Here is a 57,671-nt window from a genome sequence, read left to right on the forward strand (position 1 = left end):
GCGGAGGTGTCTGACATATAGTTTGTGTGGAGGCTGCCCTGATGATTGCTCTTACCATCAATCCTAGCGTTAACTTCTGGTGTCGGACAGGTCTTAGGATGATTGATGATCGAGTTTAATAATTATTTTAGGTAACTGAGCATTGGGAGCTAGATTAATCCCAATAAACTCACCATTAAAGCTTTTTGGGCGTGCATCCGATTTTCCGCTTGCTCCCAGACTTTTGATTGTACACCCTCGATCGCCCCGTCGGTAATTTCTTCACCCCGGTGAGCAGGTAAACAATGGAGAATAATCGCGTCTTTGTCAGCGTGACTCATTAGCTGTTCATTGACTTGGTAGGGCTGAAAAACGGGAATTCGGGCATCAGCAAGGCTTTCCTGTCCCATACTTGCCCAGACATCAGTATAGACCACCTGAGAGTCTTTCACGGCCATAACGGGATCGTCGGTAATTAAGATTTTACTACCGGTTTTCTCGCCTATAGCTTGGGCGCTGGCGACAATTTCCCCATCCGGTTGATAGTTTGCGGGGGAAGCAACCCGCACATTTAACCCCATCAAAGCGCCACCTAAGAGGAGAGAATTAGCGACATTATTACCATCCCCCACATAGGTGAGGTTAATTCCCCGTAAAGTCTGAAAAGTCTCTTGGATAGTCTGTAAATCGGCTAATATCTGACAGGGATGTTCTAAATCCGTTAAAGCGTTGATAATTGGAATGCGCGAATAATTAGCAAAAGCTTCTAAATCCTCTTGTTTAAAGGTGCGAACCGCGAGAATATCGAGATAGCGATCGAGTACCCGGGCTGTATCGGCTAAGGGTTCCCCGCGCCCCACTTGGGTTACACTGGGATTGAGATCGATTACCTGTCCCCCTAACTGGTACATGGCGACGGTAAAGGAAACCCGAGTCCTGGTGGAAGCTTTATAAAATAGCAATCCCAGGACTTTGTTACAGCTAGGGTTAAGATTGCCAGCTTTAAGCTGTGCCGATAGATTGAGTAGGGCGCTTATTTCTTGGCTACTCATGTCGGTTATTCTTAAAACATCTCGTCCTTTTAAAGTGGCTACCATTGGTTTTTCTCTCGATAAACAGGGGTTTTGATTGGCTTTTATGGCAGTTAGCGAGGCTGCAAAAATCTTGAGTAAAGACCTTATTATAATCCAGTTTTTTCGCTATTAGGCAATTTTTCCCGAAAATTTTTGATTGTGGGGGATGTTAGTCCAGCTAACACCCCCAAATTATCTTTTCAATTAGGTAGGTGTTAAAAATTGTCAGATTCCCCACTTATTAAGGCGGATCCTCCCCCTTATCAACTATCCATTAGTCGGATATTTCTTAACAAAAAGAGAAGAAACTTAAAAAAAGGGGAAACGATTGATAGGTATAGTTTTGAAAGAAGGAATCAAGGTGGAGGTAAGCAAAAAAATGGAGAAATGGGCAGCCCAAGAATTACAGTATGCAGACCTAGGGGACACCAGAAGAAAGAAAAGGTTAATCAGTATCGTAGAAAACTTGGCCAGCCAACCTAGTACAAGTGTGCCACAAGCTTCGGGAAATCTAGCCGCAGCGAGTGCCACCTACGACTTTTGGAATTCCCCCTATTTTCACCCAGCAATTCTCATTTTGAAATAAATAGAGCATTAACCCCGATTTTGGCAGGGAAAATATAGTACGAAGCAACTATTTTCTAGAAGAGGCGAACAATAAAAAAAACAATTGGCTAGACAAATTAAGTATAAATACTCAAGCAATCAAAGAGGTTGGCTGAGAACGAACGGGGTTAAATCAGGAAGATAGTTCTGTTTTTAGAATAGAGAATTCAAGGGAAATAAAAATTTATAATTATTGTCAGCTAAGGTAAAATGGGTGAGATAGAAATCCACTAGCACGTCAAATTATTCCAAGATGGCTCAAAAAGCGGCAACCCTAGAAATTTCGGAATTAATGCAATTTTTACATCAAGAATTAGATGATTTACCCGATGAGAGGAAACCTGGAAATAATAGAAAATATGAGATAAAAGATGCCGTGATGGCTGCATTTTCAGTCTTTTTTACTCAGTCGCCGTCTTTTTTAGACCATCAACGTTTAATGAAAAGCAATAAGGGAAAAGATAATGCTGAAAGTTTATTTTCAATTAAAAAAATTCCTGGGGATAATCAAATAAGAAATTTGTTAGATCCAGTGCCAGCATCTAATATCTCTAGGACTTTTCAAAAAGTCTATGAATGGTTAAAAGAAAAGGGAGTTTTGAAAAAGTTTCTCTACTTAGATGGAGAAATATTAGTGGCGTTAGATGGCACAGAATATTTCTCATCAAAGAAAATTAATTGCCCTCATTGTAACTGTCGTAATCATCGAAATGGAACTACAACTTATTTTCATGGCTGTGTCACACCGATAGTAGTTTCTCCTAAGCAAAAACAAGTAATTAATTTAGAGCCAGAATTCATTAAAAAACAAGATGGACATCAAAAACAAGACTGTGAAAATGCGGCCGTTAAAAGATGGTTAAATAGGAATCATAAAAATAAGTATGGTTATCCTGTAACTCTTTTAGGAGACGACTTATATTCTCACGAACCTGTTTGTGAATTAGCGATAAAACAAGGTTATAATTTTATTTTTGTTTGTTTGGAAACGTCGCATAAAACTTTATATGAATGGCTAGAATTTTTAGAAAAAAGTGGCGAAGTTAGGACCGTTGAAAAGAAACAATGGGATGGACGAAAAAATCTAATTTATCGTTATCGTTATGCTTCTAGAGTTCCCTTAAGAGAGGGGGACTCAAGTCTCGAAGTTAATTGGTGTGAAGTGACTGTTATCAATGAAAAAACCCAGAAAACTATCTACCAAAATAATTGGATAACTAATCATAAAATCACGGAAAATAATGTCGAAGAAATTGTCAAAGCTGGACGTAGCAGATGGAAAGTTGAAAATGAAGGCAATAACGTTCTTAAAAATCACGGTTATAATTTAGAGCATAACTTTGGTCACGGTCAGAATCATTTGTGCGAGTTCTTATTGTCTTTGAATTTACTAGCTTTTTTATTTCATACCGTGTTGGATTTAGTTAATTACACCTATCAAAAGATTCGTGAGCTATTAGTAACTAGGACTTCTTTCTTTAATGATATTCGTACCCTATTAAAATTTATTTGGTTTAAGAATTGGTCGGAATTTTTCTCATTTATTCTAACCGAATATGTCCCATTTAAAAAAGTAAATTCTAGTTAAAAATGTCAATTTTTCGAGAGAAGGAAAGATTATTTTATTCATTGAAAAAACCACAAATTAGGTCAGAATTTCAGCTAAATTTATGAGTTGAGATAAGTTTTTTATGGGCAGATATTTTAAAACTGTCTCTTGAAGCTAATTATGATGATTATCTTGAAAAAAAATGATAATTAGACAGAAGTTCTCTATGTGAACAAGAGAACTTTATCTTCTTTTGTTTTCAAAATGAGAATTGCTGATTTTCACCCCTCAGATATAGTTGCCACCCAGGCCAAAAGTACAGTAGAAAGAATCAAAGAACATCCAATAGTTTTGGCAGTTCAAGACACAACAAGTTTAGACTTTACGACACAAAAAGCCAAAAAAGTGCGTAAACCGGGGATTGTTGTGAATATTTGCACAGGGTTCACTCCTTTAATAGCCTATTCCACTACTATTCGCCATTCGTGCAGTTCATACTCCACACAGCCATTTTTAATCAGGGGATGCTGCCCGATGATCGATTCGGCTGCTTCCGGGGAATCGATTTTAAATAATAACATCCCATCGCCTCTTTCTGTTCAATAACTCGTTTTTGTCTCCTGTCGGCTCTCTTGGGTTTGGTGGGTAAAATGTATTTTATAAGATATATTCCGGCCAGCGAGCGACTGGAACGAACCACAAAGACACAAAGAACACAAAGATTGATCGGTTCTATATAAGTTAAACTGGTCGCAACGCGCTCGCTACGCGAGATCACACAAAGAATAAGAGAGGCTCTTGTGCTGTCTCGGTTAACCGCTGCATATATGCTTGTTTGACAAACCGAAGAACCTAATTTTTTTCAGGACGATGACTGGTAAGCAACCCGAAAATTCTATAGATTAATGGCAAAAAAGACTTGACAAAATCCCTCGATTTGACTTATACTTTTTAGTATAATGGGAATCCGTGCCGAAATATATATAAGCCTTTTTACTTCCGCTATAAGTTTGTCCGAGAACCAATCGAGAAAACCATAAACGGGTCATTCGAGGAGCCTTATGCCAGAATCTAGATCTGAGATTATTTCAGTTAAAGTTAAAGAAAATGTCACCATGTTAGTGGAAGCGAGGAGTTTCGGTGGTGAACGGGAAGTATCCGATCAAATATTTGACTTCCAAAGTGTGGCTGATACAATTGAGGCAGTTACTGAATCGATCGCTGCTACGATCAATAAAGTGAAACCCAAAAAGGCTACCGTAGAATTTGGGGTAGAAGTCAGGGTAAAATCTGGTAAACTAACCGCTTTAATTGTGGAAGGTGAAGGAAAGGGAAATTTAAAAATTACCCTGGAATGGGGGGGATAAATTGATTAAATGCTTACCTCGGAATCTCTACCCTCGTACACTGTCAGGTTAAAGTTAATCTATGGGTCAGGAACAGGCTTTTTTGTGGGACAAGGGTTAATTTTGACCTGTCTTCATGTGGTAAAAGATGCGCGGGATAATCGCGAGACTATCGAGATAATTTGGCAAGGTCAAATTTCTGGGGCTAAAATTATCGACTTACCGAATCTAGACGGGATCGATCTGGCTCTTTTACAATTAAACTCGTCTTTAGATCACAAATATGTCGATTTTGATCACGATTTACAATTAACAGATAAATTATACACTTTTGGCTATACCAACGATTATCCGAACGGTGATCCTAGTGACTTTGAGTATATAGGTTTAACGGGGGATGAAAACCCCCTAATCAAGTTTAAATTAGGGCAAGTACAACCCGGTTTTAGTGGTTCACCGCTTGTAAATTTACGCACGGGGAAAGTGTGCGGAGTGGTGAATAAAACCAGAGATGAGTATAGTGATTTAGGAGGAAGAGCGATTCCAGTTCAGACTATTTTTAAATATTTTCCGCAATTACAACCCCAAAAAAATGCCCATAATCCTTTTAAACCCACTTCCGGAGGTATTAAAGAAATTCAGCAGATTTTTGGCCGAGAACAAGAAATTAAAGATATTTTTGAGGTTTTAAATTCCGGCAGTAGTGCTGCTATTATCGGGGAAAGGGGAACAGGAAAAACCACCCTGCTTTGGGGAATTTACCATCAAGCAAGGGAGTATTTACTTAGTCATCGACAACCCTTGTATCTCAACTTAGAAGGATTAGCAGGAGATAAGGATTTTTATTATGAATTATGTAATCAGATTGGTATAGCTGCGAATTACGATAAACCGCTCAAAGGAACTAGATTAACTAGGGAATTAGAAAAACATAAAATCCTGTTATTATTGGATGTGGTAGATAATATGACTCAAAAATATTTCAGCTATCAGCTTAGAAGTCAATTAAGAGAGTTGGCTAATCGTCCCGATCCACCTTTAAGATTAGTAGTAGCGGCTAATCGTCCCCTTGATGTTTTATTTCCTGATAACAAAGGAGGTGATTCACCTTTCGAGGGAATTTGTCAACAATTTTCGATTAAATTATGGGATGAAGCTAAAATTAAAGAGTTTATTAGTCATCGTCTAAGTCAAACTGGAGTGACTTTTACTGAGGAGGAAATAAGTTCTCTTGTTAGGCAAAGTCAAGGAAAGCCGCGAGAGGTGATGCAAAGTTGTTTTAAACTTTATCAAACCAAAGTCAATAACTCAGCATCCCGAACTTAGGTTATAACTAAATAATAAGTTGATTTAATTTTTGGTTTGATCCTACCTTGATAAGGGGGGTTTGATCCCCCCTGCCCCCCTTGATAAGGGGGGTTTGCTCCTACCTTGATAAGGGGGGTTTGATCCCCCCTGCCCCCCTTGATAAGGGGGGTTTGCTCCTACCTTGATAAGGGGGGTTTGCTCCTACCTTGATAAGGGGGGTTTGATCCCCCCTGCCCCCCTTGATAAGGGGGGTTTGATCCCCCCTGCCCCCCTTGATAAGGGGGGTGTTTGACAGTTAACACCTAACTACTTAATAAACCATCACCGGGTAAATAGCTAGAGATAAAAATTATGAAGGAAAGCACCGTCCCTAGAATTAATCTCGCTCCTAAACTCAAACGCGATTTATCTTTATGGAATCCCTTTGATTATCTTTTGCTGTTGTACTGGGTGTTTTATTTTCCCCAAGCAGTGCGCTGGTATGTGGAAACGAGAGGCGGCGGCGATAAATTAAAAGAACAGAAAACATGGCGCGATATAATGCAATTTCTCCGCGACCATCCCGTACAATTGCGTCTAGGGATTCAGGGTCTTCTCTTAACTGTAATTACCCCTCTGATTATCTGTAGCATAGCGGCAAATTTAGGACTTTCTGTTAATTGGGTGGGCGTGGTGTGGGGCGTGGTGTCCGGCGTGGTGTCCGGCGTGGTGTCCGGCGTGGTGTCCGGCGTGGTGTTGGGCGTGGTGTTGGGCGTGGTGTCCGGCGTGTTGTTCGGCGTGGGGTTGGGCGTGGTGTCCGGCGTGGTGTTGGGCGTGGGGTACGGCGTGGTGTTGGGCGTGGGGTACGGCGTGGGGTACGGCTTGGTGTCGTCCTGCGTGGGGTTCGGCGTGTCGTTGGGCGTGGACTTCGGCGTGTCGTTGGGCGTGGTGTCCGGCGTGGTGTCCAGCGTGGTGTCCGGCGTGGGGTTTATATTCGCCTTTTTCCGTCTTGATAATTGGCTAATCGGGCTTTTGGCAGGCCCCCAAGGGCGACTTTTTCCCCGTATTACCCTTCTACCGCTGCCGGGGTTAACCTCGACTCTACAACAATGGTTACAGCAAGACTGGGAAACGGCTATTAATAACCTCAATCAATACCTTCAGTACAGCCGCCAGTTTATTCCTGTCCTTGTCGCCGTTAACCGCGTTTTATCGCAATTCCCAGAGGCAGAAATTATCTATCGCGTCTCCCGTCTGGCAGAAAATCCCTCCGATTGGCAATTGTTAAAATATGCGTCGGCGAAACTGTTTTCTTTTCCTCCCAGCAAAATCCGTCTCGATACCCCTGCTCGTGCCGCCGCCGCTGGTTTTTGGTATCTTCGCCAACGGGACACCGAAAAAGCCGAAAAAGCCTTTGCTGTGGTACGTTCCCTCGCCTACGGGGAAGAAATGTATAGCCTCGCCCAAACTTTACACCGATTTAGTCAGGCAGCAACTCTCCATAGTATCGCTTCCCTGGAGGTTGCCCCCATTGCCGCAGAACCTTCATTACGTCCGCAAACTTGGCAAGCTATCAGCAGTTTAAATCGAGTTATCACAGAAATAGCTTTAGTCCAGGGAAGTTATTCCCAACAGACCAGATCCCTCGCTCTTAATCGGATTATCGGGGAATTAAGGGATATAACCGACCAACAGGCGGCCAATTTATACCAAGCAGAAACATTATTAATCCTTTCCATCGTCGCAACATGGGCAGACATTAGCGCATCCATCGCGGGAACGGTGGGAACGGTAACTATTACCCAACCGATTCCTAATCTCTACATTATCGGTGATCCGGTGATCGGTAAACGCTTTGTTGGTCGTGAGGATATCCTGCGGGAACTTCAGTCAATGTGGTCGGGAGATAACCTATCCTCCGTAGTTCTCTATGGTCATCGTCGCATGGGTAAAACTTCGATTCTACGCAATCTGGAGGCATATCTTCCACCAAATGTCTCCGTTATCTACATTAATTTACAGCGCTTGGCCACAGTAACCAGCCTAGCCGAAGTTCTCCTGACTATGGCTGAGGAAATCGCCCAAACTTTGGCAATTGATGCCCCAGAAGAGGAAAAAATCTCCCAACATCCAGAAATGTATTTTAATCGTTATTTAGACCGTCTGATGCGCCAGATTCTGCCGGAAAGAGCTAAAACTGGTTTAATTATTGCCCTCGATGAGTTCGAGATAATTGAGGATTTAATCGAAGCGAATACCCTCCCCCAGAATTTCCTCGGCTATCTGCGTTCCCTTGTCCAGAGTAGTCCGCGTCTAGCTTTTGTTTTTGCCGGATTACATACCCTAGAGGAGATGACTGCCGATTATTTTCATCCTTTTTTTGGCAGTGTTTACCCGATTCCAGTTAGTTTCCTCTCTCCTGAGTCCACCCGCGTTATCCTCGCTAATCCCGTTGGGGAAGACGAGGATTTTCCCCTAGACTATACCCCATCCGCTTTGGACAAAATTTATCAACTTACCCACGGTCAACCCTATTTAGTACAACTGATCGGCTTTCATCTGGTACGTTTTTATAATAAACAGGTCTTTGAGTTGCAACGTCCCCAAGATATTCGTTTTCAGGTGGAAGATGTGGAAAAAGCCATCGATGACGAGTTTTTCCAAAGGGGGAATTATTATTTTACGGGTGTCTGGAAACAGGCTAAACAAGATGCGGCCGGACAAGGGGAGATTTTAATAGTTCTTTCTCCCCATCTGCAAGGATTAACCCGGGCAGATTTACTGTCCAGCACCGGACTAACTGCCACAACTCTCGACCGGGCCCTAAAAACCCTTGAAAATCATCATGTTATCGAATGCCAAGACTCTCGTTATCGGATTGCTGTGGAATTATTCCGTCGTTGGGTATCGGCAAAAATGGCCTAAATTCTTTTGTTATATTTTTGGCTAATATTTCAGCCCCAAATAGGGGGGTTACAGGGCAGCACGGATTCCCACTATAACAAAATAATAGAACAAATCTGGGAATTTGTCAAGGCCTTGGCAATTTTCCGGTTAAAATTGTTTGTTGAGATGGGGTCAGGGACAAGACCCGCCCGGCCCCGACGAAAAACTTTAGTATAATCAAGAATATTTAGTATTTATTAGCTTTTCTGTCTAAGATTGATGTTAAAGGCTGTTCTGTTCGATTTTAATGGGGTGATCATCAATGATGAACCAATCCATCAAGAGTTAATCAATGAAATCTTGCTTGGGGAAAATTTGCTGCCCCTAGGGTCGGAATTTGCGGAGTTATGTCTGGGAAGAAGCGATCGCGTCTGTTTGCGTAATGTTCTCACCCGTCGCGGTCGTCAAGTGACCGAGGAGTATCTGACCAAGTTAATTAACAAAAAAGCCAGTTTATACCGAGAAAGATTAGGAAAATTAGAGAAACTTCCTATTTATGAGGAGATATACTCTTTTTTAAAACGGGTTAAGGCCAGGGATCTACAAATCGGTTTGGTGACGGGAGCAATACGCTCGGAAGTGGAATCAATCTTGCAACGGGTGAACCTTGGGGATTACTTTAGTGTCATTGTCACCGGTGATGAGATTAGCACCAGTAAACCCCAACCGGATGGTTATTTACTGGCCGTAGAAAGATTCAATCGTTGGAATTTTAATCTGCAATTGCAACCCTGGGAATGTCTGGTGATTGAAGATACTTTTGCTGGTTGCGAAGCGGCAAAAAGAGCGGGAATGCAGGTGGTGGGAATCGCTCATACCTATCCCTTCCATTTTATGCAGAGAGTGTCCAACTGGGCGATCGATAATTTTTCCCAACTAGATCTCGATCGCGTGGAAGAGACTTTTAGCCAAATCGGGGATAAAAAGGAGCGATCGGGATTTTTAGGCAATTTATAACCATCTAGAGGCGATTAACAAGCTGAAAATCTCTACTTGCAAAAATTGGCAATTCGTGTTATGCTAACAAAAGTGCTAAGAAAATGCGGGTGTAGTTTAGTGGTAAAACCCTAGCCTTCCAAGCTAATGATAGGGGTTCGATTCCCCTCACCCGCTTAAGTTGTTGTGCAGTCAACGTCTAAGGAATTATCGGTAATATCAACGGCGATTCTGACTTAGAGATCGCTATCTTTTAGATATCTCCGCAAATCTTTGGTACGCTGCTCGGTGACAGCTGCCAAACAATTACTGTAAATCATGGGAGCTATAGAGCCTCCCTCAAACGCACTTCTTTCAAATTCGCAACTGCTGTCTCTAAACTTAATCCAAGCTTGTTGGGCGCTAATTAATTTTTGTTTGCGAGCAGCTGACAGTTTTGGCAGTAGTTGTCGATAAACTTGATTTAACTTGCGATCGGCGTTTTGATAAGCGATGCTGGCACAAATGTTCATTTCGCTTTGAGTCTGGGGATTGTTACAGTTAGGACGTTGAGCTAGTTGCAAGTTTGTCGCTGCAGATGTGGGACCGGCAATGCTGGGGGTAGCCATCCCGACGGCAAATAAACTGGCTATGCTTAATACGGTTAGTAAAAACTCTCCCATGGCCACTTATTTTAATAATGGTAAGAATAGCATAACAGAAATGCGATCAAATCGACCATAGCTTTTTCATTCTGCTCGATTTGTTGGTTGAATTGGTTAACTCTATTTCATTATTTTCAAAAAAGAAAATTAGAGGAGTTGATAACTAAAAAACCCAGACGGGAACTCGTTTATAAGCAGGAGTCCCACAGCGAGGATCGATTTTAGCTTTGAATAAAACATTGGCTTCGGGATAGAACATAAAGCCAACACCTTCGCGAATCGGACCGAAGATAATTTCGATATTTTCTAATTTACCGGCATCTCCTTGAACGGTGACTCGTTGATGTTCTTGAAAGCCCGCTTTTTTGGCATCTTCGGCGTTGATCAATAAACAATGACGGTGAGGCATTCCCCGATATTTATCGCCCATTTGATAAACAACGGTGTTATGTTGTCCATAACTGCGTCCTGTTCCGAGAATCAGGGCAATTCCGGTGGCATTTTCTGGTTGATTGAAATCTTGCTTTTGCGGTGCTTTTAAAGTGGGTAAAGGGGTGACAGACATTTGCGCTTTTCCGGTCGATGTTGGAAAATGGGGTTCGGTAAAAATCCGTCCGCTAATGGTAAATTCTGTTTGGGTTTGATCTAATTGCCCGATCTTTTGATAACCCGGAATCGTTTTGGCGATTAACTGACGAATATAGGCGGTATCGTGTAATCTCGACCAATCAATCGGGTCAGTACCTAAAACCTTGACGGCAATATTTGTTAATAGTTCTACTTCCGAGATGACATCGACATCAGAACCTTGTAGATGACTGCTTCCCCGCTCGTTAAAACGGACAAAATTATTGCCTGATTCAGTTGTTGTCGGGTGAGGATTTTCAAAGCGAGCAAAGACGGGTAAAATTAGCGTATTTTGTCGGGCTAATCCCTGAAAATGTCCTAAATTTGGCTTGGTGGCAACATAAAAAATCGTATCAATTTGAGCTAAGGCTTTTTTGGCTTGATTTAAATCTGGATTTGCCCCATAAAGATTACCTCCCAAACAGAAAAGGGTGTTGATTTTTCCCCGTTCGGCAGCTTCAATTAATGCCCTGGTATCATAACCGCCGGTTATATTTAATGGCTTTCCTAAAAGTTGAGCAAGTGCCTCGGCGATTTCCTGACGTAATCTCACCGTAACGCCCATAGAACCGAAGCCCTGTACATTAGAATGACCTCTGATTGGCATGGTTCCGGCTCCGATTTTGCCAGCATTTCCCGTCATTAAAGCGGTATTGGCAATGCTGATAATATTATCTACCCCGTTTTCCTGTTGTGTAACCCCCATCGCCCAAGCGAAAACTACACGCTCTAAATTGCCGAAAAGGGCGGCGGTTGCTTCAATTTCTTCTCGGGACAAACCGCAGGTTTTAGTAATGGTTTCCCAGGGTGTTTGTCGGGCATAATCTATAACAGATTGCCAATTTTCTGTATGGGATTTGAGATAATCCCACCGCACTAAATTTTGTTCAATTAAAGATTTTTGTAATCCGACGAATAGGGCAGTATCGCTACCCGGTATCGGCTGTAGGTAGAGAGTTGAAATATCGGAACCGCCCCGCAATAAAGATTTTATCGGAAAAGCGGGCGAGGAAAATTTGACCAATCCGACTTCAATTTGCGGATTAATAATAATAATTTTACCACCGCGATCACGAATTTGAATTAATTCATTCATCAGGCGAGGATGATTAGCCGGAGCATTAGAACCGATCAATACCACACAATCGGCTTGTTTTAAACTTTCCAGACTGACCATCGAAGTTCCGGAGCCGAAAACCTGTTTTAAGCCTACGGTCGAGGCGGCATGACAGAGATCGGAACAATCGGCTAAATTATTACTTCCTAATGCCCGGAAAAACAATTGTAAGAGATAGGCGGCTTCATTAGAAGAACGTCCCGAACTATAGGAGGCAATAGTCTCGGACGGTTGACGAAAAGCTTGTTCGGCTAATCGATACACTTCTTCCCAACTAATACGTTGATAGTGACTTTCTCCGGCTTTTAAGAGGACGGGATAACTGAAACGACCCAAGCGATCGCATTCTAGGGAGGTTAAGGACTGTAATTGAGCGAGATGATAGGTCTGAAAAAAATCAGTTTTAATACCTGGCATTAATTCGGAAGTAACTGCCTCGACACTTTTGAGACAACGTTGCAGATTTTCCCCCGCTTCGTTGACAAAACCGCCCTTTTGTCCTCCCGTTCCCCAAGCGCAAGCTAAACAGGCACTTTTATGATTTAAGGTTTGCCAGAGTTTAACCCCTTGAGGAGAGAGGGTTTTTTCTGCCCAATATTGCAATATGGGAAAACCCCCGCCCGCCTCAATTTTGTTGGATATTTCCCGTTCGTTCATCGTTTTTTTCTCTCGATTTTTTCTCAAATCCCTCCGATAGGGAGAGTGTACCCAGTACAATTAAGTTTATCACTATTTTTTAAAAAGTGCATCAGCAACGCATAAACGACTGGGTAAGCTACGGTTAGTTGTTGACAATATCCCCTGATTGTGATTTTATCAGACTGGGGAGAGGTCTATTACAATGATAATTCCGATGGATAAAAATGAAGACTTTCAACATTTAGAAGAGATGATCGTTAATCTCCAAGCAAAACAAAAACAGATTCTGAAGGGGATGTTAGATTATCCGATTGAAATCGATTCGGCAATTCGGATACTTTCGGTTCCGTCTCGGCAATTGCCAACAACTAATGGGTTAAATCCGATCGCTGGGGGGTTGCCGCTCTAATTTGTCCAAAATTCGCTTGAGCAAGACACTATAAACAGGTTCACCGCCTAAAAAGTGGGCTGTGATGGCAGCACAGATACAAGTCAGTAAAATCGGCAGCGCCACCAAAAAATTATCAGTCAATTCCATCACCAACATGACGGCGGTAAGGGGAGCGCGGACCGTGGCCGCCACTAATCCCCCCATCCCAGCCACGGCAAAAACCCCGGGTTGGGGCAGTTGACCCGGAAACCAAGCATCGCACACTTGTGCCAACCCTAAACTGAATAGAGTAGCCAAGGCTAACATGGGGGCAAAAATCCCGCCAATTTCCCCGGAACCATAACAAACCATTGTTAGGAGAAAGCGCCCTAAGAAAACCAGCAGCAAGACCGCTCCTGGAGCTTCACTATTAAAAGTCCAGATGACCGATTCATCGCCACTGCCAACTAAGGGAGCGTAGAGCCAACCGAGCCAACCGATCGCACTTCCCACCAATAACCCCAGCAGTTGGTAAGGAAGTCCCCGCAGCCGGCCAAACCAGTCTAGGGAACGAAACAGGAAAAAATTAAAATAATAGCCAACGATTCCCAGCCCAACCCCCAAAATCACGAACATCCAGAGAGTATCTAGAGGAACTCTCTCGAAATGGCTGATTTTCATGAAACCCTCTTGACCCACAAGCAGCCTGAGGACAATGGCCGCCGTGATAGAGGCAACCATCACTGAACGGTAGGACAAGATCCACGAGTCAAATTTGGGGCGCACTTCTTCGGTGACAAACAAGATGCCCGCGATCGGGGCATTGAAAGCTGTAGTTAATCCTGCTCCTGCTCCCGAAGCGATCAGGATACGCGCCTGTTCAGAGGAGGCCCCGACGAAAGCAGCCACCATCTTACCGATAGCGCCTCCGATTTGAATGGTCGGCCCTTCAAAACCAGCAATCATCCCCGCCCCGATGGAGAGCATTCCGCCAAAAAACTTAACCGGCAGGACTCGCCGCCAGTCGAAGGGCAAGAGGTTGTCAAGCGCTCCCTCAATCTGGGGAATGCCGCTGCCAGCCGTATCCGGCGCTACCCTCCGCACTAGCCAGAAGCTGGCATAGACCATCGCCCCAGCTACCAGGCTAGGGATTAACCAATTCAGAATCGGGTAATCAGCCAGAGCAGCAGCCAGTTGTTGCCGTTGCTGGAGGATGTGGTGTACGGCCATCCGAAAGCCAGTACCCACTAAACCAGCTAGAATGCCAACAATTGCCGCCCACAGGACTACCTGGTTGAGCCGGTGCTTGGCCTCTAAAAATCGGGCCGGAATGTTGCCCAAGATATCGAATGGGGATGTGGGACCAGAATCGCTCTCTGCCATAGAAAAGGATGAGTAACTGTTGGTTTAAGGTTAACATTGAGAGTATCAATAGTCTGCCTAGACATCTTCCTCGACAACCGGGTAGTTTCAAAAATGAAGCATAAAGTATTTTTTTAGGTCCGGCGCCTGACCCTCTTTCACTCTTTTCTTTCCTTCACCTTGGCAGTAGTGGTTAGGGACTTGCGTGGGAATAATATCCCAGCCAGAAAATCGCTCTGTAGAAGAATCAGACCAGCCAGATGGCACATTATCAAAGCGCAAGTCCCTAACATCTCGAAGGCTCTCGCCCTACTTAGGGTGATCAGCAAACCTGAGCGATCGGAGGGCGCAAAGCTTGCGCCCCTACAGTAACGGATTTTGTCCACAATGTAGGGGCGAACTGCGTTCGCCCTATGGCACATTATCAAAGCGCAAGTCCCTTATCGGTTTGGTTGTCAATGCAATCTCTAATCCCATTTACAGTCATGAAGAAAATTCACCCTGAGTTGAGTAAACTAAGGTTATTCTATGGCATCCAATCAGCGATCGCCATAGCCCTACCCTTGCTCATCGGCCTCTTGATGGGTAATCTCAAGCTCATCATTTTACCTGCTCTGGCTGCATTTTTGATTAATTTATTCCTGGGTAGCCTGTCTGTGAGTTACCGAGATAAATTATTAGGATTGGCGATCGCTACCCTAGGCTGTGCCGGGGTCATGAGTCTGGGAACAGTGACTGGCCAGATGCCTTGGTTGCTGGTTATCCTCACTTTTCCCTTGTTGCTGCTCTTCAACTTTATCAGTGTGCTGGGAAGTACAGCCACGGCCATCGGACAGGTAGTGGCAGTGTTTTGGTTGATCTCTACTCACCTACCCGGCAATCTGGATCTGGCCCTAGAAAGATTTTGGTTACTCTTATTGGCCGGCATTTGGGTAATGGTTCGACCCTGGGTAATAGGGCTCAACGATCCCTACAGGCCAGTTAAACAGGCCATCATTACCAGTTACCAAAGCTTGACCCATTTTCTCGAAACTGTTGCCCGAGTTGAGATTGCCGATAAGGACGAACTCTGGGATGTAGAAACATCCCAAGCACAACATCAAACTGGAACAATGATCGCCCAAGCTCGTAGCCTCTGGCACGAGGTTTATATTAGTCAACCCGGCACTCATATTGAAGGCCAGCGCTTGATTTTTTTGATTGAGAAGCTAACTGATATTTATCGGGAAGTAATTGCTCTGACAGAAGTGGTTGTCGGACAAAACAAGAGAGAATTGGCTGAGATGGGACCGGAGCTTAAGCAAGCCTGCCAAACCTTGATCGAGGTAATGAAAACCCTGGATGATATAGTTAAATTGAGAAATACAAGCGATCGCCAAGAAATTGCTCAAGAAACCTTAGCGATGCTCACAACTTTACAGCAGCAAGTGCAAGACTTAAAGAAAAAGTTCCGTATTGGCAGTAATTCCCCGGAAACCACCACACCTAATCTCCATAAACTCATCCTAATTCTGAACAATCTGGCAGAACAAATTGATGCCACTATTACCCTACTCCTCGATCACCAAAAGCAAGTCGAGGTGACACTCCAATCAGTTCCCTTAACCCCTGTCACCCCTTTTTGGGAAATATTGAAAAATAACTGGACTTTTGAGTCGATTAATTTTACTGCGGCTATGCGTCTAGCCACTGTCACTACTTTTGCCATGTTGGTATCCATTCTACTCCATTGGCATCACGGTTATTGGATAGCTTTAACCGTGCTGTTTGTTCTCCAGCCGGATTATGGTGGCACAATCCAAAAGGCTATACAGCGCATTGGTGGCACTATTTTAGGAGTAATCTTAGCAACTCCCATAGTTTTGCAGATTCAAGATCTAAACCTACTAATAATAATTCCAATTATCTTAGCTGCCCTAACTGCTGCCTTCCGTTTTGTTAATTATGCTTTCTTTATGCTCTTTCTGACCATGCTAATTGTGCTGATTCTGGATCTAGACGTACCCAAAGATTGGCAGTTAGCCGAGACGAGGGTTTTTCATACTGTATTGGGGGGAGTTTTGGCAGTCATCAGTTACTATCTTTGGCCAATTTGGCAGAGACGTTCCTTACCCCGAAGAATTGGCATTTTACTAGAAAAGAGTATCAGTTATTTTCAAACTGTGGCCGCTGCTTATCAAGGACAAGCTCAAAGTGCCAAAATCTTAGATTTAAGCCGCCGTCAAGCTGAATTAGCTAGTGATAATGCTTTGGCTACTGTCCAGCGCATGAAACGAGAACCAAAGCAATTTCAGGGTAATGTGGTGGGAACAACAGAATTGATTCTCAATGGGGTTAGTTTTATTAATGGAGTGACTACCCTTAGACAACATCTTCAGCAGTTTCAGCCTTCCCGAACACTGCCGGGATTAGATGAGTTTATTGAACAGGTGACGAAAACATTTGAGAATCTGCAACAAATCCAACAAACAGGGATTAACTCTTTATCTATGCCCAATTTTAACCGAAGTTTACATAGGTTAACGGACTATTTAGAAACCATTCCAGAAGATCAAACTGAAGAAGTAAGATCGTTGAGTTTTATCATTGCAGAGTTACATCAACTTACAGAGAAATTAAAGGGAATGTTTGCAGCGATCGCTTAGAGTAAGCAAAGAGGCGTTGCTGAATTAAGGTATGATTAGGCAAAATGGCGAGCATTCAGAGGAAAATAACTTCTGTTATTTGAATAAGGAACTGGAACATCCTCAAATTTTAGGTAGTGAATTAGTAATCGAATTGAATGTCTGAGCATTTGTTCAGACTTGGAATAACAAAGAGTTTTTCGATGTAACCTGGCTAAATAATGTCTTAGTCTAGTATTTTCTCCCTCTACTCTGGTCATATAAGTTTTGCTAATAATCTGGTCTCCGTCGGGGATAAAATTAGGGTAAACTTTCCATCCATCTGTCACATAAAAATGACATTTCCACTGACCAACAACTTTCCATAAGTCCGCAAAAGTTTTAGCACTATGTTGCCGAAGGCACTCGCCTTGCGAGACCGCCTAAAACCCATCCTAAAATCCCTGTTTTAAAGTGATCTACCGCTGTCCATAACCAGATTTTGTTTTTTTTGAGCCGACAAATGTTTCTAATTCATCTAATTCTCCCACATCGGGAATTGTTTGTGGGTCATAATAATCCGGTAAAAGTTCGCCGACTTGTTTAACCCAATTCATAATTGTCGTATGATGAACGTTTTTAACCCTTTCAATGGCTCGAAAACCCAGACCATTAACATACATTTTCAGACATTCCCGTTTCATTTCTTCAAAAATAACCTCTCTGGGGTTCATAAACCTCTATAAATTGTCTTCCGCAGTTCACACAAATATAGTTCTGTTTTCCTTTTTTATGACCATTTTTATTGATATGATTGGATTGACATTCAGGACATTGCATAATTTCTGAGTTTGATAATGGGTATTTTTGGGTGATCGCCTTCCTCCTCAATCATACCCTAAATCAGCAACGCCGCAAAGAAAAAAGACTATCACTCAATCCACTTATCAATAATGTTTGGAATTTCCTTATTATGCTGCATCTGAAGTATATCAATGTTGAATTTATTGAGGAGGGGGCTATTTTGAGGTAAGACAAAGCCGTAGGTCAAGAAAGACGAATAAATAGGCACAGTTGTCAAAGCTACCTTCGGATTTTGCTTGAGATAATATCTTAAGACTCGATCGCCATCAAGAACCGCCTCTACTTGACCGCTATACATTAAATTAATGGCTTGGTATAGGCTGTTGGCCAAAACAGGAGTAATTTTATATTCAGAGGTGAGATTCATAAAATAAGAACTTCCCGCTAATAGGGAAACTTTTTTATTTTGTAAATCTTGAAGATTGCTCAACTTTTTAGCAGGTTGCTGGGTCAATGCTAGGGTAAAAGTTGTCACCAAACCTGCCGTAATTGAAGAGGTAATCGCCAGGGAAATCCACATCCATAGATAAGTAATAAATCTGCCAGTTCCAGTCACTGGAACTTTATCACCATAGCCGACTGTTGTTGTGGTAACTGACACAAACCAGAAAGCTTCTTGCACCCCCTTAAAATAATTTTTAGGAAACTGTTCGGGATTGCGCTTATGTTCAACAAACCAGATGACATTAGATACTAAAAACAATAGCAGTACAAGTCCTAGCACCGTTAGGATCGCCGCTCGTTGCAAGAAGGGATGAATCAACTGCCAGAGGTTAGGGGGATGGCTGGGAATGAGTAGGGCCAGATAGGAGCTATAGTAAGGCTGAGTAAAGGCGACTTTTTTCAGACCTTCTGGTGTAATTGAGATCGGTCCGACGAGCAAATCGAGAGTGCCATTAGCAACTTGATTAATACCTGTATCAACTTTCTTAACTATATAATACTCGTATTCTAAATTTTCTGAACTGGCTATTCTTTGCCAAATCTCAATACTAATCCCATCAAACTTCGTTGTGCTTTTCGGTGGGTAGTCCGAAGATTTTGGAGAAGGCGAAGGTTTATTTAGGGAGGAAATATCATTAACAGTTAACACTTGATTTTCTATGACATAAGGCGGTGAAACATAGACACCGACTCTTAACTTAGGTGAGGCTTGAACGGGAAGAGCAATCAAGAACAATCCCCCTATCACCGAACCAATTAAAGAATTAATCATAACAGGGATGAAATCTAAGGATGTAAATAAAAAGCTGTACCTAAAACGGCATATAAAATTAACAATAAAATTCCTTCTAGCCAATTAGACTGGCCATCAGAACTGATCGAACTGGTGATGAGAACTGCCGCCGTAGCCGCAAACATACCAAAAACGTTAAATTCTAGGGAGAGAGGAGTCGGGAAGAATAGGCTCACTAGAACTAAAAGTGGAGCCACAAATAGAACCACCTGCAAAGTCGAGCCAATAGATACCGCCACCGTTAAATCCATCTTATTTTTGAGGGCGGTTGTCACGCAAGTAATGTATTCCACGACTCCGCCAAAAAGGGGCAGTAAAATAATACCTGTAAATAGCTCGGTCCAGCCTAATACTTTTACCGTCTCTTCTAGACTCCCCACCAGAATTTCTGAAATGACCACTAGAGCAACGGTACAGATGAGCAGAATTGTGACGGGGTTTCCAAATTTGGCCAAGCCGCGGTCTTGCGTAGCGAGTGCGTTGCGACTGCTGACAGGCTGAGGCTGATTTTCTCTCGCTTCTAGAGCATTTAATCCTTCCACATCTTGCTGAGACTTAAGGGAGAAAATGAGGCTCAATCCATAAAAAATTAGCAACAAAATGGCAGCCGTATAGGAAAAGTTCTGGATGGCAGCTTTCGGCAAACCGTCGGAAGTAAAGTGAATGGCACTGGGAGTCAGCAAAACCAACACAGAAAGCAGCAAGGAAGAGGCATTCAGGCGAGCAATTTCTGGTAAGTAGTCGTGCAAAATTAATTTCCTAGTAAAGATAGGCAAAAGGCAAGAGGCAAAAGGCAAGAGGGGGTTAGATATGTGTAATTAATTTTGCTTAGGTACTTACAAAATTTTGTTGTTGGAAACGCAAGCCTCCTAAGAACATTGCCAACCCCAATCCTAAGAGTAAATTGGCAATAATCGCCCCTAAAATACTCGCCTTGACCACCTCGACTAATCCCGCCCTAAGCGCCACTACTGAGACGACCATTTCCGTTAAATTGCCAAAGGTGGCATTGAGCAGACCGCCTAGGGTCGGGCCAATAATGGCGGCAATGACTTCCGTTGCTTCAGCAATGAAGGCCGCTAGGGGAACGATCGCCAAAGCAGAGAGGACAAAGACGAGGACAGGTGATAACTTCAGCCACTCAGCAGCAAGAGTGATTGGTACGAAGATCAGCAGCAAGAGCAAAAATTTGTTTTTAGCTGACATGGGGGGGGTTCTCTTGACCGTCTTGGGGTGGTTGCGGAGGCGAACTCGGTTGAGGCGGAGATGTCCAGTCGATTTTCTTGCCAGCGATCGCTCCTAAGCTCCGACCGATCTCTGCGCCCGCTGCACCGGCGACTAACTTGCCGATCGCCCCTCCCACCAAAGCAGTTCCTGTTTCCCCGACAAAACTGCTCCCTGTCTTGATCGTCCAATCTCTCACGTCTGTCTGTTCGGACGGAGCTTCCTGAGAGGGTTTTCCTTGCCGCTCGACTTGTTGATTTAAGGCAACTGCTGCATCTGTCCCTAACTGTCCCCCCAAAACCTCTCCGGCCAGAGCGCCTACCATGCCGCCCGCAGGCCCGGCGATGACCGTCCCCACAATTGCGCCCCCCGCAGTCCCCAGGGTTTCACCGAGCTTCTCGCCGCTTTTCTTGCTCAGGTGTTCTGCGATCTCGATCGGATTTGCTCCCCTCTGAGCCTTGTCTGGTTCGGGGTGGACAATTTCGTGGGTGACATCATAGCCTAACTTTGCTCCGGTGGCGCTGCCAGCAAAAGCGCCCACTTGAGCGCCTAAAACCGCCCCGCCCGGTCCAAGCGCCGAACCGATGGCCCCGCCGATTATTCCACCGGCCACTTGTCCCGCCGACATCCCTAGAAAAGCACCACCCACGGCCGCTGGATCCACTGCTTGGCTGATCTGGTCAGCAATTTGCCCAGTAGCTGAGACGACGGACTCTGCGGTTGCCGTTGCCGTTTGCAGGGCGGTCTGTCCCACTTGATTGGCTTGTTCAGCCAAGGGTTTGACCGCCGCCCCAGCCGTTTCCACGAGAGCTTGGCCAGTATCTTGGGTGGCTTTGAGGAGGGGGTTAGCGGCTTCGAGAACGGAGTCGCTTGCTGCTTGCCATTGCTGGGCGGCTGCTTCCCCTGCGGTTTTTGCCGCCTTCGCTATCTGGTTCGCCATACGCTGCGCAGCAGCTAGGAAATCGGCGGGATTTTGAGTAACTTGTTCCTTTGCTGAGGCTGATGAATCTGGATTGGCCATTACTTTTATCCTCCTGAGATTACCCCAGAACTATCGGGTTGGGTAATTATTCGGCAATTTCCACTTCTGTGGGTGCCTCGGGCTTGGTTGAAGTCTTGGCAGTTCTAATTTCTGCCTCGGCTTCTGCTACCAGATCGTTCCAAGACTCACTGACTTCAGCTGCAGTTTCTTGCACCTTCTCGAACGTTTCTAGTCCCCATTTAATGCCACTTTTAGTGAGGTCGCGGCCGGACTCTGCTAGAGACTTTCCTACCTCTGGATTACCCAAAGCACTAATGAGAGGGGCGAGAGCCAGAGCTGCTGCCCCAACGCCCAGTGCCGCCACTGGCTCGATGCCTAACAACAAAGCTTCTAAATCCATAATCACTTACTATCTCTATACCGCTCGATCGGCTATTTTCACTAACAGTTTAACCTGCATTATTGACTAATTGCCCATTACCCAGCCGACGGAAGAGCCGATGAGCTTGCCGCCAACTTCCTGAATTTTTCCAGTAACGGCTGCTTCGGAGAAGATTCCTTCCCCGGGCGAAGTCGTGTCACCAGTTATCGGCCTCACAGCACCGAAGCCCGTGGGCGGGAGTGAGTTGTTGGAGTAGCTGACAGAAATTTTCCTGAAAGGCTTTTTCGGTCATGCCCTGGGGATCGTAGCAGACGACGATCGAGTTGATCGCTGGAGTCAAGTGAACTTCCCTGACGGCTGCTAAGGACAAAATTGAGGTGGACAGGGGTTCGTGCAAGAAGGGATAACATCTCAGCCAAGCCAAGCGCACCCGCAGTCGGCCCAGGGTGAAATGGACGATTTGGAGAGAGCTATCTCGAACGGGCGGGTCGCACTCGCCCCCTACTTGTTCAACGTTAATCATCTTAATTAGGAGCAAGCTAGGAAGCAGAAATGGGACAGGAGCAAGAAGGGCGTTCCTGGTAGCAGGGGCAAGATCACCCCAGCAATTCCTACGATCAAACTAGCGATGGCGATCGCCTTGAGAATTTCTTTTCCTATTCCTTCATATCCAGTCAAAAAGTTTTGCAGTTCCCCCAAGAACTGGTCCCAAAAACTCCCTAACTCGGCTTCTAAGGCTTCTAGAGCAGCAGTTGGCAAGAGGGCGAGGGAATCTGCCTCTTGAACGAGCGCTAAAATTGCTGCCTGCTGTTCGGACTCCGAACCGGGGTGACTCTGATAGTTGATGATCGCGCAACTTGCCGCCGGATTGATGCGGACTTCCCCAATCCAAGGAAGGGACTGGAGGGCATAAGTCAGTTTCTCGCTATATGTGGTATCTCCAGCCAGTTTGGGGATGCCCAGGCGAAGGCGCCCCGGCAGCGAGTGCAGCACTTGGCAGTCAATTTTTGGCTGGTGGGCGATCTCGCGTAGCGAGCGCGTTGCGACCGGCAGGACTTGAGCGTTGCTTACGTTAGTCTGAAGGTTTAATTCAAGGGTTGCGAGTGCTGGAGTCATTTTCTTTTCTTGCTTTCTCTACCGATCACGATGGTCAAACATTGCTATGTCCAACTTTAAACCAAATTAATTCAGTTTGACCTTTTAGACTAAAGGGTTTTTTGATACCCTAGAGGTGATCAAATAGCGAGGTAATCATGGAAGAGTTACTATTATTAGGTGCTGGGGCTGTGGCCGTCCTAGTTGTTGCTCCCATCGTCGGGGCGACTGTCAACCCTGAACTGGGTAAATCCATCTCAGATTCTGGTCGCGACTTGATTAAAGGTGGCCTTAAATTCGGCATGGAAACGACGGAAAAACTGCAAAGTTCCTTTGCCGAAGCGACCGAATCGTGGAACGATCTCGTGGCCGAAGCTAAATCGGAAGTCGATACTAGGAAAGCTGTTCCGCAGCCACCTCAGGAAGTAGAAATTATTTCCGAAAACTAACTTGAGTCCAAAAATGCCGACTGACCGACAACAATTGCGTCCTCGGTGTCAGACATTGAGTTGCCAGTTGTTCGAGGATATTCAGCGGCTCTCTCCTCCGTTAGTCTGGCGACTCCTCTTATCCCTGACAGTTTATGCACCCTGACTGCTTTACGCTCTATTCACTAGCTGGCAGCGGACGCAAATCTGGCGGGGAATTTGAAAAACTAGGTGCAGTAGATTTTCGCTGTGCTTCCTGTAACTTAGCTTTTACATTGAGCTTTTATACTAAATCCAGTTATTAAAATTGTGTATTCTACCTTTTGCCTCTTGCCGTTCGGACCTCAGCGTGAGCTTTTGTCGAACGCTGATCTCACGGCCGAAGCCTTTTGCTTGTCCTGATATTTAGCCTATGTTCAACAGATTTAGTATTACATTAAGCCTTGACATTGAGCGGGTCGAAATATGTCGAAGTGCTGTTCCATTTCGGACTAGTAACAGGTGGTCGATTTCCGTTTCCATGGCACTAGGAGAATGATAGGGGACAGGAGTAGCAATAGTATCAAAGAAGTGATCAAAATTCATATTTATTTTGATTTGTGGGTGGAAAAAGAATTATTATCGACACAGAAAATTGCGAAGGTTTTACGGGAACAGTATTGGCTTAATCATGGCTCTTGGGTGATTGTCAGTTAGAATTTAATGGTTAATCAGAGGTGCAGAATTAGCCAGAAAACCCGCAACTTTCAGAGACTCTAGCACTGAATTGTCATCCTCTACCCAATAGTTTTGTCCTAAACGCACAAATTGACGCTGAGTTCCCGCACCAATGGTGGCAATAACGGGAACTTTTGCCTTTTGTTTGTCTCCCGATTGCAGAATACTTTTGAGAAGATTTTGACGATTTTGGTTGACGACATCTTGCAGGGATAAATTAACCATCACCATTTTAATGGTTTCGATCGGTTCCGCATCTTCGATAATTAATTGTACCCGATCATCTCGGCGATCAATTTTTCCCCACACCATTAAAGTTGCTTCCTCCACTAATAATTTTTGCAGACGTTCGTAGGTATCGGAAAAAACCACTGCTTCTGACTGTCCCGAGGCATCTTCTAGGGTTAAAAAAGCCATAGGAGTCCCTTTTTTTGTTATGATTTTCTTAACGGCATTTAATAAGACAATTGCACTGATTTTTTTTCTGGTTTTGTGTTCTTCCAAGTCAGCTAAATTGATAGGAGATAGGACTTTAGCGGCTCTTTGTAAAGCTTTTAAAGGATGCTCGGAAACATAAAAACCCAAATGTTCTTTTTCCAGTTTTAACTTTTCTTGTAGGGAAAAATCTTCTACTGGTGGCGCACTAGGAGACTGTTCAAACTCCGATTCTTGTTTATTTTCTGTGCCACCTCCTAGCATATCAAAAATATTCATTTGACCGCTTTCTTTCTCTTTGTTACGTTTTTGCGCCCAGGCAACTACTAATTCTAAATCCTCAATTAATTGATGGCGATTAGGTTGAATTTTATCAAAAGCACCACAATAAATTAGTGTTTCTAAGGCTCTTTTGTTAACCAATCGTAAATCAACACGCTCACAAAAATCTCCTAAGGAAGTAAACTTTCCTGCCGCGGCTTCCCTCGCTTTTAAAATGGTCTCGATCGCATTTTCACCTAGGTTTCTAACTGCCGACAAGCCAAAGAGAATTTTGCGTCCAATCGGGGTAAAATGTTTTTGTGATCGATTGATATCGGGAGGTTCGACATCGATATTCATTTTCTGACAGTTTTCTCGATACTTTTCCACCTTATCCTGATTATCGCTACTAGCAGTTAGTAACGCTGTCATATATTCCACAGGATAATTAGCTTTTAAATAAGCGGTTTGATAGGTGACGTAAGCATAAGCGGTAGAGTGAGATTTATTAAAACAATTGGAGGCGATTAATCCGTTGCCCAGCAAAAAATTATGATCTTTCTCTACACCAATATCGTAAACGGGTTTGCTTCCCAAGGATTGACGACTGATAATTTTAACCATATAGGGTAAACTTCTAAGTGTTCTTCTAGTTTTATTAATTTATTTTAGCAAAATTTCTCTCTTTTTAGTGATTTCAGGATGAGGTAAAGATTCTCCGAATTTCTGATCAAGTTGTATCAGAGATTCTAGGACTTCTTCAGCATTTTTCACAGCTTCAGCATAAGTATTACCATGAGTACGCCATTTTTGTCCCAGAAAGTCGGGTAAGCTAACTAGATAACAATTGTCTTCATCAGGCCACTAAATTAGTATTCTATATTTAAGTTTTTTCATCTTCTCTTCTCCTGACTTCTTCAATGGCATTTTTAACTTCTTGTTCTTGGTAACGTTTGACATCTGCTCCGTCTTTTCCCGATAGAGTGATTTTCACTCCATCTGGAGGGTGTAACTAATGGTTGTGACTGCCTTTTCCTCAAAAATCAATAAATCCAGCTTTTTTGAGCATTTGTTTTGATTCTCTGATTTTTTTTGGCATCAGTCTAGATTTGCTCGATTAGGTAATTTGTTAGAGGGTGTGACAAGTCTTGTATAATTCTTATTATATAACAATTTCAACCATTGAGCGGTTACTGGAGAAGCTTTCTGAGCAGGGAAAAGGGGGAGCAGGGGAGTACAGGTTTTTGCTTTTCTGAGTCTCCAGCAATTCTCATTTTGAAACTATTTTGCGTTGTTTCAGCGATCTAGAGATTCGTTAAGAATTATTAACCCCTCTAGGTGCAAGGGTTTTAATGTCATGAAACCTTAAAATGAGAATTGCTGCTGAGTCTCCCTCTTCCTTGCTTAACGAGTGCTAGAAGACTTAGATTCAGGGAGATAAACCGGTGCTAATCCCTTGCTCCCTCGGTGACATCGGGTGGGGGTTTGATTCTAGAAATTTAAGTTGATCTAAACTTAATAAAAATTCATAAAAGAACTATTGATTGGGAACTCCAAAAATAGTACAACTTGGTTCAATTGTATTTGCTCAAATAATGAAAACTGATAAAATATTTTATACCTTATTTCAAGTTTTTCCCGAACTTCTGTTTCAACTGCTAGGAGAATCTCCGAAGCTAGCGCAAAATTATCAATTTAAATCAGTGGAAATCAAAGAATTAGCTTTCCGACTTGATGGGGTATTTATTCCCGATGCAGACCACCCAGATTATCCGCTTTACTTTGTGGAAGTTCAATTTCAAAAGGATGAGGATTTTTATTGGCGATTCATCACTCAAATCTTCCTCTATCTTAAGCAGTATAAGCCTGAACGTACTTGCTGTCCCGTAATTATCTGGGAAAGGAGAAGCTTAGACACTCGGCTTCCCCTTGCTTACCAAAATTTGCTAAACTTAGAGCAGATACAACGGATATATCTCGATGAAATCGAAGGTGAATACCCTCCATCTCTTGGGATAAGTATCCTCCAGTTTATCGTCATCAGTACGAAAAAAGCACCGAAACAGGTTCAATCCTTGATTGACCAAACTCGCCAGCAGTTTGTTGACCCTAACACTCAAAGAAATGTTATGGAGTTAATCGAGAAGATTATTATCTACAAATTTCCGCAGAAAAGTCGCCAGGAGTTAGAAGCTATGTTTAATCTCACGGAATGGAAACAAACCAAGTTTTATCAAGAAGCTAAGGAAGAGGGGAAACTTGAAGGAAAACTTGAAGGAAAACTTGAAGGGAAACTTGAAGGGAAACTTGAAGGGAAACTTGAAATGATTCCCCTTCTGGTTAGGTTGGGACTTAATGAAGAACAAATTGCCCAAGAATTAAATCTAAAAGTTGAGATTGTTCATCAATTTATTATGAATCAGAACAATTAAAACTTTTGAGAGGTTGCTTCGGGGAGTGAAGAAGCGGAGGAGCAGGGGAGTACGGGTTTTTGCTCCTCTCAGCCTCCCCTTTACTTGGCTCACCAGTGCTAGAAAATTTAGATTCAGGGAGAATATTTCGAGACTTTCTAGGCATATTCTTGAGCAAGATTTTAAATTATGATAGTTGCTGATAAACTTATTAATTAATTAATTAATTAATTAATTAATAAGTTAATTATAGCGGTTCTCGCATCTGTGCGGCACACTTAAACCTTTGCTGATTAAGCTGTTCAGGATCGGGAATGTACCTCTTGTGAATCAGAAACGCTATAAATCAAGAGAAGATAAATTATGATGACATTAGAACAAGCTCTTATGATAGTTACAGAGCAAAATAATAATAGAAATTATCAAAAATTAAATGATAGAATACCATCAAGACAAAAGGTTCTAAGACAAACCGAAGAACCAAATTTTAGTTAAATTATGCGTTACAAACTTTTAGGTAATAGTGGTCTGCGAGTTTCCGAACTATGTCTAGGGACGATGACATTCGGGGAAGATTGGGGTTGGGGGTCCGATAAAGAGGAAAGTCGGGCGGTTTTTCAGGCTTTTGCGGAAGCGGGCGGCAATTTTCTCGATACCGCTAATCTCTACACTAACGGAACCAGTGAAACATTAGTGGGGGAATTTGTCAAGGGCGATCGAGAAAAATGGGTAATCGCCACGAAATATTCCCTCAACACCCGCACCGGGGATGTCAATGCCTGCGGAAATCATCGAAAAAACCTCTTTCAAGCGGTAGAAGCTAGTTTAAAGCGTTTAGGTACTGATTACATCGATTTACTCTGGCTTCATCTTTGGGACTCTCTTACTCCTATCGAAGAAGTAATGCGCGCTTTCGATGATTTGGTCAGGATGGGAAAAGTGCTTTATATCGGCATTTCTGACAGTCCTGCTTGGATTGTCTCCCAAGCAAACACCTTGGCCACCCTACGGGGATGGACACCCTTTATCGGACTACAAATAGAATATTCTCTCAAGGAACGCACCCCCGAACGGGAATTATTGCCCATGGCCAAAGCATTAAACATCGGGGTGACAGCTTGGAGTCCCCTAGGAGGAGGAGTTTTAACGGGAAAATATAATCAACCCAACCCCGTCGATGGTCGTTTAAGCATGACCGACCAACCTTTTCAAATTTTTGATCGCGATCTGAAAATTGCCGAGACTGTCCTAGAGATTGCCAGAGAAATCGGGAAATCACCGGCACAAGTAGGATTAAATTGGCTAAGAAATCGCCCTAACTCCGTAATTCCCATCATTGGCGCTCGAAGATTGTCTCAATTGCAGGATAATCTCGCCTGTGTGGACTTTAACCTAACTAGGGAACAGCTGCAACGACTCGATAATATCAGTGCCATTTCCCTCGGTTTTCCCCACGAACTTTTAGCCAGTCAATTTGTTTGCGATATCCTATTAGGAGGAGTAGCAGCACAATTGGATCGATGATGGAAGTTTTTGTTTATGGAACCCTGAAACCCAAGGAGAGTAACTACTCTGCCTACTGTGCAGGAAAAGTGATCAACTCTAAAACCGCCTACACAAAGGGGCATTTATACCATCTTACCGCCCTCGGTTATCCCGGACTGACCGAGGGGGAGGGCTGGGTGAAGGGAATTTTATTGACTTTTAACGCAGATTATGATATTACGCTTTTGGATAGTTTGGAAGATTATCAACCCGGCAGAGCTGCGGAAGAAAACGAGTATCAGCGTCGCAGAATCCCTATTTATAATCTAGAGCGAGAATTAATCGGCGAAGCCTGGGGATATATGATGACACCAGCAAAAATAGCTTTTCATAACGGAGTTTGGCTGCCTTCCGGTTGCTGGACCAGTAGCGATCGAGAATAGGGATGAGGGGGCCGATTCTGTTAAGATATACAAATTAAAAGCTTAATCGTGAAAAAATTATGTATCTACTCCTAGAAGTGGCCAGTGGCAAATTCCCCGTTTATTTTGTAGCAGTTTATGTGGTCGGTTTTCTCGCTGCTGTCACCATCGGTTCGATCGCTTGGTACAATTCTAAACGTCCAGTTGGTTGGGAAGATGCCCAAAGACCCGATATTATCCCCGAAGTAAAGACCGAGGTAGATTCTGATTCTCAATCCTAGAAAAAGACGGTAATCAGTGATCAAATATGAGTTTTCAGTAAACTGAAAACTGTTTGCTGATAACTGACTAATCCCCAACAGCCCAGAAAATAATCAAGATATTTTATCGATTGGGTGAATAAGTCCCCTATAATCACTAACATTGCCCATATCGATCTTCACAGAAGCGGGAAAAGTATGCGAATTCTATTTGTGGGTGCCGAGGCCGCCCCGATTGCCAAAGTTGGGGGAATGGGGGACGTAATTGGGGCATTACCGAAAGTCTTGCGTCAGCTAGGTCATGACGTGCGGATTTTCCTGCCCTACTACGGTTCTCTCCAGGAAAAAATGGACATCCCTTCCGAACCCATTTGGTCAGGATTCGCCATGTTTCAGGATTTTTTAGTCTATGAAACGGTTTTACCCGATACAGATATTCCTCTCTACCTCTTTGGTCATCTAGCTTTCTCTGGACGCAGTATCTACGGAGGCGAAGATGAGGCCTGGCGATTTACCCTTTTTGCCAATGGTGCGGCGGAATTCGCCTGGAATTACTGGAAACCGCAAGTTATTCACTGTCATGATTGGCATACGGGCATGATTCCCGTCTGGATGCACCAAGACCCCGATATTAGCACCGTTTTTACGATCCATAATCTCGCCTACCAAGGGCCTTGGCGGGAGGTGTTAGAAAAAATGACTTGGTGTCCTTGGTATATGCAGGGCGATAATACCATGGCTGCAGCGGTTCAATTTGCTAATCGCGTCACCACCGTTTCTCCCACCTATGCCCGTCAGATACAGACCCCCATTTATGGCGAAAATTTAGAAGGATTATTGTCCTATATTTCTGGCAATCTGGTGGGGATTGTTAACGGCATCGACACGGAGGTGTATAACCCAGCTAAAGATGCTTATCTTAAGCAGAATTTTACCCCAGAAACCATCGAAAAGCGTCTGGCTAATAAAATTGCCCTGCAAGAAGAAGTGGGGCTACAGGTCAGTAAAAGTGCCTTTGTCATGGCGATGGTGACGCGTTTGGTGGAACAAAAAGGTATTGATCTAGTGATGCAAATTTTAGATCGCTTTCTCACCTACACTGATGCACAATTGATTATTTTAGGTACAGGCGATCGCTATTATGAAACCCAACTATGGGAGATGACTTCCCGTTTCCGGGGACGAATGTCCCTGCATCTTCTCTATAGTGATGCCCTTTCCCGTCGCATCTATGGGGGGGCCGATGCTTTGTTAATGCCTTCCCGTTTTGAACCCTGCGGCATTTCCCAATTAATGGCCATGCGTTATGGTTGTATCCCCATGGTACGCCGCACCGGTGGTTTAGTCGATACGGTATCTTTCCACGACCCAATTCAGGAAAAAGGAACAGGATTTAGTTTTGATCGCTATGAACCTTTAGACCTGTTTACCTGTATGATCCGGACTTGGGAAAGTTTCCGCTATAAACAGGATTGGCAAAAACTACAGCAACGGGCAATGACTCAAGATTTTAGTTGGTATAAATCCGCTTTGGAATATCTCAAAATCTACAAACAAATCACCGGACAATCGGAGCAATTATCCGATGAGGAAAAAGATAAATTTGTCGCCCTGACTAGCAGTTAAATCCTGCTTAAGTAGGGGTGAAGATATATCACCCCTACTTAAGCAGAAATTAATCAATAATGGCGTTGAGAAGAACTTCTGCTAGGGTCATATCTTCCATATCATCGATAGTAATTGTGTCAACGATATCGAATTTAGCCCCCGCGGATTCTAGTTGATCGTCTAAAGCTTTAAGAAATTCTGTCGCTTGTCGATCATTGCCTACTTGAATCAGAGAAATGGCTAATTCTTGATCGCTATCGAGTTTTCGAGAAGCTTCGATAATTTGACGCATCACCGCTTTGCGATCATCTGGTTCTCCGTCAGTAATCACCAGAATAGTTTCTCCGTTGGGTTTAGTTTTGCCGGCAGTTTTGCGCTGAAAATAATTATCAAGGGCATCTTGGAGAACAGCTGCTAGGTCTGTTCTCCCCATCGGTTCATTTTCTTGATAAATTCGTGTCACCTTATCGGAAGTAACATTATCATAGCGTCGGAAACGTCCGGAAAAAAGATAGATAGTGATGCCGTCCGGATCGATTTCCTCGCACTTTCTAGCCAAGGCGAGGGTAGATTCTTGGGCAATTTGCCAACGGGTTTTCTCACTGGGTTTATCAGCAGTGGACATACTGCCACTTTTGTCAATAATCAGAGTATAATCTCTGTCTTGTACAACACTTTCACTGGTCATAGGGGCTATACCTCCAAGCAATTTGCGCTCGTCCTAGTCTAATAATTATTAAACTCTAGGATGGAAACTCCACCTCGATCGACTAGGGTTTTTTAACTATTGGTGGAGGAGACAGCGTAATCAACAGCAGAAACTATCGCCAGAAAACCGGTCGGGCTAAAATGAAAAAAGTATGAAAATTATTTCTTAACCCGATATTGTTAAATTAGCCGATGAGTGATAGCAAATCGATCGCCTCAACCGAGAAAAAGCCGGATAATCCAGCTTCTTGGAGTTTTTGGACGGTGTTTAGTTCCACCTTCCTAACCATATTTTTGGCTGAAATCGGCGATAAAACCCAATTAGCCACCCTTCTGATCAGCGCCGAATCCCAATCCCCCTGGGTGGTTTTTGCCGGGGCAGCCAGCGCTTTAATCGCTACCAGTCTCCTCGGTGTCCTGATCGGTTATTGGATTGCTCGTCGTCTTTCCCCGAAAACCTTAGATATCGGTGTCGCCATCCTTCTCCTTTTGATCACTGGTTTACTGATCAGCGATATTCTCTAAGCAATCAGTGAGCAGTTATCAGTTATCAGTGAGCAGTTATCAGTGAGCAGTTATCAGTTCACTGTTCACTGAAAAAAGCTTCCCATCTTCCTAGAATTTATGAATTGGCAATTATTCGGACTGACATTTATCACGGTTTTTTTGGCGGAAATCGGCGATAAAAGTCAATTAGTAGCGATCGCTCTCGGTGGCAGTTCCAAATCACCCAAAGCCGTCTTTTTTGGCTCAATTACCGCATTAATCCTGACCAGTTTCTTAGGAGTCCTTGCGGGCGGCAGTATGGCGCAGTTATTCCCCGCTAAGATATTAAAAGCGATAGCGGCCATTGGTTTTGCACTGCTTGCTGTCCGGCTGCTTTGGCCAAAGTCGGATTGATCATTGGGTTTGCGGCAAAAAGCTTTTCCTGGGGGCAGGGTTTGAGGTGTGGGGAAGTGGGGTGTCGGAAGAATAAATAGAAATAATCTCCTGTCTCCTGTCTCCTGTCTCCTATCTCCTGTCTCCTGTCTCCTGCCTCCTGTCTCCCGACTCCTGATAGCTAAAAAACTGAGGCAAATTCCAGAAAAATAATTAATTTTTCCCAAAAAAGTAGCAAAAGTTACAAAAAACAGCCAAAAAGTAGCGAAAGTTACAAAAAATCTGCTAACCTAGCCGTAATATCACACAGATATTCGTAGAAAGATTCCCAAAAATCTCCTCAGCAAAAACATCCGTGTGAAGTAGCTAATATTGTCAGCGAGGTTAGTTCAAGATCATTATGTCAAATTTAGGACGACGTAAATTTCTCCTGTACGGTTCTGCCACTTTGGGAACCAGTATTCTGTTAAAAGCTTGTGGTGGCCAAAACCAAACCCCCACGGCCAGTCCTAGCCCAGCTGCTAGTCCCACTCCGGCTTCTGGAGAGACAATTAAGGTGGGTATTCTGCACTCTCTTAGTGGCACCATGGCCATCAGTGAAACCAGCGTAGTTGATGCGGAAAAACTGGCGATCGAGGAAATCAATGCCGCCGGTGGTGTTCTTGGTAAACAGATTGAGGCAGTGGTGGAAGACGGCGCTTCCGATTGGCCAACTTTTACTGAAAAAGCCACCAAACTGATCGATCAGGACAAAGTTTTGACCGTCTTCGGTTGTTGGACTTCCGCCAGTCGTCAGGCGGTTTTGCCCGTGTTTGAATCCAGAAACCATATGCTCTGGTATCCCGTCCAGTACGAGGGTCAAGAGTGTTCTAGAAATATCTTCTACACTGGCGCTGCCCCCAACCAGCAGATCGAGCCAGCAGTGACTTGGTTGCTGGAAAACAAAGGGAAAAAATTCTTCCTTGTCGGTTCCGACTACGTTTTCCCCCGCACTGCCAACACGATTATTAAAGAGCAGTTAAAGGCGAAAGGCGGCGAAACCGTGGGCGAAGACTATCTACCCCTAGGTAACACGGAAGTTACCCCGATTATCACCAAAATTAAGACAGCTTTACCCGATGGCGGCGTTATTTTCAACACCCTCAACGGTGATAGTAACGTGGCTTTCTTTAAACAACTGCAAGCGGCCGGTTTAACTCCCGATAAATATCCGGTCATGTCGGTGAGTGTTGCTGAGGAAGAAGTTAAACAGATTGGTAAGGAATATCTCCTCGGCCAATACGCTTGTTGGAACTATTTCCAAACCGTAGATACCCCCGCTAACAAGAAATTTGTTGCGGCTTTTCGAGCTAAATATGGTGAGGATCGCGTCACTAACGACCCCATGGAAGCGGCCTATATTATGGTCTATCTCTGGAAGCAAGCGGTGGAACAAGCAGGAACTGCCGATGATCTGGACAAAGTTCGCGCCGCCGCCATCGGACAAAAATTCGATGCTCCCGAAGGACCAGTGCAAATGTTCCCCAATCATCATATCTCCAAAACCGTCCGGGTTGGTCGAGTGAGAGATGATGGGCTATTTGACATCATTTGGTCAACTCCAGGGCCTGTGGATCCGCAACCTTGGAACCAATTTGTCCCCGAAACTAAGGGCTTTGCCTGTGACTGGACGGATCCGGCCAAGGGCGGTAAATTCAAAATGGAAAAATCCTAGTTTTAAGAGTTTTTCCAGATAATAACGAGGGTGAGGTAAACAGTAATGCCACCCTCTTTTTAAACCTTAAAAATGCACAGGAATAAGAAAAAGTGTCAGCATTATTAGAAGGATTATTTAATGGTATTAGCATCGGTTCTGTGCTATTGCTGGCAGCTTTAGGACTGGCGATTGTCTTTGGACTGATGGGGGTAATTAATCTCGCTCACGGTGAGTTAATGATGTTAGGGGCCTACAGTACTTTTGTGGTGCAGAATGTCTTTAAGGGTTTCGGTTCTCCCTTCTTTGATACCTACGTTTTATTCGCCCTACCGATCGCTTTTTTGGTGTCGGGATTGGCGGGATTATTATTAGAAAGGGGGGTGATTAGGTTCCTCTACGGCAGACCCTTAGAAACGCTGCTGGCTACTTGGGGAGTCAGCTTAATTCTACAGCAATTTGTTAGAAGTGTCAACGGCTTATTAGTAATTAGTTTAATAGTTTTCTGTCTCTTATTTTTTGGGGCAATGAAGGTGTTAAGTCGTCGCTTAGATTGGGAGAGAATTCGCAATTTAGCTATCGGTATCACTCTCCCTTTATCCCTAGCTATCTCTGGATTATTAGGCTATCTTTTATCTTTTAATCCCGTTCTTGCTAAACCCTGGTTTAGTGCCAGAAACGTCGATGTCACCGCTCCTGTTTGGTTACGGGGAGGTTTACCTTTACTGGGTTTTCAAATGCCCTACACCCGTATATTTATTATTATTTTAACTGCCCTTTGTTTGTTAGGGACTTATTGGTTTTTAAATAAATCTTCTTGGGGTTTACGCATTCGTGCCGTCACCCAAAATCGCCAGATGAGTTCCTGTTTAGGCATTCCCACTAATCAAGTGGATGCTTTGACCTTTGCCCTCGGTTCGGGATTAGCTGGGGTTGCTGGTTGTGCGATTAGTTTCTTGGGTTCCGTCGGTCCAAATGTGGGACAAAATTATATCGTTGATACCTTTATGGTAGTGGTGGTGGGGGGAGTCGGTAATCTCCTGGGAACTATTATCGCAGCTATGGCCATTGGTGTGGCTAATTATTTAATTGGTTCGGGAACTTTTGCCCTGATGTCTGGTTCCGTGGCAGCACTAAAACCCCTAACGGATTTCTTCACCTTTTTCTCCACCACTAGCATGGCCAAAGTGATGATTTTTGCTTTAATTATTGCTTTCTTACAATTCAAACCTGCGGGAATTTTTCCTCCTAAAGGACGTACTGCCGAGTTATAGATTATGATTACCAAAACCATCACTAGAAACGAATCCCGACAACGGGAAAAGAAAAAGTTAATCACGGAAATCGCTGTTATTGTTGGATTGGTGGTCATCTTTGCGGTGTTTTTGCCCTTAGCTTTGTCTGCTTTCCGTTTGCGTTTATTGGGGCGATTTCTTTCCCTCGCTATTGTCGCTTTGGGGATAGATTTAATCTGGGGTTATACGGGTTTATTAAGTCTTGGTCATGGTATCTTTTTTGCTCTCGGTGGTTACGCTTTGGCCATGTACCTAAATCTTCAGTTACCCCCCGGACAAATGCCCGAATTTTTTACTCTCTACGGGGTGACAGAATTACCTTTTATTTGGCAACCTTTTTATTCCCTACCTTTGACAATTCTAGCCCTAATTATTGTACCAGCGATCGTGGCGGGATTGTTAGGTTATTTAATCTTCCGCAATCGCATTAAAGGAGTTTATTTCTCGATTTTAACCCAAGCGGCTTTACTGGTATTTTTTAACTTTTTTAACGGTCAACAGAAGTTAATCAACGGCACTAATGGCTTAAAAACCGACACCCAAACAATTTTCGGATTGCTGGTGGGTTCCGATGCTGTTCAAGTGGCCTTTTATTTACTCACAATTGTCTGTTTACTGGCTATTTATCTCCTCTGTCGTTGGTTAACTACAGGCAGATTTGGGCGCTTATTAGTCGCCATTCGCGATGATGAAGTGCGGGTTCGTTTTTCCGGTTATGATCCTACTTGGTTTAAGGTGTTAGTTTTTGCCATTTCTGGGGCAATTGCTGGTGTTGCCGGCGCTCTTTACACCGTGCAAACCGGAATTATCACTCCTAACTCTATGGATGTGGCTTTTTCCATTGAAATGGTGATTTGGGTGGCTGTGGGAGGACGTGCTACCCTTGTGGGGGCAGTTATCGGTACTTTATTAGTGCGTATGGCCCAAACTTTTTTAAGCGAACAATTGCCAGAAGTCTGGGTATTTTTCCAAGGGGCCTTATTCCTAATTGTGGTGACAGTGCTTCCCGATGGTATTCTCGGTGGGATTAAACGTTTGCTGACTCATTTTGGTTTCCGCAAAACTTTAATTACCTATCCTAGTATTGAGGAAGCTCCGGAAGTGCAACTGGAAAAAGAAGAATTAGAGCATGAGTGATCTTATTCTATTAGTATTCTCTGCGTCAGGAGATTATTTTTATTTATTTTTCCCATACCCCACACCCTGCTTCCCACTCCCCAATTCATAATTCATAATTCATAATTACCAATTCTCTCTTAGAAATTATGACTGGAAAAATCTTAGAAATCGAGAATCTTACCGTTAGTTTTGGGGGTTTTAAAGCTCTCAATAATCTTAATTTCAGTATGGATACGGGAGAATTGCGGGTGATTATCGGTCCCAATGGTGCGGGAAAAACCACTTTTTTAGATGTGATTACGGGGAAAGTGCAACCCACCATCGGACGGGTATTATTTAAAGGTCGAGATCTCCGCCAAATTCCCGAATTTGCGATCGCTCGTTTAGGGATTGGTCGCAAATTCCAAACTCCCAGGGTATATTTAAATCTAACTGTGCGAGAAAATCTCGATTTAGTTAGCAACCGTAATAAAAATGTTTTCTCGACTCTTTTCGGTCGTCCTCTGCTCGAAGATAGCAGAAAAGTTATTGGTTTATTGGAAATTATCGGGTTAACTGCTAAAGCTGATTTACCCGCTTCTTTACTTTCTCACGGAGAAAAACAACGCTTAGAAATAGGCCAATTAGTGGCCCAGTCACCAGATTTACTGCTAGTAGATGAACCCGTGGCAGGATTAACCGATGAGGAAACAGAAAACGTGGGGAATTTATTATTAAATCTAGCGGAAAGTCATTCGATTATTGTCATTGAACATGATATGGAATTCGTCCGGCAAATTGCCCGCAAAGTCACGGTTCTACACCAAGGAACCGTTTTATGTGAGGGGAATATGGACCAAATTCAAAATGATCCGAAAGTTATTGAAGTTTATCTAGGTTCCTCGGAAGAATAAAAAGTCGGCTCTTCTGGTTTTCGTGTGTTAATTTTTGTTATGAATTAAAGCAAGCAAACGGGAGTATCTCACCTTTGTAACCCCTAAATCAGGTTTTTCGTTGCGTGGATGAGGCCGCCCAGCTTGCTGCCGCTCAGAATATCGTCGCCTTCAACTACCTGACCGTCAACTACACAGCGATTCTCATTTTAAGGTTTCATGACATTAAAACCCTTGCACCTAGAGGGGTTAATAATTCTTAACGAATCTCTAGATCGCTGAAACAACGCAAAATCGTTTCAAAATGAGAATTGCTGGCGTGCGATCGAAAGCGTTGACGTGCTGCTTCTTTTTCCGCTTCCGTGCGTTGGTCTTTATTTTTGTTCAAGCGATACTGTCGCTCTAGGGAAGTTGTTACTAATTCTGACAGGTCGATACCTAATATTTTAGCTTGCTGTTGCAAGGTGGCATAAACTTCATCGCTCAATTCTAGGGTTAAGACTTGACTCATTTGGCTGTATCTTCATTGTGGCTATTGATTAGATTAATTTCTTTTTTAACTCTTTGACGATTATAACTTCGGACATCAGCTTGTCTCTTCACAGTAGCACTGTAGGGTGGGTTAGCGACAGCGTAACCCACCGCATATTAAAAAATTGATGGTGCGTTACATTAACATTAACGCACACTACGAAAGCTTATAAGTCATCTTCCGATAATCGAGCTATTTTCATAATTGATTTTAAAGTTCCAATTTTTAAGTCCTGATTGCGGTGTACAGGAATAGATAGAATTTTATCTTCATCCTCCTTTTCATAAATATGGTGACTACTGGTAATTTTTTTGAGTATCCAACCTTTTTTTTCGACAATTTTACAGAGTTTTTTCCCTGATATTGATTTCATACAGCAATTTCAATCACTTCTGACCTAGATTCAGGTTGTTTGCTTTCATTGGCAACTTCTAACCAGCCTTGTATGGCATCTTGGAGGTTATCGACAACTTCGTCCATACTATCTCCTTCTGTTATACAACCGGGCAGAGCGGGAACTTCAGCCCAGTAACCGCCTTCTTCGGCTGGATGAATAATAGCTTTGATTTTCATCAGGTTCAGAATTTTTGAAAACTTATCTCTTATTTTAATATGAATATGGAAGTTGGGTTTCCTTGCGTCAACCCAACCTACAGGCGATGCGATCGGCGATCACTGATTACCTCGAAGCAATTACGCTTCGTCCTACCCGATGTTAGGGGTTACGTTGCTCGTCCAACCTACTTGAGTTTCGACTTTTCTCTTGACCTAATCATCGTTTTTCTTCGTTCCGACTTTGGGATTGTTTTGACAATTTAGGGTTGACCACTTCACCCACCTTCAACTCTAGGGATAGCAGATACCGTAACGAAAGCTCTGCGAGTTTAGAAGGTTGAGTCAACATTTTTAGCTCAGATTGTTGCTCTGAAATTGGATGCTTTTTCTGGTTTTCCCTTATTGTCTCCCCGTTAACGCGCCTTGCGCCTATCTGTTTTGGCTCTGATTGCGTCCTTGTTCTCCGCTTCAGCCTCTAGATTTCCGGCTCTTCTAGGTTCTGTGTGATAAGTTTAACTTACATAGGATCGATCGATCTTTGTGTCCTTTGTGTCTTTGTGGTTCGTTCCACCCCCTCGCTAGGAGGAATGTATCTTAGAATACATTTTACCCACCAAACTTGGGAGAGCCGATTTCCGAGTCTAGTCACTGGGGGCAGGTCGGGAGTCACTGTGTCCCTTACAGGGTAGGTCTTTCACCTACATCCTTTTTGTCAGTTATGCTGTTTTATCAGCACTCTAGGCTATTTATTCCCCTAGAAACGAATCGCACCGTTACATTAACATTAACGCACCCTACGGCGATGGCGATCGCACTGCTGCAGCTACAGCGATAGCGATCGCAGGTTCTATCTGCTGCTGTTAGGACAAAAATAAGAGAGTCCAGCTACTGATTAGCTCTTAGCCATTTCAAAATCGCTCTACCTATTGCTTGTCCGCCTCTTGTACTCCAGTCAACTACATCAGGCACAGAAACATCAATGAAGTAGACTTCAGCTAAAACTGCAACTCGAACATCCGTATCTTCTGCACCACTTAACACTCCAAGTGCTTGGCGTGGCTCGCGTCCTCCTGCAATACGATCTCGTATACCTAACTCTGCCGCAATTTCTGCACTCATTATCCGTGAAAGTGCTAAATCTGGAGGATCTGCTTTACGATCGTGGACTAGCACTTCTGCGCCCTGAGCAGAACGATTAGCACTGTTGTGATGAATTGAGCAGAATACGTCATAGCCAGCGGCTCGCGTTCCTAAATTGTATAAGCTTGCAACTGCATCTGTGATGTCACAAGGTACGCCAGCTTGTCTGATAACACGCTTTGCCGCTTCTGCAGCAATCTTATTCAACTCATACTCATTTTTAGAGTTGACACCAACTGTGCCTGGGTCAAATACCCCACTGGGCAATGTGCCATGTCCAACCTCGAGAAGAACGCCATTTTGCTTCCAGAAACTGCCATTTTCAGTTGTTTTCCTGAGGAGCCTTGAAGCTTCATCGAACAAATTAACGACTTTGTCTACATATGTTTGTTTTGCAGTGGAATCACCACCTATATAGCCAGCAAATGCAATAAACCTTATATATGTCTCAGGCGAAGAAATACTCGAACGCCACCCAGAATATACTGGTCGATTAATAAATATCCAATATCCGCGAATGGCATCCTCAAGAGTTACAAATTTACAGTATATGTCTTCACCATCACTTGCTTCGTAAGTAACAGGAATTGCTATTCCACTCATTTCGGGACGATACTTCATTCCAAATGGGTTACCGTGTAGCTTAAATAAGTCGGAGTTGCCCCGCCCAGATTCAAGAATAGCTTGGGCAAGCTGCACCTTCTTGAGATGCTCGAACTCAATCTCAGCATCTCGAATTGTACTCACAAAATCATTCCATTCAAAAGCCATCACTTTTCTCCTAATAACTAGATTTACAGAGTTAACGCAACAAGAATCTGCTCAAGTCTATGGCATTGAGAAAGCTCACACCTTGGCACAAGTTAGGTGCTGTAAAAAACACTCAAAGAAATGAAGCTTTGTGTCTCTCTCAATCCATCTAAAAAAGGTCGAATCTTGTCGTTGAAGTCACTAGTCTTGACTACGATGCACCCAGCAGAGCCTGGATAAATTGCAACGTTAGAGTCGCGGTGAAGTCCGAATTCACTTCGTCCTGTGTCTGGATCTGGATCTGGTGTGATATGGTAAAACATCCCTTCAATACCTGGAGTCGCAAGATAGTATCCATTGGTAGAAATCTTCCAGTCATTATCAGGGGGAATACAACCCTTACCCCTTTGAGTGTGAGCCCCAGGGTACTGATAACCAGGTTGACCAGACGTTGCCCTTACTCGGAGAACTTCTTGAGTGCCACGACTAAATACTAAATAACCATAAATTAGGTTACTGATGTTTGCTTGCTCAAGAGAGAAGACAGCCTTAACTTCTTGGGTTTGAAGACCAGTATCCCAGTGAGGCAAGAAAATCCACCAAGAGCCAGACTCAAAGGCAAGCTCGACATGAGAGTGTAGTCCATTAGTTTCAAGTATCTCATCCACAGTGTAAACCTTGCCTGTGGGCACAGCAACTTTCTGATTATCAGCAAGCTCTTCGCCTTGAATTGGCTGTTTTTTTAGGAGTGTAGAAACCTTTGCTTTATATTCCATTTCTCTCAGTGAATCATAACCCCTTTATCCTACTATCCCACCTCCATCGGTCTAACACCCCATACATAAAACTTAATACCGCACCGTGCGGTTTAATCACCCCCATTTGGGCATAATTACCGCAGGGGGCGGTCTAGTATCTCTGCCAAACCGATTTTACCGCATTTGCCGATGACAGAAAAGCCCAGTTCCCTCGACTGTTAGAACGAGTCCGAGAAGTCATGCGTCTCAAGCACCTTAGCTTGAAGACGGAAAAATCCTACCTCTACTACATTCGAGACTTTATTCTCTTTACACAACAAACGTCATCCTAGAGAGATGGGAGTGTCCGAAATCCGCCAGTATCTGTCGCATTTAGCCACCGACAAGCAGGTTGCCGCCTCAACTCAAAATGTCGCTCTCAATGCCTTGCGGTTGACGGGTCAAAAAGTGCTTTACGTCCAGACACCACAATTTTGAAGGCCTGTAAGGAAATTGGCGGTTATCAACCCGTCACCTGGTTAGCAGGAAGGGATAAAAGCCGTTATCCCCAAGTTTATCGCCCCCATCCCTTAGAAAGCAGCAATTATGGGGCAGTTGACGGGATGATTGGGGTTGCTAATCAGAAATGGCGAGAAAGTCTCTTAATACCTCGTCCTGTCAATCAATTTCGTGGTTTTTTTCCCGAAGTTAACAATCAGAATCTTACTGAGATAGCGATCAAAATCAAGGAAACCTACAATGATTATTTAAAGTTAGTGCGATCGCTTGAAGACCTGAAAAACCGGCATCCCGAACTAAGAGAACCTTATATCGAGGTAACATCGACTAAAAGTCAGAGAACGATTTACCTGACCCGACTAGATCGGTTTGGGACTTTAGAATCGGGTTTTTTTAGTCAAGATAAGCAGTCTTGTAGCGTGGGTTGAGCGACAGTCCAACCCCAACCCCAAAAGTACTGAGGACGATCGTCAAACACTATATCCCAACTAGGGATTCACAGGGGAAGGAGTCTCAGGTGGTTTCCCCTGTTTTAATCGGATAAACTAGGGATACCAGCTTTCATCAAGGCATCAGCATGAGTACCAACGTAGCGAAAACTCAATGGCAGTATTTAGAGAAACGTCCTCATTCCTGGCGACAACAGCTTTGTTTTCAAGGCAGGAGGCTGAAAGCTTTTGATGTCTGGTCAGATATGATTGTCAATGACATGACTCCTCAAGAAGCAGCCCTTAATTGGGAGTTACCCCTGGCTGCCATCTATGAAGCAATTGACTATTGCGAGACGAATCAGCAGCTACTCAAGCAAGAAGCAAAAGAAGAACGCCACCGTCTGGAAGCAAAGGGGATTAGTGTTGAGCCTAAGATTATTGCTTGATGAGGACTCGCAAGCCCAACTTCTGGTTAAGTTACTTACGGCTGCTGGTCATGACGTGCTGACGATCAATGAAATTGGTTTGGCTGGCTGCACAGATAATGTCGTACTTGACTATGCTATACAGGAAAATCGGATTCTGCTAACTCATAACTGCGATGACTTTGAAGAGTTGCACCAAGCGAATCCAAGCCATTCGGGGATCTTCGCGGTTTACCGTAACGCTAACCTCTTAAAAAATATGGGCTTCAAGGCAATTGTCAAGGCAATCGCCAATCTCGAAACTGCTAACGTCCCCCTTGCTAATCAGTTCATCTCCCTGAACCACTGGAACTATTAATTCTGGTTTGTCTCGATCTTGTCACAAATCTTAACTTAATCTCTCCCTAACTATTGAAAACAACAATGCACTCTACCCCCCCCCGCACAGTATCCTAAGCTACAATTTAATAAATCTTTACATTATTCTCCCTGACTAGGGATTCACATCGGATTTACACATCCTCACCCAATATTTCGTCAAAACTTACCGAAAAATTGGGTTTAAAGCCTCGCTCTTTTAGGGCGACTTTATATGATGTATGCTATTAAGAATAGCGGGCAGGGTAAGCAACCGCTTAAAAAACCCAGTCATCGCCGGATGAACGCACCGTTCGGATCTCGGCGTGAGCTTTTGTCGAACGCTGATCTCAGGGCAGCCCGGTCAAAAACGACATCGGTAAGATTGCCAACCAAATTATGATGGCTGTCACCTTGCGTTGGGAAACCATTTTGATGCCAGAGGAAAGAAAAGAGGGTCATCAGTCATCAGTTATCAGATTTGCGTTTTCAGTCCACTGATAACTGAAAATACTCCCCAACTCCCACTCGGCAATAACTACTGGCAGCCAGAAATACGTTCGGTGGTTATCATACTTTGTGCTTTTTGTCAAAAAAACTTTTTTTTTGCAATAAAACTACACAAAAAAAAGATCATCGTTGCCAGTGAAATTGACTGATTTACCCGTCTTAATTAGGATTACCTTGTAGGTGTGGCAAGGGTTTCAACCATTGCTGCCCAAAAAAGCACATAATAACCCACTATGAAATTCTATCAAATCGCTGTAACCATTGGAACATCGTCGTTAAATAAAAATCTTTCTCAATTAATTCTTAAGAATTTGTAAATATTGCGAAATGTTAATTTAAATATTCTCAAGTTTTTGGAGTTAATAGATAATTTTTGCTTATCTTTGTCGAAAAATAGAACTCCTGCAAAAATCCAACATCTACCATTGGGTTAGGAGTCAGTATTCAGTATTGAGGAGTCAGTATTGAGGAGTCAGCATTGAGGAGTCAGGTTTTAGGTGTTGGGGTTTTGGGGTTTTGGGGTTTTAGTTCAATTTCCCCATTCCCCCACCTCCCCAATTCATAATTCATAATTCATAATTCATAATTCCCCCTCCCTATTCCCCCACACCCCCAATTCGTATGAGAGATTCCCTATCGAGCCATCTAAGAGTACAACAACACTGCCTCAATCAAGTTAAATTAGCCGTGAAAAAGCAGGGCTTTGGCAGTCAACGATCCTTAGCCAAAGAAGCTGAATTTAGTCTGGCTACTGTCAGTAACTTCCTGACTGGAAAACCAATAGAACAAGCCACTTTTGAACAAATTTGTCGTCGATTATGCCTCGACTGGCAAGAAATAGCCGCCCTAAATTTTGAGCTAACAGCACCCCCTCAAGACAAAATTCCGGTTAATTCCGCAGCCAAGAGCGAAAAATTGGACACATTACCCCCCTATCCTAATGGAGCAGTTCCCCTTGGTTCCCCATTTTATTTAGAACGTCTTCCCCTCGAAGAACAGATCAGGCAGGAAATCAAGAAACCGGGGGCTTTAGTGCGGATAAAAGCTCCCAAAGAAATGGGCAAAACTTCCCTACTTTTGAGAATGCTCGATTTTGCTAAACAGCAAGGCTACCGCACGGTGAGTTTGAACTTAGAACAGGTGGACCAGGCCATTTTGAGTGATTTAAACCAATTTTTGCGCTGGTTGTGTGCCAATGCCGCCCGTCAACTACAGTTAAAACCGCAATTAGATGAGTATTGGGATGAGGATTTAGGTAGCAAGATTAGCTGTACGGTTTACATTCAAGACTATATCCTGGAATCGATTACTGCCCCCATTGTCCTGGCTCTCGATGAACTGAATCAGATATTTGAACATCCCCAAGTGGCCAAGGATTTTTTACCGCTGCTGCGTTCTTGGTACGAAGAAGCCAAAACCTTACCTATTTGGCAAAAACTTCGTCTTATCGTCGTCCATTCCACAGAAATTTATGTTCCCCTGCAGCTCAATCAATCCCCCTTTAACGTGGGATTCCCCGCACAGCTAAGTCATTTTAGTCTGGAGGAGGTATTAAAATTAGCTCAACGTTATCAACTCACTTGGGAAAATCAGGAAAAAGTCCAACAACTGATGGAGTTAGTAGGAGGACATCCAGCTTTGGTACAAACTGCCCTCTACTATCTCAGTCGGGAGGAAATAACCATGACGCAAATATTAACTACTGCCACCTCCGTCACGGGGATTTATGCACATCACCTGCGGCGCCATTGGGCAGTATTAGAACAACAGCCGGAACTAGCAAAAGCTCTTGATCGGGTGATGAGCGCCGTGGAACCAGTACAATTAGACCCAATTCTCGCTTATAAACTCAGCAGTATGGGGCTACTCAAACAATCGGGAGATAAAGTAGTACCAGGCTATGAATTGTATCGACGCTATTTTTTAGAGGTGAAATCCTCTATCAGTTATCAGTAAACAGTAATCAGTTATCAGTGAGGGTGTGGGGTGTAGGGTGTGGGGAAGTGGGGAAGTGGGGGAATGGGGAAGTGGGGGAATGGGGAAGTGGGGAAGTGGGGAAATTGAACTAAAACCCCAAAACCCTTTCGGCGGTTCGGCTGAGCTCACCGTCGAAGCCTGAGCTCACGGCCGAAGCCCAAAACCCCAACACCTAAAACCTATCTCCTGTCTCCTGCCTCCTAAATACTGGCTCCCGGCTCCTATCTCCTGACGACTGGCTACTAACCCCACCAACAAACTTTTTGCCGCAAACCCTACTTATTATGAATATGTCAAACAAAGATACTGTCCAAAATACTGTCAACGTTGGTAATTTTAGTCGCTCGCAACTCGGTCGGCCGGATGAGAACAATTTATATAAGGCAGTCGCTACAGTTACCGAGGGACATTGGCCGGAAAATCTGTCGGGATACGTTTTTATCGTCTGTCCTTTTCATAGAAAAAATGACCGTCATTTGTTCTCTGGTGAAGGTGTAATTATTAAATGGGACTTGCAAGGGAAAAATAATCAAGTTAATGTTTACAGTAAAAAACTGAAAACCTGGGATAGTTTCTGGCGAAAAGTCTTACCGATATTTAATATTATTAAAGCCAATTTTCCTGCTGTAATCAGCATTTTGGGTTCTTCAGAAATAGCGAATACTGCTATAGTTAAACTAGAAAAAGTTTCCGAAGATAAACAACTAGAAGAAACCCGATTAATTCTCACTGCCGATGCGGGACGTTACTGGGAAGTGGATCCCGTTTCCCTTGATACTATCACTCCGATTGGTTATTTTGACCAACATCTTGTTTCCGTGCCTTTGTCTTTTTTCCCAGTCCTAGAAAATACTGCTCACCCCTTCTACGACAAAAAGACCAAAGAATTTATCACCTGTGAATTAAAGCTAAAAATTGTATCGGGAGGTATATTAAAAGACTTAGACAACTCGGTGTATGTTGTGCTTTGGGATCAACAAAAACAACTTAAACCCTGGAAACTACAGGGAACTATCCTCGATGGTAGCCCCCATTCGGTTATCGTCACCGAGGATTATATCATGATTCCCGATATGCCTTTTCAGATGGGAGTAGCCAAACTATTAGGTATTAGAATCAAGCCAGAAGAAACCTATCCGAAAACTCAAATTTATCTGGTTAAACGTCAAGACCTCAAGGAAGAAGAAACCACCGTTCCCTCGCGATTAATTACCTTCAATGGCGACAGTTATCACTTCCTTTGTAATTACCATAGTACCAACGGTCAAATTCAGCTGGTGGCCATCCAAAACGCCACTATTAGTTTAACCGAAGCGATCGAAAAAGACGATATCCAACATTTTACTGGTCAGGGTTATCCCCCCGAATACCACGGCATTCCCTGGATGTTTTCCTTTGACCCCGGAGTGCTGCGCAAAGTGGTTATCGAAGATGCCAGGGTGATGAGCGAACAAGCTTTCATCCATCCGGGGTGGTTCTCTACCACTCTCTACACCGCCGACCCACGGGAATTGGAACAGGGATACAGTGCCATTTATCAGGTTTATGCCGGGTATGTGCGCGAGTTAATCTGTCGTCGTCAGTATATGGATTTTCGCGACCAAAGTAATCGCATCCTCAGCGATGCCGAACTTCCCTGTCATGACTTGCCCTCGGTATTAGCTAAGGTTCCCTTCGATAAGGATTGGAATCAGTTAACTGAACAGATTAGCCAAGAAAAAAAAGGCAGTGATACTCATGTATCCCATTTAGGTCGGGGACTACTGGATTTTTATGTTTGTCCTGATGGCTATATTTTAGATAGCATTCAGTTTATTCCCCAAGAACAGGCCTATCTATTGACGACGGTTTTAACCCCGACCAAAGTATTAGAAGCTTGGTTATTTAACCCTGACAATCTCAAGGACGGACCGATTGCTAAACTGAGTTTGCTGGAAGATGTTCACTTTGGTTTTACCTTGCATTCCGAGTATTTCGAGCAGGTGGTCCCTTCTCCCCATCCTTCCGTCTCACAGGTAAATCGAGTTCTGTCAGCCTTGCGGAGTCTGGTCTTGGTTCCCGTAGAATTTTTCCTAGGGAAACCCGCAGCCGTTTACAACCGCCAAGTAAAAAAATGATTGTTCTCAACGGATACGACATTCTTGCCCAAATCTACGAAAGCGTTAACTCGGAAGTCTATCGGGCCATTCGCATCGCCGATAATCAACCGGTTATGCTCAAAATCCTCAAGCAAGAATATCCCACCACCCAAGAACTAACCCACTATAAACAGGAGTATAAAACCATCTGCGGTCTGAACTTCGAGGAGGCGATTAAAGCCTACGGCTTAGAAACCTACCGCAGAACTCCCGTGATTATTTTGGAAGATTTCGGGGGTGTATCCTTAAAAAAATGGCTAGAGGGCAAACCCCTAGCCTTAAGGGACTTTTTAAGCCTTGCACCCCGAATAGTGGCTAATTTAGAGAAAATTCACAACGCTAAGGTTATTCACAAAGATATTAATCCTGCCAATATAGTTCTTAACCCCGAAACCGGACAGATTAAAATCATCGATTTTGGCATTGCTAGTGTTCTGCAGCGGGAAAATCCCGGGCTAAAAAATCCCAACGTTCTGGAGGGGACTTTAGCCTATCTTTCTCCCGAACAAACCGGACGGATGAATCGCAGTCTCGATTATCGCACGGATTTTTATTCCTTGGGCGTTAGCTTCTATGAACTGCTCACCGGACAATTACCTTTTCCAGCTAACGATGCTTTGGAATTAGTTCACTGTCATCTAGCTAAACAACCTTTGGAGATTAATAGTCTCGTCAGGGAGGAAATTCCCCCAGTGGTGGAGGCAATCATCATCAAACTGATGGCTAAAACCCCCGAAGAACGATACCAAAGTGCCTACGGCATTCGAGCAGATTTAGAGGAATGTTTAAGACAACTGGAAACAACGGGTAAAATTGAGGATTTTGTCATCGCTAGGCAAGATCTAGCCAATCAGTTCCAAATTCCCCAAAAACTCTACGGTAGGGAGGCAGAAATCGCCACTCTCCTCACTGCTTTTCAACGGGTAGCCACGGTGGCTAAAAACTCCTCTCACACCGAACTGATGCTAGTTACGGGTTATTCTGGCATGGGTAAAACCACCTTGGTTAAGGAAATTTATCAGCCAATTACTGAAAAACGCGGCTTTTTTATCTCCGGTAAATTTGACCAATTTCAGCGCGATATTCCCTATGCTGCCGTGGTTAGCGCTTTGACTAATCTGGTTAAGCAACTTTTGGGGGAGAGTCAATCACAACTGGAACTATGGCGACAAAAACTCTTAAAGTCTTTGGGGGCGAATGCACGGGTTATTATTGACGTGATTCCCGAACTAGAATTAATTATTGGTTCGCAACCAGAGGTGTTACAATTAGGAGCGATCGCTACTCAAAATCGCTTTAATTTAGTCTTTAAAAATTTTATTCGGGTCTTTTGTTCCCCAGAACATCCCCTAGTCATCTTTCTCGATGATTTACAATGGACAGACTTGGCTAGTCTCCAGTTGATAGAATTAATTATGCTCGATGGCGATATGGACTATTTGTTTTTAATTGGCTCCTATCGCAGTAATGAAATTAATTCCACTCACCCCCTAACCGCTACTCTCGACAAATTAGAGCAAGGGGGCATAATTATCAATCAAGTTATTTTAAAACCTCTGGGTTCTGAACAGGTCAATCAGTTAATTGCTGACACCTTAAACCATTCACCAGAATATGTGCAATCCTTGTCCGCTTTAGTCTGGCAAAAAACCCACGGAAATCCCTTTTTTGTCAATGAATTTCTCAAAACTATCTACTGGGAAAATTTGCTATTTTTCCAATCGGGGCAGCAAACAACCACTAAAAGCGATAATAATAGGGGCTATTGGCAATGGCATCTCGGTCAAATTCAAAGGATTGACAGTACCGATAATCTGATTCAATTTATGATGGGCAAAATGCAGAAATTACCTCCCGAAACCCAGGAGTTTCTAAGTTTAGCAGCCTGTCTTGGGGCAGAGTTTAATTTATCTAATCTGGCGGTTATCTCTGAACAATCACCTTCAGAACTTTTACCAATTTTAAATTATAGTAGCGAAGCAGGTTTAATTATTCCCCTCTCAGAATTAGATGAACAATTACTGATTCAAGAATATAAATTTGCTCATGATCGCATTCAACAAGGAGCTTACGCTCTCATCGAAGACAGCCAAAAAGCCGTAATTCACCTAAAAATTGGTCGCCTAATTTGGCAACATACTTCTATCAACGAATTATCGGAAAAGATTTTTAAAATAGCTGATCATCTCAATCTTGGTTATCAACTAATTAGTGAGGAAAAAGAACGAGAGTCAGTGGCTAACTTGAATTTACTAGCAGCCCAAAAAGCAAAAGCCGCTAATGCCAAAGCTGGAGCCTTAAAATATATCAAAATGGCTCAAAAACTTCTCAAAAAATCAAGCTGGGTAAATAACTATCAACTGACTTTAAATATTTATTCTGAAGCCACAGAAATCGCCTATTTAAGTGGGAACTTTGAGCAAATGCAACGCTGGGCTAATCTCGTATTAAAACAGGCAAAAACTACCCTAGATAAAATCAAAGTTTATGAAGTAATCATCGAAGCGTATCACGCCCAAAATCAAGAACTAAAAGCGGTACAAATTGGTTTATCTGTCCTTAAAAGCTTCGATTTCCAGATTCCTGAATCTTTACAATCATCAGATATTCAAAAAGAACTAACTAAAACCCGCCAAAAATTAGCGGGGCAAAATATCGAAGATTTAAGTAATTTACCGCCGATAAATGAGGAAGAAAAATTAGCAATAATGAAGATAGGGACTGCCATATTTCCTCCTGTTTTTATTGCCGCACCTCATCTCTTACCCATCCTAGTATCAAAACAGGTTAACTTATCAATTGAATACGGCAATAGTTATCTAGCGGCTTTTACTTATGTTAATTATGGCTTAATCCTTTGCGGTATTTTAGAAGATTGGGAAACGGGTTATCAATTTGGACGATTAGCTTTAAACATCGCTGATAAATTTCATGCCAAAGCCCTGATGCCGAAAATAATTGCCGTATTTTCCGCCACTATTAGTATCTGGAAAGAACCGATTAAAAATTCCCTGTCTTTGTTAAAATCTTCCTATCAAACCGGTTTAGAAATGGGCGATCTCTACTACGGAACAACCTGCGCCTATCTTTACTGTTTTCATTCTGCCTTTATCGGACAAGAATTAACAGAATTAGCCCAAGAAATAGCTAACTATGATCTGGCTTTTGTTAAGCTCAAACAAGAAAACCCTCGCAACTATTTAAAAATCTATGGTCAAACAGTTTTAAATCTGCTGAGACACTCGGAAAATCCCGGTCATTTAGAAGGACAGTACTATCAAGAAACTGTTAGGTTACCTTACCATCTAGAGGCTAATGATCTCTACGGTCTTTGTGCTTTATTTGTTAATAAATTATACCTTTGTTATCTATTTGGGCAGCACGAACAAGCTATTAAAAATGCTAACCAAGCCCAAAAGTATCTAGAGGGAGCTACCGCCACATTATTGATTCCTCTGCATAATTTCTATGATTCCCTCGCCCATTTAGCCATTTATAATCATCTGGACAATAACCAAAAACAGCAGGTATTAGAACGAGTTACGAATAATCAGAAAAAGCTGTGGGAATGGGCGAATCAAGCAGCCTCTAACTATCTCCATAAATTTTATTTAGTGCAAGCGGAAAAGGAGCGAGTGCAGCAATCCTATCTAGAAGCCATAGAAAACTACGATCTAGCCATTGCTAAAGCCAAAGAAAATGAATATATTAATGAAGAGGCACTAGCTAACGAACTAGCGGCGAAATTCTATCTCGATTGGGGTAAAGTAAAAATTGCCAAAACCTACATCAATGAAGCTGCCTATCTCTATTCTCTTTGGGGAGCAACAGCTAAAGTCAAAGATATAGAAAGCCGCTATTTTCAGTTAATGGTCAATAACTATAGTTCCAATTACCCGACCGAAACTAGGAGAACTTCCACCAGAAAAAATTCAGCCAGTCATTCGGGAGAACTGTTAGATTTAGCCACGATCATGAAGGCATCCCAAGCCATTTCTAGCGAGATAGTTTTAGATAAATTACTCGCCAACCTGATGAAAATTCTCATCGAAAATGCTGGGGCGCAGCTGGGCTATCTTATCCTAGAAAGCGGCGGACAATTATCGATCGAGGCCTCCGGTTCAGTGCAGGAAGATAGGGTGACAGTCTTTAAATCTAATGCGATCGAAGAACATCTTCCCGTCTCAATTATTAACTATGTAGCCCGGAGCGGTCAAACCGTTCTTAATAACGATGCTGCCCATCAGGGCAATTTTAGCAACGATCCCTATATAAAAACCCATCAAACCAAATCGCTGCTCTGTTCACCTCTCCTTGACCAAGGACAACTGCGGGGAATTGTCTATCTAGAAAATAACCTCACCGTCGGGGCTTTTACTCAAGAAAGATTGGAAGTGCTGCAACTGCTCTCCAGCCAAGCGGCGATCGCAATTACTAACGCCAAACTCTACACCGAAATCAAAGCTAAACAGAGACAACTAGCGCAATTTTTAGAAGCCATGCCAGTGGGGGTATTTGTCCTTGATGCCGACAGTCACCCCTATTATGCCAATCAAACGGCCCAAGAGATTTTAGGAAAAGGGATAGTTAATATCACCACGGCTAATCAGTTGGGGAAAACTTATCAGTTATATCAAGCTGGAACTGATCGATTGTATCCCACCGAAGACCAGCCAATTGTCCGAGCTTTAAGGGGGGAAAAAAACACGATGGATGATCTAGAAATTCACCAAGGAGAGAAGATTATTCCCCTAGAAGTGTATGCCACGCCCGTTTTTGACGAAAAAGGAGAAATTATCTATGCAATCACCGCTTTTACCGATATTACCGAACGAAAACAGGCGGAAGCGGAACGGATTCGCTTTACCGAAGAATTAGCCGAGTATAGCCGCACCCTAGAACAGAAAGTGCAGGAGCGCACCCTAGAACTCAGTCAAACCTTAGAAATTCTCAAGGCCACCCAAGCAGAATTACTGTTTGAAAATGAACTGCTCAGAAGTAGCGAAGAATCTAGCACCTTTGACTATCAAGTGGGGGGCAGTTTACCCATGGATGCCCCCACCTACGTGGTCCGCGCTGCCGACCGTTATCTCTATAAAGCCCTCAAACGCGGCGATTTTTGCTATGTTCTCAATCCCCGTCAAATGGGTAAGTCTAGTTTAATGGTACGCATGATCGATCATCTCCAACACGAGGGCATCTGTTGCGCTCCCATTGATTTAACCCGTATCGGCAGCGAAAATGTCACTTCTGACCAATGGTACAAGGGGATAGCCTTCGAGTTAGGGCGACGTTTTGGCCTGCTCAAAAGGGTCAATTTGAAAGCTTGGTGGCAAGAACGGGAAGATGTCTCGGCAGTGCAGCGCTTGGGCGAATTTATCGAAGAGGTGTTATTACTGGAAGTGGGGATAGTGGACGGCTCACCCCCGAAACCAATCGTGATTTTTATCGATGAAATCGATAGCGTTTTGGGCTTAAATTTCGCAGTTAATGACTTTTTTGCCCTGATTCGTTCCTGCTATAACCAGCGCGGTTTTAACCCGCTCTATCGGCGTTTGACCTTCGCTTTCTTAGGTGTTGTCACCCCCTCCGATTTAATTACCGACCACCAAATCACCCCTTTTAATATCGGTCATTCTATTCAATTGGAGGGTTTTAAAGAACACGAAGCCCAGCCTTTACTGCACGGATTGGCTGAGAAAGTTAGTAACCCGCAAACTGTCTTAAAAGAAGTCTTTGCCTGGACAAATGGTCAACCTTTTCTGACCCAAAAACTCTGTCAGTTGATCCGCACCGCCACCTCGCCGATTCCCCCCAATGGTGAGGCCCTCTGGATTGAGGACTTAGTACAGAAGAAGATCATTGATAATTGGGAATCTCAGGATGAACCAGAACATCTGCGGACTATTCGCGATCGGCTTCTCAACAGTCATCGCTACCAGTTGCTGCTGAGACTCTACGAACGGATTTTAAGGGAAAAAGAAGTGATTTCCGAGGATAGCACCCCAGAAAAAGAGTTACTGTTATCAGGGTTAGTGATCAAAGACCAAGCCCAGCTGCGGATTCATAATCCCATCTATCAAGCAATCTTTAACCTCGATTGGCTGGCCTTGGCAAAATCAACCTAAGACTAAATCCTGTTTAAAAGGTATAGGATAGTGGGAAGTGGGAAGTTAATGACTTTATCCCTATTCCCAATATTACCATCGTTCATCGGCTCTCTTGGATTTGATGGGTAAAATGTATTCTAAGATACAGTCCTGCTGGCGAGGGAGTGGAAAGAACCACAGAGACACAGAGGACACAAAGATCGATCATAATGTAAGTTAAACTTATCACACAGAACCTAGAAGAGCCGTTCATCCTCAAGATTTCATTAATTCCCAATAATTAAGCAGCAAATCCGACATACCGCACCAAAATCCCTTACGGAAGCGGATAGTTCGCCTGAGAAGGGGTAAAACAGGGAAACGCATTTTCCCTGTCAATCCCTGAGTTAGGGAGAAGAATGTAAAGATTTATTAAATTGTAGCGTAGGATACCTTAATCCCACTAAACAGTACTGGCTATTCTGCTAGATTGAATTGCACGGAGTTTCTCGACGCAAACCATCTTGACCCAATACCGACGATTCATGTTCTGCAATTGACACTCTACATCTATGCTTCGTAGTAATTCCGGGGGAAAATCAAGACTAATTTGTTGCTTAACCTGAAAATTACCTGTGAGAAGACGAGATAATAAATCAATGTTGTTCCCTGTTCCCTGTTCCCTGATCACTGTTTACCGATAACTGAATATGACAACCGTGGGGGAATTGGGCGAAAATTTGGTAGCGGACTGGTTGCAATTACAGCAATGGCATATCCTCCAGCGTCGTTGGCGTAGTCCTAGCGGTGAAATCGATTTAATCGTCTTGTCTAAATCTCAGGCGATTCTCGCTTTTGTTGAGGTAAAAACCCGCAGTGCTGGCAATTGGGATTTAGGGGGCAAATTAGCGATCGATGACCGTAAACAGGAGAAAATTTATCAAGCTGCCCAGATATTTCTCTCTTTTCATCCCACGTGGTCGGATTTGGCCTGTCGCTTCGATGTGGCTTTGGTTAGTTGTCAAAAAAGCTCTCTATCAGCTTTACCTGAGTTTTCCCTTGATTATCCCTGTCAGCTACGGAGAGGTTATCAATTGCAGTTACAGGAATATCTCGTAGCAGTTTTCTAAAAACACAATATGCCCGCCTAGGGAGGCGGGCTTTATCTTGTACAAACGATATGGACTCCTAAAAAATTAACGGACTCAATACAATAGAGGTTTACAGAACTCACAACAGTCTATTTATCAACTATCAAAATCTCTCAGTTTACCGACTCAGGTGCTGATTACGGCCCACTCCATCTATCCTATCTTGAGCGACAGAGGCGAAACCATACTTTACTTTACAAACTTCGAGAATCTGCGTCCGATTTAGCTGTTGTGTCGATCCAGAGCAGGTGGCACAGGCTCTAGGTCTTTTTGTCCAGAAGGAAGTTGAGTCGCTTCCTTTGTGCCTTATGTTCTTAAGATAACACGTTTGTCAGGACTAGATCGACCCTGTAATTAAAGTTTACACTTATTGATTTTTAGCAAAAATTACTGTTACAAAACTATAAATAAGTGGAGGTTGGGGGGGTAGATACTCTTCTGATACCAGGCACGGCCACTGTTTGAGATATTTTTTAGTTTAGCCTTGTCTTCTTTGACGATGCTCTGCTCAACTTTGTCAAACACCTATAATTGTAAGCTCATCTAAATGTTAAGTTAAGTATCGAAGAGCAGCCGTTTTATCACCCAGTAGTAATATAATCACTAAGTTATCAATTTTGATCCTTGAGTATGACTGCATTGACCACAACTCCCACTCTTGCCAATTTGCCCGCCAGTGACAGCCGTAGCCGCGTCAGTGAATTTATGAAATCCCTACAGGATGAAATTTGTCGGGGATTAGAAGAAGTGGATGGACAAGCAAAATTTATCGAAGATAGTTGGCAACGGCCTGAAGGTGGTGGCGGACGTTCGCGAGTTTTGCGGGAAGGGGCAATTTTTGAACAAGCAGGGGTGAATTTTTCGGAAGTTTGGGGGAAAGAATTACCTCCTAGCATTGCCAAACAACGGACCGAGGCTGCTGGTCATCAATTTTATGCCACGGGAACCTCGATGGTTTTACATCCTCGCAATCCTTATATTCCCACAGTTCACCTCAATTATCGCTATTTTGAAGCCGGTCCAGTTTGGTGGTTTGGCGGTGGTGCCGATTTAACTCCCTACTATGCTTTTGAAGAAGATGCTAGTCATTTTCATCGCACTTTTAAACAGGTTTGCGACCAACATCATCCCGAATATTATCCCGTTTTTAAACGCTGGTGTGATGAATATTTTTATCTCAATCATCGTCAGGAAGCCAGAGGCATCGGTGGGATTTTCTTTGATTACCAAGACGGTTTAGACCCTCTCTATCGGGGTCCTTTTGCCGAAAGTGATGCGGCTATCTATTCAGAAAAATTATCTCCCCAACAACCCCGCAACTGGGAAGAAATTTTTAGTTTCATTAATGACTGTGGCCGAGCTTTTCTACCCGCTTATGTTCCCATTGTCCAGAAACGGCACTCGACGGAATACGGTGACAGAGAACGTCAGTTTCAACTCTATCGTCGCGGTCGTTATGTAGAATTTAATTTAGTTTATGATCGTGGCACAATTTTTGGGTTGCAAACTAACGGTCGTACCGAATCAATTTTGATGTCTTTACCTCCTTTAGTCCGTTGGGAATACTGTTATCAACCTGCACCCAACACCCCAGAAGCAAAACTCTATGATGTCTTCCTAAAACCCCAAGATTGGGTTAATTGGCAAGGTTAAATCAGTTATCAGTTATCAGTTATCAGTTATCAGTTATCAGTTATCAGTTATCAGTTATCAGTTATCAGTTATCAGTTATCAGTTATCAGTTATCAGTTATCAGTTATCAGTTATCAGTTATCAGTTATCAGTTTACCGTTCACTGAAAATACTTCCCAATTTATAATTCATAATTCATAATTCCCTCTCCCTTCTCTTTTTCTGGTTATCTGTCATTTGTCAAGTAAATAAATCTAAAAATTTTGGCTAATTTTTGGACACCTCTCCATACTCGTCTGGAAACCACAGTCAAAAAGGGACAATTACTACCTAAAAATGCGTCTCTGTTAGTGGCATTGTCTGCGGGTCAGGATTCTCTCTGTTTAGGTCAATTATTGCTAGATTTGCGCTCTCGTTGGGGTTGGCAACTAGCGATCGCTCATTGTGATCACCGTTGGTCCTACGACCAAGGATTAGTGGCTCATGTGCAGAAAATCGCCGCAATTTGGCAATTACCCGTTTATATTGCCACCGCACCCCCCATGGCGGAAACGGAAGCCAAAGCAAGACAATGGCGTTATCAAGCTTTACAAACAATCGCCCAAGAACAGGGTTTTAATTATCTTCTCACGGCACACACGAGGAGCGATCGAGCGGAAACTTTTCTTTATAATCTCATGCGCGGAGCGGGTAGTGATGGACTTTCTGCCCTAACTTGGTTGACAAGTTTAACCCCGGATATTTTTTTAGTCCGTCCCCTCTTAAATGTCACTCGCGGGGAAACTTTCGCTTTTTGTCAAAGTCGAGAATTACCGATCTGGTACGATCGAGCTAATGAAAATTTACGCTATGCTCGCAATCGCATCCGTCAGGAATTATTACCCTACCTGCAAACTAATTTAAACCCCCAAATTGAAAAACATCTCGCCCAAACTGCCGAAATTTTGGAAGCAGAAAGCGATTATTTAGATAGTATTGCCCGGGATATTTTTCGTCAGGTTATCGATCTAGATCAACAAAGACTCGAACGCTCCCCTTTACAAATTCTACCTCTAGCGATACAAAGACGAGTGATTCGTTTATTTTTAGCTCAATATTTACCCTCATCACCTAATTTTGCCGAAGTTGAGTCAGTGGTTAATCTTATTACTGGTGTTAATCGCGATGCCACTTCTTCCTTAACTGGCAAAATTCGGGTAGAAGTACAACAAAATTGGCTACATATCAGTTATCAGTGATCAGTTATCAGTTATCAGTGATCAGATTA

The 57,671-nt window shown here is 43.3% G+C and carries 51 protein-coding genes, 1 tRNA gene and 4 pseudogenes (1 of these 56 running past the window's edge); 35 read left to right on the top strand and 21 right to left on the bottom strand.

The annotated features are described in order from the left end of the window. Both ACE3JL_RS17455 and argF read right to left on the bottom strand, forming a co-directional pair. Window positions 1-17: the beginning of a hypothetical protein gene (locus ACE3JL_RS17455; RefSeq protein ID WP_375328018.1), read on the bottom strand. The gene continues 409 nt to the left of window position 1, outside the view; 17 of the gene's 426 nt are visible here — the first part of the coding sequence; its start codon is at window positions 15-17; the stop codon falls past the left edge of the window. 132 nt (window positions 18-149) lie between these two features. Then, the gene (gene argF / locus ACE3JL_RS17460; protein ID WP_271993049.1) at window positions 150-1,076 is read right to left on the bottom strand and encodes an ornithine carbamoyltransferase; all 927 of its coding nucleotides are present in this window, start codon (window positions 1,074-1,076) and stop codon (window positions 150-152) included. A 355-nt stretch (window positions 1,077-1,431) separates the two neighbouring features. Here argF and ACE3JL_RS17465 point away from each other — a divergent pair. Both ACE3JL_RS17465 and ACE3JL_RS17470 read left to right on the top strand, forming a co-directional pair. Continuing rightward, window positions 1,432-1,629, top strand: a pseudogene (locus tag ACE3JL_RS17465) (transposase); the annotation flags it as partial. 282 nt (window positions 1,630-1,911) lie between these two features. After that, a pseudogene (locus ACE3JL_RS17470) lies at window positions 1,912-3,160 on the top strand (ISNCY family transposase). A gap of 508 nt (window positions 3,161-3,668) precedes the next feature. On the opposite strand, the pseudogene ACE3JL_RS17475 reads toward ACE3JL_RS17470, so the two are convergent. After that, a pseudogene (locus ACE3JL_RS17475) lies at window positions 3,669-3,982 on the bottom strand (hypothetical protein). A gap of 286 nt (window positions 3,983-4,268) precedes the next feature. On the opposite strand from ACE3JL_RS17475, the gene ACE3JL_RS17480 reads away from it, so the two are divergent. The 5 genes from ACE3JL_RS17480 to ACE3JL_RS17500 all read left to right on the top strand — a co-directional run bounded on the left by ACE3JL_RS17480 (window position 4,269) and on the right by ACE3JL_RS17500 (window position 9,899). After that, on the top strand, window positions 4,269-4,574 hold the full coding sequence (locus ACE3JL_RS17480) for a CU044_2847 family protein (RefSeq protein ID WP_002746217.1): 306 nt from the start codon (window positions 4,269-4,271) through the stop codon (window positions 4,572-4,574). Window positions 4,575-4,583: 9 nt separating this feature from the next. Next, window positions 4,584-5,879, top strand: a complete 1,296-nt coding sequence (locus ACE3JL_RS17485) for a trypsin-like peptidase domain-containing protein (protein WP_375328019.1) — start codon at window positions 4,584-4,586, stop codon at window positions 5,877-5,879. A 333-nt stretch (window positions 5,880-6,212) separates the two neighbouring features. After that, entirely contained in the window at window positions 6,213-8,765 is a 2,553-nt protein-coding gene (locus ACE3JL_RS17490) for an ATP-binding protein (protein ID WP_375328020.1), read from the top strand. 240 nt (window positions 8,766-9,005) lie between these two features. Next, window positions 9,006-9,743: an HAD family hydrolase gene (locus ACE3JL_RS17495; RefSeq protein WP_375328021.1), complete on the top strand. Its 738-nt coding sequence runs from the start codon at window positions 9,006-9,008 to the stop codon at window positions 9,741-9,743. Window positions 9,744-9,828: 85 nt separating this feature from the next. Then, window positions 9,829-9,899: transfer RNA gene (locus ACE3JL_RS17500), tRNA-Gly, on the top strand. Window positions 9,900-9,958: 59 nt separating this feature from the next. On the opposite strand, the gene ACE3JL_RS17505 is transcribed toward ACE3JL_RS17500, so the two are convergent. Next, the gene (locus ACE3JL_RS17505; protein ID WP_271993091.1) at window positions 9,959-10,384 is read right to left on the bottom strand and encodes a lysozyme inhibitor LprI family protein; all 426 of its coding nucleotides are present in this window, start codon (window positions 10,382-10,384) and stop codon (window positions 9,959-9,961) included. A gap of 145 nt (window positions 10,385-10,529) precedes the next feature. Continuing rightward, a complete protein-coding gene (locus ACE3JL_RS17510) occupies window positions 10,530-12,767 on the bottom strand; it encodes an FdhF/YdeP family oxidoreductase (RefSeq protein WP_375328022.1) in 2,238 nt (745 codons plus the stop codon). A gap of 196 nt (window positions 12,768-12,963) precedes the next feature. Here ACE3JL_RS17510 and ACE3JL_RS17515 point away from each other — a divergent pair, with 196 nt between their 5' ends. Next, window positions 12,964-13,158 carry a hypothetical protein gene (locus tag ACE3JL_RS17515; RefSeq protein ID WP_271993095.1) on the top strand — a complete coding sequence of 65 codons (195 nt, stop codon included), beginning with the start codon at window positions 12,964-12,966 and terminating at the stop codon, window positions 13,156-13,158. Here ACE3JL_RS17515 and clcA read toward each other — a convergent pair. Then, complete coding sequence (clcA, locus tag ACE3JL_RS17520; RefSeq protein ID WP_375328023.1) at window positions 13,126-14,502, bottom strand: H(+)/Cl(-) exchange transporter ClcA; 1,377 nt, start codon at window positions 14,500-14,502, stop codon at window positions 13,126-13,128. The two genes, ACE3JL_RS17515 and clcA, sit on opposite strands and share 33 nt — an antisense overlap. 464 nt (window positions 14,503-14,966) lie before the next feature. On the opposite strand from clcA, the gene ACE3JL_RS17525 reads away from it, so the two are divergent. Next, on the top strand, window positions 14,967-17,126 hold the full coding sequence (locus ACE3JL_RS17525; protein ID WP_271993097.1) for an FUSC family protein: 2,160 nt from the start codon (window positions 14,967-14,969) through the stop codon (window positions 17,124-17,126). Between the two features lie 35 nt (window positions 17,127-17,161). Here ACE3JL_RS17525 and ACE3JL_RS17530 read toward each other — a convergent pair. The 8 genes and pseudogenes from ACE3JL_RS17530 to ACE3JL_RS17565 all read right to left on the bottom strand — a co-directional run bounded on the left by ACE3JL_RS17530 (window position 17,162) and on the right by ACE3JL_RS17565 (window position 22,766). Then, a pseudogene (locus ACE3JL_RS17530) lies at window positions 17,162-17,924 on the bottom strand (IS1 family transposase). Window positions 17,925-18,015: 91 nt separating this feature from the next. Further along, a complete protein-coding gene (locus ACE3JL_RS17535; protein ID WP_375328024.1) occupies window positions 18,016-19,164 on the bottom strand; it encodes a transporter substrate-binding domain-containing protein in 1,149 nt (382 codons plus the stop codon). 14 nt (window positions 19,165-19,178) lie between these two features. After that, a complete protein-coding gene (locus ACE3JL_RS17540; protein WP_375328025.1) occupies window positions 19,179-19,934 on the bottom strand; it encodes a hypothetical protein in 756 nt (251 codons plus the stop codon). Window positions 19,935-20,013: 79 nt separating this feature from the next. After that, window positions 20,014-20,391, bottom strand: coding sequence for a hypothetical protein (locus ACE3JL_RS17545; protein ID WP_375328026.1), 378 nt, complete (start codon window positions 20,389-20,391; stop codon window positions 20,014-20,016). Next, on the bottom strand, window positions 20,381-21,430 hold the full coding sequence (locus ACE3JL_RS17550) for a cell envelope biogenesis protein OmpA (RefSeq protein ID WP_271988198.1): 1,050 nt from the start codon (window positions 21,428-21,430) through the stop codon (window positions 20,381-20,383). Before ACE3JL_RS17550 ends, ACE3JL_RS17545 begins: the two co-directional genes overlap by 11 nt. Before the next feature lie 46 nt (window positions 21,431-21,476). Further along, complete coding sequence (locus ACE3JL_RS17555) at window positions 21,477-21,791, bottom strand: DUF5132 domain-containing protein (RefSeq protein ID WP_271988196.1); 315 nt, start codon at window positions 21,789-21,791, stop codon at window positions 21,477-21,479. A gap of 178 nt (window positions 21,792-21,969) precedes the next feature. Further along, entirely contained in the window at window positions 21,970-22,296 is a 327-nt protein-coding gene (locus tag ACE3JL_RS17560; RefSeq protein WP_271988195.1) for a hypothetical protein, read from the bottom strand. 5 nt (window positions 22,297-22,301) lie between these two features. Continuing rightward, window positions 22,302-22,766 (bottom strand): DUF454 family protein, encoded by a 465-nt coding sequence (locus tag ACE3JL_RS17565; RefSeq protein WP_375328027.1) that lies wholly within the window; start codon window positions 22,764-22,766, stop codon window positions 22,302-22,304. 260 nt (window positions 22,767-23,026) lie between these two features. On the opposite strand from ACE3JL_RS17565, the gene ACE3JL_RS17570 reads away from it, so the two are divergent. Together ACE3JL_RS17570 and ACE3JL_RS17575 are read left to right on the top strand one after the other, a co-directional pair. Then, window positions 23,027-23,317, top strand: a complete 291-nt coding sequence (locus ACE3JL_RS17570; protein ID WP_271988193.1) for a DUF5132 domain-containing protein — start codon at window positions 23,027-23,029, stop codon at window positions 23,315-23,317. Window positions 23,318-23,830: 513 nt separating this feature from the next. Further along, window positions 23,831-23,992 carry a hypothetical protein gene (locus tag ACE3JL_RS17575; protein WP_375328028.1) on the top strand — a complete coding sequence of 54 codons (162 nt, stop codon included), beginning with the start codon at window positions 23,831-23,833 and terminating at the stop codon, window positions 23,990-23,992. Between the two features lie 3 nt (window positions 23,993-23,995). Here ACE3JL_RS17575 and ACE3JL_RS17580 read toward each other — a convergent pair whose 3' ends face one another. Beyond that, a complete protein-coding gene (locus ACE3JL_RS17580) occupies window positions 23,996-25,333 on the bottom strand; it encodes an OB-fold nucleic acid binding domain-containing protein (RefSeq protein ID WP_271988191.1) in 1,338 nt (445 codons plus the stop codon). Between the two features lie 971 nt (window positions 25,334-26,304). On the opposite strand from ACE3JL_RS17580, the gene ACE3JL_RS17585 reads away from it, so the two are divergent. From ACE3JL_RS17585 to glgA, 6 genes are all read left to right on the top strand, one after another. Beyond that, entirely contained in the window at window positions 26,305-27,141 is an 837-nt protein-coding gene (locus tag ACE3JL_RS17585; RefSeq protein ID WP_375328029.1) for an Rpn family recombination-promoting nuclease/putative transposase, read from the top strand. 342 nt (window positions 27,142-27,483) lie between these two features. Then, the gene (locus tag ACE3JL_RS17590) at window positions 27,484-27,615 is read left to right on the top strand and encodes a hypothetical protein (protein WP_271988190.1); all 132 of its coding nucleotides are present in this window, start codon (window positions 27,484-27,486) and stop codon (window positions 27,613-27,615) included. Window positions 27,616-27,618: 3 nt separating this feature from the next. Further along, window positions 27,619-28,644 (top strand): aldo/keto reductase, encoded by a 1,026-nt coding sequence (locus ACE3JL_RS17595; protein ID WP_271988189.1) that lies wholly within the window; start codon window positions 27,619-27,621, stop codon window positions 28,642-28,644. Further along, on the top strand, window positions 28,641-29,048 hold the full coding sequence (locus ACE3JL_RS17600; RefSeq protein ID WP_271988188.1) for a gamma-glutamylcyclotransferase: 408 nt from the start codon (window positions 28,641-28,643) through the stop codon (window positions 29,046-29,048). Before ACE3JL_RS17595 ends, ACE3JL_RS17600 begins: the two co-directional genes overlap by 4 nt. Before the next feature lie 59 nt (window positions 29,049-29,107). Beyond that, the gene (gene psb35 / locus ACE3JL_RS17605; RefSeq protein WP_150977892.1) at window positions 29,108-29,308 is read left to right on the top strand and encodes a photosystem II assembly protein Psb35; all 201 of its coding nucleotides are present in this window, start codon (window positions 29,108-29,110) and stop codon (window positions 29,306-29,308) included. Between the two features lie 177 nt (window positions 29,309-29,485). Next, entirely contained in the window at window positions 29,486-30,913 is a 1,428-nt protein-coding gene (gene glgA / locus ACE3JL_RS17610; RefSeq protein WP_271988187.1) for a glycogen synthase GlgA, read from the top strand. A gap of 49 nt (window positions 30,914-30,962) precedes the next feature. Here the strand turns inward: glgA and ACE3JL_RS17615 are convergent, their stop codons facing one another. Further along, on the bottom strand, window positions 30,963-31,583 hold the full coding sequence (locus ACE3JL_RS17615; protein WP_002788221.1) for a VWA domain-containing protein: 621 nt from the start codon (window positions 31,581-31,583) through the stop codon (window positions 30,963-30,965). A gap of 212 nt (window positions 31,584-31,795) precedes the next feature. Here ACE3JL_RS17615 and ACE3JL_RS17620 point away from each other — a divergent pair, with 212 nt between their 5' ends. The 6 genes from ACE3JL_RS17620 (at window position 31,796) to urtD (ending at window position 37,482) form a co-directional block, all read left to right on the top strand. Next, window positions 31,796-32,128, top strand: coding sequence for a TMEM165/GDT1 family protein (locus tag ACE3JL_RS17620; RefSeq protein WP_271988186.1), 333 nt, complete (start codon window positions 31,796-31,798; stop codon window positions 32,126-32,128). Between the two features lie 99 nt (window positions 32,129-32,227). Then, window positions 32,228-32,503, top strand: a complete 276-nt coding sequence (locus ACE3JL_RS17625) for a TMEM165/GDT1 family protein (RefSeq protein WP_271988185.1) — start codon at window positions 32,228-32,230, stop codon at window positions 32,501-32,503. 379 nt (window positions 32,504-32,882) lie between these two features. Beyond that, window positions 32,883-34,196 (top strand): urea ABC transporter substrate-binding protein, encoded by a 1,314-nt coding sequence (urtA, locus tag ACE3JL_RS17630; RefSeq protein ID WP_271988184.1) that lies wholly within the window; start codon window positions 32,883-32,885, stop codon window positions 34,194-34,196. A 92-nt stretch (window positions 34,197-34,288) separates the two neighbouring features. Next, complete coding sequence (locus tag ACE3JL_RS17635) at window positions 34,289-35,449, top strand: branched-chain amino acid ABC transporter permease (RefSeq protein ID WP_271988183.1); 1,161 nt, start codon at window positions 34,289-34,291, stop codon at window positions 35,447-35,449. Window positions 35,450-35,452: 3 nt separating this feature from the next. Further along, on the top strand, window positions 35,453-36,607 hold the full coding sequence (urtC, locus tag ACE3JL_RS17640; protein WP_375328030.1) for an urea ABC transporter permease subunit UrtC: 1,155 nt from the start codon (window positions 35,453-35,455) through the stop codon (window positions 36,605-36,607). A gap of 128 nt (window positions 36,608-36,735) precedes the next feature. After that, window positions 36,736-37,482 carry an urea ABC transporter ATP-binding protein UrtD gene (gene urtD / locus ACE3JL_RS17645; RefSeq protein ID WP_271988181.1) on the top strand — a complete coding sequence of 249 codons (747 nt, stop codon included), beginning with the start codon at window positions 36,736-36,738 and terminating at the stop codon, window positions 37,480-37,482. Window positions 37,483-37,720: 238 nt separating this feature from the next. On the opposite strand, the gene ACE3JL_RS17650 is transcribed toward urtD, so the two are convergent. The 3 genes from ACE3JL_RS17650 to ACE3JL_RS17660 form a co-directional block, all read right to left on the bottom strand. Continuing rightward, complete coding sequence (locus tag ACE3JL_RS17650) at window positions 37,721-37,972, bottom strand: hypothetical protein (protein ID WP_271988180.1); 252 nt, start codon at window positions 37,970-37,972, stop codon at window positions 37,721-37,723. Between the two features lie 187 nt (window positions 37,973-38,159). Then, window positions 38,160-38,366 carry a type II toxin-antitoxin system HicA family toxin gene (locus tag ACE3JL_RS17655; RefSeq protein WP_002741035.1) on the bottom strand — a complete coding sequence of 69 codons (207 nt, stop codon included), beginning with the start codon at window positions 38,364-38,366 and terminating at the stop codon, window positions 38,160-38,162. Next, window positions 38,363-38,566 carry a type II toxin-antitoxin system HicB family antitoxin gene (locus tag ACE3JL_RS17660; RefSeq protein WP_002734086.1) on the bottom strand — a complete coding sequence of 68 codons (204 nt, stop codon included), beginning with the start codon at window positions 38,564-38,566 and terminating at the stop codon, window positions 38,363-38,365. The genes ACE3JL_RS17655 and ACE3JL_RS17660 overlap by 4 nt, the downstream gene beginning before the upstream one ends. A gap of 485 nt (window positions 38,567-39,051) precedes the next feature. Here ACE3JL_RS17660 and ACE3JL_RS17665 point away from each other — a divergent pair, with 485 nt between their 5' ends. Then, window positions 39,052-39,237, top strand: coding sequence for a hypothetical protein (locus ACE3JL_RS17665; protein ID WP_375328031.1), 186 nt, complete (start codon window positions 39,052-39,054; stop codon window positions 39,235-39,237). Between the two features lie 196 nt (window positions 39,238-39,433). On the opposite strand, the gene ACE3JL_RS17670 is transcribed toward ACE3JL_RS17665, so the two are convergent. Together ACE3JL_RS17670 and ACE3JL_RS17675 are read right to left on the bottom strand one after the other, a co-directional pair. Beyond that, window positions 39,434-40,459, bottom strand: a complete 1,026-nt coding sequence (locus tag ACE3JL_RS17670; RefSeq protein ID WP_288023679.1) for a glucosaminidase domain-containing protein — start codon at window positions 40,457-40,459, stop codon at window positions 39,434-39,436. A gap of 92 nt (window positions 40,460-40,551) precedes the next feature. After that, window positions 40,552-41,214 (bottom strand): hypothetical protein, encoded by a 663-nt coding sequence (locus ACE3JL_RS17675; RefSeq protein WP_002758364.1) that lies wholly within the window; start codon window positions 41,212-41,214, stop codon window positions 40,552-40,554. Window positions 41,215-41,411: 197 nt separating this feature from the next. Between ACE3JL_RS17675 and ACE3JL_RS17680 the strand changes: the two genes are divergently transcribed. From ACE3JL_RS17680 to tilS, 11 genes are all read left to right on the top strand, one after another. Then, window positions 41,412-41,528 (top strand): phage integrase N-terminal SAM-like domain-containing protein, encoded by a 117-nt coding sequence (locus ACE3JL_RS17680; protein ID WP_375329625.1) that lies wholly within the window; start codon window positions 41,412-41,414, stop codon window positions 41,526-41,528. Window positions 41,529-41,532: 4 nt separating this feature from the next. Next, the gene (locus ACE3JL_RS17685; RefSeq protein WP_353734368.1) at window positions 41,533-41,673 is read left to right on the top strand and encodes a phage integrase N-terminal SAM-like domain-containing protein; all 141 of its coding nucleotides are present in this window, start codon (window positions 41,533-41,535) and stop codon (window positions 41,671-41,673) included. Next, entirely contained in the window at window positions 41,670-42,122 is a 453-nt protein-coding gene (locus ACE3JL_RS17690) for a hypothetical protein (protein ID WP_375328032.1), read from the top strand. Before ACE3JL_RS17685 ends, ACE3JL_RS17690 begins: the two co-directional genes overlap by 4 nt. Before the next feature lie 149 nt (window positions 42,123-42,271). Next, window positions 42,272-42,571, top strand: coding sequence for a hypothetical protein (locus ACE3JL_RS17695; RefSeq protein ID WP_375328033.1), 300 nt, complete (start codon window positions 42,272-42,274; stop codon window positions 42,569-42,571). After that, entirely contained in the window at window positions 42,546-42,908 is a 363-nt protein-coding gene (locus ACE3JL_RS17700; protein WP_150978431.1) for a DUF5615 family PIN-like protein, read from the top strand. The genes ACE3JL_RS17695 and ACE3JL_RS17700 overlap by 26 nt, the downstream gene beginning before the upstream one ends. Window positions 42,909-44,038: 1,130 nt before the next feature. Continuing rightward, window positions 44,039-45,373: an AAA-like domain-containing protein gene (locus tag ACE3JL_RS17705; RefSeq protein ID WP_375328034.1), complete on the top strand. Its 1,335-nt coding sequence runs from the start codon at window positions 44,039-44,041 to the stop codon at window positions 45,371-45,373. Window positions 45,374-45,678: 305 nt separating this feature from the next. Next, window positions 45,679-47,511, top strand: coding sequence for a carotenoid oxygenase family protein (locus tag ACE3JL_RS17710; protein ID WP_185237317.1), 1,833 nt, complete (start codon window positions 45,679-45,681; stop codon window positions 47,509-47,511). Continuing rightward, window positions 47,508-53,660 (top strand): AAA family ATPase, encoded by a 6,153-nt coding sequence (locus tag ACE3JL_RS17715; RefSeq protein WP_375328035.1) that lies wholly within the window; start codon window positions 47,508-47,510, stop codon window positions 53,658-53,660. Before ACE3JL_RS17710 ends, ACE3JL_RS17715 begins: the two co-directional genes overlap by 4 nt. 671 nt (window positions 53,661-54,331) lie before the next feature. After that, on the top strand, window positions 54,332-54,751 hold the full coding sequence (locus ACE3JL_RS17720) for a YraN family protein (protein WP_271991973.1): 420 nt from the start codon (window positions 54,332-54,334) through the stop codon (window positions 54,749-54,751). A gap of 651 nt (window positions 54,752-55,402) precedes the next feature. Further along, window positions 55,403-56,425 (top strand): oxygen-dependent coproporphyrinogen oxidase, encoded by a 1,023-nt coding sequence (hemF, locus tag ACE3JL_RS17725; RefSeq protein ID WP_375328036.1) that lies wholly within the window; start codon window positions 55,403-55,405, stop codon window positions 56,423-56,425. 242 nt (window positions 56,426-56,667) lie between these two features. Continuing rightward, window positions 56,668-57,642, top strand: a complete 975-nt coding sequence (tilS, locus tag ACE3JL_RS17730; protein ID WP_375328037.1) for a tRNA lysidine(34) synthetase TilS — start codon at window positions 56,668-56,670, stop codon at window positions 57,640-57,642. Window positions 57,643-57,671: the final 29 nt, after the last annotated feature.

This window comes from Microcystis sp. BLCC-F210 (assembly GCF_042134685.1).
Taxonomy (GTDB): Bacteria; Cyanobacteriota; Cyanobacteriia; order Cyanobacteriales; family Microcystaceae; genus Microcystis; species Microcystis aeruginosa_D.

Coding starts and splice junctions, on each gene's coding strand:
- ACE3JL_RS17555 (WP_271988196.1), bottom strand. CDS start 21,791: ATGGATTTAGAAGCTTTGTTGTTAGGCATCGAGCCAGTGGCGGCACTG.
- ACE3JL_RS17590 (WP_271988190.1), top strand. CDS start 27,484: ATGATGACATTAGAACAAGCTCTTATGATAGTTACAGAGCAAAATAAT.
- ACE3JL_RS17495 (WP_375328021.1), top strand. CDS start 9,006: ATGTTAAAGGCTGTTCTGTTCGATTTTAATGGGGTGATCATCAATGAT.
- urtA (WP_271988184.1), top strand. CDS start 32,883: ATGTCAAATTTAGGACGACGTAAATTTCTCCTGTACGGTTCTGCCACT.
- ACE3JL_RS17715 (WP_375328035.1), top strand. CDS start 47,508: ATGATTGTTCTCAACGGATACGACATTCTTGCCCAAATCTACGAAAGC.
- ACE3JL_RS17620 (WP_271988186.1), top strand. CDS start 31,796: ATGAGTGATAGCAAATCGATCGCCTCAACCGAGAAAAAGCCGGATAAT.
- ACE3JL_RS17625 (WP_271988185.1), top strand. CDS start 32,228: ATGAATTGGCAATTATTCGGACTGACATTTATCACGGTTTTTTTGGCG.
- ACE3JL_RS17660 (WP_002734086.1), bottom strand. CDS start 38,566: ATGAAAATCAAAGCTATTATTCATCCAGCCGAAGAAGGCGGTTACTGG.
- urtD (WP_271988181.1), top strand. CDS start 36,736: ATGACTGGAAAAATCTTAGAAATCGAGAATCTTACCGTTAGTTTTGGG.
- ACE3JL_RS17570 (WP_271988193.1), top strand. CDS start 23,027: ATGGAAGAGTTACTATTATTAGGTGCTGGGGCTGTGGCCGTCCTAGTT.
- clcA (WP_375328023.1), bottom strand. CDS start 14,502: ATGGCAGAGAGCGATTCTGGTCCCACATCCCCATTCGATATCTTGGGC.
- ACE3JL_RS17525 (WP_271993097.1), top strand. CDS start 14,967: ATGAAGAAAATTCACCCTGAGTTGAGTAAACTAAGGTTATTCTATGGC.
- ACE3JL_RS17580 (WP_271988191.1), bottom strand. CDS start 25,333: ATGGTTAAAATTATCAGTCGTCAATCCTTGGGAAGCAAACCCGTTTAC.
- ACE3JL_RS17545 (WP_375328026.1), bottom strand. CDS start 20,391: ATGTCAGCTAAAAACAAATTTTTGCTCTTGCTGCTGATCTTCGTACCA.
- hemF (WP_375328036.1), top strand. CDS start 55,403: ATGACTGCATTGACCACAACTCCCACTCTTGCCAATTTGCCCGCCAGT.
- ACE3JL_RS17485 (WP_375328019.1), top strand. CDS start 4,584: ATGCTTACCTCGGAATCTCTACCCTCGTACACTGTCAGGTTAAAGTTA.
- ACE3JL_RS17490 (WP_375328020.1), top strand. CDS start 6,213: ATGAAGGAAAGCACCGTCCCTAGAATTAATCTCGCTCCTAAACTCAAA.
- urtC (WP_375328030.1), top strand. CDS start 35,453: ATGATTACCAAAACCATCACTAGAAACGAATCCCGACAACGGGAAAAG.
- ACE3JL_RS17705 (WP_375328034.1), top strand. CDS start 44,039: ATGAGAGATTCCCTATCGAGCCATCTAAGAGTACAACAACACTGCCTC.
- ACE3JL_RS17560 (WP_271988195.1), bottom strand. CDS start 22,296: ATGATTAACGTTGAACAAGTAGGGGGCGAGTGCGACCCGCCCGTTCGA.
- ACE3JL_RS17720 (WP_271991973.1), top strand. CDS start 54,332: ATGACAACCGTGGGGGAATTGGGCGAAAATTTGGTAGCGGACTGGTTG.
- ACE3JL_RS17615 (WP_002788221.1), bottom strand. CDS start 31,583: ATGACCAGTGAAAGTGTTGTACAAGACAGAGATTATACTCTGATTATT.
- ACE3JL_RS17650 (WP_271988180.1), bottom strand. CDS start 37,972: ATGAGTCAAGTCTTAACCCTAGAATTGAGCGATGAAGTTTATGCCACC.
- ACE3JL_RS17670 (WP_288023679.1), bottom strand. CDS start 40,459: ATGGCTTTTGAATGGAATGATTTTGTGAGTACAATTCGAGATGCTGAG.
- ACE3JL_RS17515 (WP_271993095.1), top strand. CDS start 12,964: ATGGATAAAAATGAAGACTTTCAACATTTAGAAGAGATGATCGTTAAT.
- ACE3JL_RS17550 (WP_271988198.1), bottom strand. CDS start 21,430: ATGGCCAATCCAGATTCATCAGCCTCAGCAAAGGAACAAGTTACTCAA.
- ACE3JL_RS17510 (WP_375328022.1), bottom strand. CDS start 12,767: ATGAACGAACGGGAAATATCCAACAAAATTGAGGCGGGCGGGGGTTTT.
- ACE3JL_RS17505 (WP_271993091.1), bottom strand. CDS start 10,384: ATGGGAGAGTTTTTACTAACCGTATTAAGCATAGCCAGTTTATTTGCC.
- glgA (WP_271988187.1), top strand. CDS start 29,486: ATGCGAATTCTATTTGTGGGTGCCGAGGCCGCCCCGATTGCCAAAGTT.
- ACE3JL_RS17575 (WP_375328028.1), top strand. CDS start 23,831: ATGATAGGGGACAGGAGTAGCAATAGTATCAAAGAAGTGATCAAAATT.
- ACE3JL_RS17585 (WP_375328029.1), top strand. CDS start 26,305: ATGAAAACTGATAAAATATTTTATACCTTATTTCAAGTTTTTCCCGAA.
- ACE3JL_RS17480 (WP_002746217.1), top strand. CDS start 4,269: ATGCCAGAATCTAGATCTGAGATTATTTCAGTTAAAGTTAAAGAAAAT.
- ACE3JL_RS17695 (WP_375328033.1), top strand. CDS start 42,272: ATGAGTACCAACGTAGCGAAAACTCAATGGCAGTATTTAGAGAAACGT.
- ACE3JL_RS17655 (WP_002741035.1), bottom strand. CDS start 38,366: ATGAAATCAATATCAGGGAAAAAACTCTGTAAAATTGTCGAAAAAAAA.
- ACE3JL_RS17595 (WP_271988189.1), top strand. CDS start 27,619: ATGCGTTACAAACTTTTAGGTAATAGTGGTCTGCGAGTTTCCGAACTA.
- ACE3JL_RS17600 (WP_271988188.1), top strand. CDS start 28,641: ATGATGGAAGTTTTTGTTTATGGAACCCTGAAACCCAAGGAGAGTAAC.
- ACE3JL_RS17535 (WP_375328024.1), bottom strand. CDS start 19,164: ATGATTAATTCTTTAATTGGTTCGGTGATAGGGGGATTGTTCTTGATT.
- ACE3JL_RS17710 (WP_185237317.1), top strand. CDS start 45,679: ATGAATATGTCAAACAAAGATACTGTCCAAAATACTGTCAACGTTGGT.
- argF (WP_271993049.1), bottom strand. CDS start 1,076: ATGGTAGCCACTTTAAAAGGACGAGATGTTTTAAGAATAACCGACATG.
- ACE3JL_RS17685 (WP_353734368.1), top strand. CDS start 41,533: ATGGGAGTGTCCGAAATCCGCCAGTATCTGTCGCATTTAGCCACCGAC.
- psb35 (WP_150977892.1), top strand. CDS start 29,108: ATGTATCTACTCCTAGAAGTGGCCAGTGGCAAATTCCCCGTTTATTTT.
- ACE3JL_RS17675 (WP_002758364.1), bottom strand. CDS start 41,214: ATGGAATATAAAGCAAAGGTTTCTACACTCCTAAAAAAACAGCCAATT.